This is a genomic window from Anaeromassilibacillus sp. D41t1_190614_C2, from assembly GCF_015558525.1.
GTDB lineage: Bacteria > Bacillota > Clostridia > Oscillospirales > Acutalibacteraceae > Anaeromassilibacillus > Anaeromassilibacillus stercoravium.
The window spans coordinates 1-57,428 of sequence record NZ_JADMOD010000010.1; the positions used below are offsets into that span (position 1 = coordinate 1).

50 protein-coding genes and 1 tRNA gene (1 of these 51 running past the window's edge) are annotated in these 57,428 nt (G+C 59.2%); 27 read left to right on the top strand and 24 right to left on the bottom strand.

What is annotated here, in order from left to right; all coding sequences use genetic code 11:
• Positions 1 to 220: 220 nt before the first annotated feature.
• Positions 221 to 1,339, bottom strand: a complete 1,119-nt coding sequence (locus I2G69_RS08780) for a galactose ABC transporter substrate-binding protein (RefSeq protein WP_195560652.1) — start codon at positions 1,337 to 1,339, stop codon at positions 221 to 223.
• 436 nt (positions 1,340 to 1,775) lie between these two features.
• Here I2G69_RS08780 and I2G69_RS08785 point away from each other — a divergent pair, with 436 nt between their 5' ends.
• Positions 1,776 to 2,597 (top strand): C40 family peptidase, encoded by an 822-nt coding sequence (locus tag I2G69_RS08785; RefSeq protein ID WP_087234514.1) that lies wholly within the window; start codon positions 1,776 to 1,778, stop codon positions 2,595 to 2,597.
• Between the two features lie 380 nt (positions 2,598 to 2,977).
• Here I2G69_RS08785 and I2G69_RS08790 read toward each other — a convergent pair whose 3' ends face one another.
• Complete coding sequence (locus tag I2G69_RS08790; protein ID WP_195560653.1) at positions 2,978 to 4,228, bottom strand: peptidoglycan-binding protein; 1,251 nt, start codon at positions 4,226 to 4,228, stop codon at positions 2,978 to 2,980.
• 26 nt (positions 4,229 to 4,254) lie between these two features.
• Positions 4,255 to 5,511 carry an ATP-binding protein gene (locus I2G69_RS08795; RefSeq protein WP_237967223.1) on the bottom strand — a complete coding sequence of 419 codons (1,257 nt, stop codon included), beginning with the start codon at positions 5,509 to 5,511 and terminating at the stop codon, positions 4,255 to 4,257.
• A gap of 252 nt (positions 5,512 to 5,763) precedes the next feature.
• On the opposite strand from I2G69_RS08795, the gene I2G69_RS08800 reads away from it, so the two are divergent.
• Positions 5,764 to 6,585: a hypothetical protein gene (locus I2G69_RS08800; RefSeq protein WP_087234510.1), complete on the top strand. Its 822-nt coding sequence runs from the start codon at positions 5,764 to 5,766 to the stop codon at positions 6,583 to 6,585.
• A 120-nt stretch (positions 6,586 to 6,705) separates the two neighbouring features.
• On the opposite strand, the gene I2G69_RS14265 is transcribed toward I2G69_RS08800, so the two are convergent.
• Together I2G69_RS14265 and I2G69_RS08810 are read right to left on the bottom strand one after the other, a co-directional pair.
• On the bottom strand, positions 6,706 to 7,317 hold the full coding sequence (locus I2G69_RS14265) for a hypothetical protein (protein WP_243254930.1): 612 nt from the start codon (positions 7,315 to 7,317) through the stop codon (positions 6,706 to 6,708).
• A 29-nt stretch (positions 7,318 to 7,346) separates the two neighbouring features.
• A complete protein-coding gene (locus I2G69_RS08810) occupies positions 7,347 to 7,793 on the bottom strand; it encodes a cell wall hydrolase (protein ID WP_195451038.1) in 447 nt (148 codons plus the stop codon).
• A gap of 196 nt (positions 7,794 to 7,989) precedes the next feature.
• On the opposite strand from I2G69_RS08810, the gene I2G69_RS08815 reads away from it, so the two are divergent.
• From I2G69_RS08815 to I2G69_RS08835, 5 genes are all read left to right on the top strand, one after another.
• Positions 7,990 to 8,078 (top strand) — tRNA-Ser (locus I2G69_RS08815).
• A gap of 286 nt (positions 8,079 to 8,364) precedes the next feature.
• On the top strand, positions 8,365 to 9,258 hold the full coding sequence (locus I2G69_RS08820) for a DUF2935 domain-containing protein (RefSeq protein ID WP_191521391.1): 894 nt from the start codon (positions 8,365 to 8,367) through the stop codon (positions 9,256 to 9,258).
• Between the two features lie 248 nt (positions 9,259 to 9,506).
• The gene (locus I2G69_RS08825) at positions 9,507 to 10,856 is read left to right on the top strand and encodes a replication-associated recombination protein A (RefSeq protein WP_191448675.1); all 1,350 of its coding nucleotides are present in this window, start codon (positions 9,507 to 9,509) and stop codon (positions 10,854 to 10,856) included.
• Between the two features lie 284 nt (positions 10,857 to 11,140).
• Complete coding sequence (locus I2G69_RS08830) at positions 11,141 to 11,530, top strand: heavy-metal-associated domain-containing protein (RefSeq protein WP_087234502.1); 390 nt, start codon at positions 11,141 to 11,143, stop codon at positions 11,528 to 11,530.
• A 161-nt stretch (positions 11,531 to 11,691) separates the two neighbouring features.
• Positions 11,692 to 11,931: an Lrp/AsnC family transcriptional regulator gene (locus I2G69_RS08835; protein ID WP_087234500.1), complete on the top strand. Its 240-nt coding sequence runs from the start codon at positions 11,692 to 11,694 to the stop codon at positions 11,929 to 11,931.
• A 203-nt stretch (positions 11,932 to 12,134) separates the two neighbouring features.
• Here the strand turns inward: I2G69_RS08835 and I2G69_RS08840 are convergent, their stop codons facing one another.
• The 13 genes from I2G69_RS08840 to larE all read right to left on the bottom strand — a co-directional run bounded on the left by I2G69_RS08840 (position 12,135) and on the right by larE (position 25,968).
• A complete protein-coding gene (locus tag I2G69_RS08840) occupies positions 12,135 to 14,210 on the bottom strand; it encodes a heavy metal translocating P-type ATPase (protein WP_195560654.1) in 2,076 nt (691 codons plus the stop codon).
• 81 nt (positions 14,211 to 14,291) lie between these two features.
• Positions 14,292 to 14,561 (bottom strand): DUF6110 family protein, encoded by a 270-nt coding sequence (locus tag I2G69_RS08845; RefSeq protein ID WP_191441632.1) that lies wholly within the window; start codon positions 14,559 to 14,561, stop codon positions 14,292 to 14,294.
• A gap of 185 nt (positions 14,562 to 14,746) precedes the next feature.
• Positions 14,747 to 15,682: a helix-turn-helix transcriptional regulator gene (locus tag I2G69_RS08850; RefSeq protein ID WP_195451035.1), complete on the bottom strand. Its 936-nt coding sequence runs from the start codon at positions 15,680 to 15,682 to the stop codon at positions 14,747 to 14,749.
• Between the two features lie 182 nt (positions 15,683 to 15,864).
• Entirely contained in the window at positions 15,865 to 17,013 is a 1,149-nt protein-coding gene (locus I2G69_RS08855) for an aldo/keto reductase (protein ID WP_195560655.1), read from the bottom strand.
• A 129-nt stretch (positions 17,014 to 17,142) separates the two neighbouring features.
• Complete coding sequence (locus I2G69_RS08860; protein WP_195560656.1) at positions 17,143 to 18,021, bottom strand: DUF362 domain-containing protein; 879 nt, start codon at positions 18,019 to 18,021, stop codon at positions 17,143 to 17,145.
• Positions 18,022 to 18,160: 139 nt separating this feature from the next.
• Entirely contained in the window at positions 18,161 to 18,766 is a 606-nt protein-coding gene (locus I2G69_RS08865; RefSeq protein ID WP_191448681.1) for an ABC transporter ATP-binding protein, read from the bottom strand.
• Positions 18,763 to 19,695 (bottom strand): ABC transporter ATP-binding protein, encoded by a 933-nt coding sequence (locus I2G69_RS08870; protein WP_195560657.1) that lies wholly within the window; start codon positions 19,693 to 19,695, stop codon positions 18,763 to 18,765. Before I2G69_RS08870 ends, I2G69_RS08865 begins: the two co-directional genes overlap by 4 nt.
• Before the next feature lie 12 nt (positions 19,696 to 19,707).
• Entirely contained in the window at positions 19,708 to 20,532 is an 825-nt protein-coding gene (locus I2G69_RS08875) for an ABC transporter permease (RefSeq protein ID WP_191448683.1), read from the bottom strand.
• Entirely contained in the window at positions 20,529 to 21,521 is a 993-nt protein-coding gene (locus tag I2G69_RS08880) for an ABC transporter permease (RefSeq protein ID WP_442858891.1), read from the bottom strand. Before I2G69_RS08880 ends, I2G69_RS08875 begins: the two co-directional genes overlap by 4 nt.
• Positions 21,522 to 21,567: 46 nt before the next feature.
• Entirely contained in the window at positions 21,568 to 23,175 is a 1,608-nt protein-coding gene (locus I2G69_RS08885) for an ABC transporter substrate-binding protein (RefSeq protein ID WP_195560658.1), read from the bottom strand.
• Positions 23,172 to 24,434, bottom strand: a complete 1,263-nt coding sequence (gene larC, locus I2G69_RS08890) for a nickel pincer cofactor biosynthesis protein LarC (RefSeq protein ID WP_195560659.1) — start codon at positions 24,432 to 24,434, stop codon at positions 23,172 to 23,174. The genes I2G69_RS08885 and larC overlap by 4 nt, the downstream gene beginning before the upstream one ends.
• 4 nt (positions 24,435 to 24,438) lie before the next feature.
• On the bottom strand, positions 24,439 to 25,200 hold the full coding sequence (larB, locus tag I2G69_RS08895; protein WP_087234480.1) for a nickel pincer cofactor biosynthesis protein LarB: 762 nt from the start codon (positions 25,198 to 25,200) through the stop codon (positions 24,439 to 24,441).
• Between the two features lie 12 nt (positions 25,201 to 25,212).
• Positions 25,213 to 25,968 carry an ATP-dependent sacrificial sulfur transferase LarE gene (gene larE / locus I2G69_RS08900; RefSeq protein WP_195560660.1) on the bottom strand — a complete coding sequence of 252 codons (756 nt, stop codon included), beginning with the start codon at positions 25,966 to 25,968 and terminating at the stop codon, positions 25,213 to 25,215.
• A gap of 463 nt (positions 25,969 to 26,431) precedes the next feature.
• Here larE and I2G69_RS08905 point away from each other — a divergent pair, with 463 nt between their 5' ends.
• The 3 genes from I2G69_RS08905 to I2G69_RS08915 all read left to right on the top strand — a co-directional run bounded on the left by I2G69_RS08905 (position 26,432) and on the right by I2G69_RS08915 (position 29,173).
• The gene (locus I2G69_RS08905) at positions 26,432 to 26,857 is read left to right on the top strand and encodes a MarR family winged helix-turn-helix transcriptional regulator (protein ID WP_195560661.1); all 426 of its coding nucleotides are present in this window, start codon (positions 26,432 to 26,434) and stop codon (positions 26,855 to 26,857) included.
• A gap of 94 nt (positions 26,858 to 26,951) precedes the next feature.
• Positions 26,952 to 28,463: a DUF1538 domain-containing protein gene (locus I2G69_RS08910; protein ID WP_195560662.1), complete on the top strand. Its 1,512-nt coding sequence runs from the start codon at positions 26,952 to 26,954 to the stop codon at positions 28,461 to 28,463.
• Between the two features lie 2 nt (positions 28,464 to 28,465).
• Positions 28,466 to 29,173, top strand: a complete 708-nt coding sequence (locus tag I2G69_RS08915) for a transcriptional regulator (RefSeq protein ID WP_191448689.1) — start codon at positions 28,466 to 28,468, stop codon at positions 29,171 to 29,173.
• 356 nt (positions 29,174 to 29,529) lie between these two features.
• Here I2G69_RS08915 and I2G69_RS08920 read toward each other — a convergent pair whose 3' ends face one another.
• On the bottom strand, positions 29,530 to 34,377 hold the full coding sequence (locus I2G69_RS08920; RefSeq protein WP_195560663.1) for a glycoside hydrolase family 2 TIM barrel-domain containing protein: 4,848 nt from the start codon (positions 34,375 to 34,377) through the stop codon (positions 29,530 to 29,532).
• Between the two features lie 162 nt (positions 34,378 to 34,539).
• Complete coding sequence (locus I2G69_RS08925; protein WP_195560664.1) at positions 34,540 to 40,551, bottom strand: discoidin domain-containing protein; 6,012 nt, start codon at positions 40,549 to 40,551, stop codon at positions 34,540 to 34,542.
• An 860-nt stretch (positions 40,552 to 41,411) separates the two neighbouring features.
• On the opposite strand from I2G69_RS08925, the gene I2G69_RS08930 reads away from it, so the two are divergent.
• The 11 genes from I2G69_RS08930 (at position 41,412) to I2G69_RS08980 (ending at position 48,697) form a co-directional block, all read left to right on the top strand.
• Positions 41,412 to 41,972 (top strand): DUF3793 family protein, encoded by a 561-nt coding sequence (locus I2G69_RS08930; protein WP_172749724.1) that lies wholly within the window; start codon positions 41,412 to 41,414, stop codon positions 41,970 to 41,972.
• A 96-nt stretch (positions 41,973 to 42,068) separates the two neighbouring features.
• A complete protein-coding gene (locus I2G69_RS08935) occupies positions 42,069 to 42,476 on the top strand; it encodes a flavodoxin (RefSeq protein WP_087234459.1) in 408 nt (135 codons plus the stop codon).
• Positions 42,477 to 42,923: 447 nt separating this feature from the next.
• Positions 42,924 to 43,208, top strand: coding sequence for a FeoA family protein (locus tag I2G69_RS08940; RefSeq protein ID WP_243254931.1), 285 nt, complete (start codon positions 42,924 to 42,926; stop codon positions 43,206 to 43,208).
• A 21-nt stretch (positions 43,209 to 43,229) separates the two neighbouring features.
• Positions 43,230 to 43,454 (top strand): FeoA family protein, encoded by a 225-nt coding sequence (locus I2G69_RS08945; protein WP_191405529.1) that lies wholly within the window; start codon positions 43,230 to 43,232, stop codon positions 43,452 to 43,454.
• A gap of 211 nt (positions 43,455 to 43,665) precedes the next feature.
• Entirely contained in the window at positions 43,666 to 45,855 is a 2,190-nt protein-coding gene (gene feoB / locus I2G69_RS08950; RefSeq protein WP_195560665.1) for a ferrous iron transport protein B, read from the top strand.
• A 25-nt stretch (positions 45,856 to 45,880) separates the two neighbouring features.
• Entirely contained in the window at positions 45,881 to 46,057 is a 177-nt protein-coding gene (locus tag I2G69_RS08955; protein WP_140400375.1) for a FeoB-associated Cys-rich membrane protein, read from the top strand.
• Between the two features lie 43 nt (positions 46,058 to 46,100).
• A complete protein-coding gene (locus tag I2G69_RS08960; protein ID WP_087234453.1) occupies positions 46,101 to 46,490 on the top strand; it encodes a metal-dependent transcriptional regulator in 390 nt (129 codons plus the stop codon).
• Positions 46,491 to 46,697: 207 nt separating this feature from the next.
• Entirely contained in the window at positions 46,698 to 47,420 is a 723-nt protein-coding gene (locus I2G69_RS08965) for a DUF434 domain-containing protein (RefSeq protein WP_087234451.1), read from the top strand.
• A 14-nt stretch (positions 47,421 to 47,434) separates the two neighbouring features.
• Positions 47,435 to 47,698, top strand: coding sequence for a TfoX/Sxy family protein (locus tag I2G69_RS08970; protein WP_087234449.1), 264 nt, complete (start codon positions 47,435 to 47,437; stop codon positions 47,696 to 47,698).
• 64 nt (positions 47,699 to 47,762) lie between these two features.
• Positions 47,763 to 48,128: an MmcQ/YjbR family DNA-binding protein gene (locus I2G69_RS08975; RefSeq protein ID WP_191405525.1), complete on the top strand. Its 366-nt coding sequence runs from the start codon at positions 47,763 to 47,765 to the stop codon at positions 48,126 to 48,128.
• On the top strand, positions 48,125 to 48,697 hold the full coding sequence (locus tag I2G69_RS08980) for a hypothetical protein (protein ID WP_195560666.1): 573 nt from the start codon (positions 48,125 to 48,127) through the stop codon (positions 48,695 to 48,697). The genes I2G69_RS08975 and I2G69_RS08980 overlap by 4 nt, the downstream gene beginning before the upstream one ends.
• Positions 48,698 to 48,891: 194 nt before the next feature.
• Here the strand turns inward: I2G69_RS08980 and I2G69_RS08985 are convergent, their stop codons facing one another.
• Positions 48,892 to 49,407, bottom strand: coding sequence for an O-acetyl-ADP-ribose deacetylase (locus tag I2G69_RS08985; RefSeq protein ID WP_087234443.1), 516 nt, complete (start codon positions 49,405 to 49,407; stop codon positions 48,892 to 48,894).
• Positions 49,408 to 49,618: 211 nt separating this feature from the next.
• Here I2G69_RS08985 and I2G69_RS08990 point away from each other — a divergent pair, with 211 nt between their 5' ends.
• The 6 genes from I2G69_RS08990 (at position 49,619) to I2G69_RS09015 (ending at position 54,098) form a co-directional block, all read left to right on the top strand.
• The gene (locus tag I2G69_RS08990; protein WP_087234441.1) at positions 49,619 to 50,476 is read left to right on the top strand and encodes a DegV family protein; all 858 of its coding nucleotides are present in this window, start codon (positions 49,619 to 49,621) and stop codon (positions 50,474 to 50,476) included.
• A 204-nt stretch (positions 50,477 to 50,680) separates the two neighbouring features.
• Complete coding sequence (locus I2G69_RS08995; protein WP_087234439.1) at positions 50,681 to 51,004, top strand: PadR family transcriptional regulator; 324 nt, start codon at positions 50,681 to 50,683, stop codon at positions 51,002 to 51,004.
• A 17-nt stretch (positions 51,005 to 51,021) separates the two neighbouring features.
• Positions 51,022 to 51,657 (top strand): permease prefix domain 1-containing protein, encoded by a 636-nt coding sequence (locus I2G69_RS09000; RefSeq protein ID WP_087234437.1) that lies wholly within the window; start codon positions 51,022 to 51,024, stop codon positions 51,655 to 51,657.
• 4 nt (positions 51,658 to 51,661) lie between these two features.
• Positions 51,662 to 52,576 (top strand): DUF4097 family beta strand repeat-containing protein, encoded by a 915-nt coding sequence (locus tag I2G69_RS09005; protein WP_195560667.1) that lies wholly within the window; start codon positions 51,662 to 51,664, stop codon positions 52,574 to 52,576.
• A 139-nt stretch (positions 52,577 to 52,715) separates the two neighbouring features.
• Complete coding sequence (locus tag I2G69_RS09010; protein ID WP_087234433.1) at positions 52,716 to 53,081, top strand: VOC family protein; 366 nt, start codon at positions 52,716 to 52,718, stop codon at positions 53,079 to 53,081.
• A gap of 315 nt (positions 53,082 to 53,396) precedes the next feature.
• Positions 53,397 to 54,098, top strand: coding sequence for a hypothetical protein (locus tag I2G69_RS09015; RefSeq protein ID WP_195560668.1), 702 nt, complete (start codon positions 53,397 to 53,399; stop codon positions 54,096 to 54,098).
• An 87-nt stretch (positions 54,099 to 54,185) separates the two neighbouring features.
• On the opposite strand, the gene I2G69_RS09020 is transcribed toward I2G69_RS09015, so the two are convergent.
• The 3 genes from I2G69_RS09020 to I2G69_RS09030 form a co-directional block, all read right to left on the bottom strand.
• Entirely contained in the window at positions 54,186 to 54,986 is an 801-nt protein-coding gene (locus tag I2G69_RS09020; protein ID WP_195451022.1) for a DUF975 family protein, read from the bottom strand.
• A gap of 126 nt (positions 54,987 to 55,112) precedes the next feature.
• On the bottom strand, positions 55,113 to 56,714 hold the full coding sequence (locus I2G69_RS09025; RefSeq protein WP_237967033.1) for a DUF975 family protein: 1,602 nt from the start codon (positions 56,712 to 56,714) through the stop codon (positions 55,113 to 55,115).
• A gap of 257 nt (positions 56,715 to 56,971) precedes the next feature.
• A protein-coding gene (locus tag I2G69_RS09030) for a hypothetical protein (RefSeq protein WP_191405628.1) crosses the window boundary here: on the bottom strand, positions 56,972 to 57,428 show its 3' portion. It continues 14 nt past the right edge of the window; the window shows 457 of its 471 coding nt (coding positions 15-471); the start codon falls outside the window, past its right edge — the gene reads right to left on this strand; the stop codon is at positions 56,972 to 56,974.

A 57,428-nucleotide genomic window follows, 5' to 3' on the forward strand; every position in this document is an offset into this window, starting at 1 on the left:
ACGCTGCCGGGGCGCACTTTTAAGGTGACCCCATCCAGCGCTTTCACGCCAGGGAATACTTTGGTGATGTTGTTCATTTCAAGCACATATTCACCCATTCCATCAGTCCTCCTTCTTGCTAAAATTAAGCGGGGAACGGAAAGCGCTCGCTTTCGCGTTCCCCGTAGAACAACAATTTCTTTAAGAAATCAAAAGAAAGTGTACTGCGTTCGCGCTAAACTTAGGATATGTAATCCTGATAGTTGTCCTGCGTGACCTTTACATAGTCAATCCAGACATACTTGTCATCGGTTACCGGGTAGCCGATGTTCTCTTCGGTGACTTCCTTGCCCTGTGCAGCTGCAACTGCGATGTTCACGCTGGCGTTGCCCTGGCTGGTAGCATCGTTCAGAACGGTGCCGAGCAGGGAACCTTCCTTCATAGCTTCCAGAGCCGGAGCCGTTGCGTCAACGCCGACAACCGGGATATACTTGGAAGCATCGCCGGAGTTGTAGCCTTCTGCCTTCAGAGCTTCGATTGCGCCGAGAGCCATATCGTCGTTGTTGCAGAGAACAGCTTCGATCTTATCCAGGCTCTGGGAGGAGATGAATGCTGCCATCAAGTCGGTAGCCTTAACCTTATCCCACATAGCGGTGTCAGCAGCCAGCTGCTCAACCTTGAAGCCAGCCTCTTCGATTGCCTTCGGAGCATACTCGGAACGCAGGGTAGCGTCCTGGTGGCCAGGCTCGCCCTGGAGCATGACGTACTGGATGGTGCCGTCGCCGTTCTTATCTGCATCCGGATTCGCGGTGAAGTAGTCAGCGATGATCTCGCCGGACATCGTACCGGACTGCTCTGCCTTACAGCCAACATACCAAGCCTGGTCATAGGAATTCATGTCTTCCTCGGACGGCTGACGGTTCTGGAGAACGATCGGCAGGCCTGCGTCCTTCGCCTTGGTGATGATCGGGCCAGCAGCGGTCAGATCAACCGGGTTAACGATCAGAGCATTGACGCCCTTCGTGATGAAGGTATCAACCTGTTCGTTCTGGGTCGGCTGCTTGTTCTGGGAGTCCACGATATCGATGGTTGCGCCCAGCTCTGCTGCGCGAGCGGTCATGGTGTTACGAACACCGGTCATGAACGTATCGTCGAACTTGTACACGCAGGAACCGATGCTTACGTCAGAAGCGTCTGCCGCCGGCTCTTCTGCAGGCTCCTCGCCCTCATTGGTATCGGTGGAAGCGGTGTTGTCCGTAGCTCCACCGTCGGTGGAAGAAGTGCTGCCATCGTTGCCGCAGCCAACAGCAACAGAAGCCATCATCATGGCTGCCAGCATAAATGCTAATACCTTTTTCATACCTGAAAATCCTCCTACTTTCTTAGAATTTCTTCTTTCGGTTTAGCAACCCGCCCATCCTTGTGCATTTGCACAAATGCAGGTGGAATTGCGATTTACTATTAGTAAGTATAGCCTCCTCAAATCAAAAAATCTATATAAAATTCTTTGGTCTTCTATAAAATATCTTCGCTCTTTTGCTCGATTGTTTTTGTCAAACCACGACCACCTTTGTGAAAAAAGACAAAATCTCCCTGTGAATTTAGGGGAACATGCCTAATACTTGTCCCATGTTGGGGTTGTAGCCATGAAAAGCACAAGATGCAGGCCCGCCCCATTTGCAACCCGGAATTTTGCCGCACCTCCCCTTTTTGGGGGATATCCGCGGCTTCCCCCGCCCCTGCATACATCCCCAGCCTGCGGCATATAGATTCCTGTTGAAGGGGAGGCGAACGATATGGCGAACGATGCATTGATCCAAACGGCAGCTGCCCCGCTTTGGAAAGAGCCAAAGAAGGGGGCGGAGCGTGTGGATGAAGCCCTTTGCGGCGTTTCCGTAGAAATCTTGGAATCCAGCGGCATTTACCGCCGGGTGCGCACCTGCTATGGGTACGAAGGCTGGGCGGAAGAACCGGCCCTGTTTCCCCCGGCATCCCTTGAAGCATGGAAAGCCGCGCCAAAAGCCTTGGTCCGCGCGCCGTTTGCCGATGTCCAGGCGGAACCATCGGTGCAAGCGCCGGCTGTATGCACACTGCCGCGGGGCGCGCTGGTCCAACTGGACGCCCCAGCCGGCACGGGCAAATGGAGCCGGGTCCTTCTGCCAAACGGGGTCCCCGGCTTCCTTCCCGCGTCCGCCCTTACTAGGCCACACAGCGGCATGGGGCGCCGCAGCCAGGCGCGTTTCCGCTGTGATGTTGTCCGCGCGGCATGCTCCTATTTGGGCGCGCCTTACCGGTGGGGCGGCATGACACCGGCCGGAATCGATTGCTCGGGGCTCTGTTTCATGGCATATGCTTTGAACGGCGTCTGCATCTTCCGCGATGCGCGCCTAGAGCCAGGATATGCCATCCAGAAGATCCCCTACCGCCTCGTCAGGCCGGGGGACCTGCTCTATTTTCCAGGGCATGTCGCTATGTTTATCGGGAACGGCCGGTATATCCATGCGACCGCGGGGAACGGCTGCCACGGCGTGGTGGTCAACAGCCTGGACCCCCGGTCGCCACAATACCGCGCGGACCTTCCGCCAAAGCTGCTCGCAACCGGCAGCTTGTTCCCATAAAAAGATTTCCGGCCAGGGGAGAGGAAAAGCCCCTGGCCGGAAGCGCCGCGTTGAATAACTATTTTATTCAATATATTGAGGAAAAACACGAAAGCAAATCCATAACAGCCAACCTTCCACCGGCCCCTCCCAATAGCTGGTCCCGCTTCAGGCAAGCTATGACGCCTGGAACCCCTTGGTATTTGCGCCCTCTTAGCAGCAATTGGATCGGTCCTCCTGTGAGGGAACCCCCTCTGCATATTGCCGCTGTTTTCCGCGCACAATCATTCCCACGCATCAAAACTATTATTAGTATAAAAGATTCTTATGAAAAACGCAAGTGATTTTGCATAGAACGTTGGTCATATGTACCGATATGGTTTCGTTATTTCAACAAATACTTATTCGTCTGCAGAATAAATGAGGCTTCCCTCGGGGCGAGGCTGCGCATCCGCCGCGAAAAGGCGGTTGACGGTCTCTTCATCTGCCACCCCTGTGATCCGCAGGTTGTTGACATATTGGAAGTCCATAATCGACTGCTGGGTCCCTTCCCCGTACAGTCCCGTCGGCTGTACGAACAGATACCCCAGCTCCGCCAGACGCAGCTGCAAATTTTTCACCGCGTCGCCTTCGTCGCCAAGCTTCAGGGAATCGCCTTCCGGCTGTTCCGGGTCCGAGGTGACATCCCCGACCTCCATATCCGAATTGCCGCCGGTGGGCGTCTGGCTTTCGCCACCCTCCGGCTCCAGGGACGTGGTGCCCTCTGCCAGGGATGGGTAGACTGTGCCCGCCATAAAACTGACAGCGGAAATAACCCCGTTCCCCTGCCATTCCATCAAAGAGGGGTCCATCTCATAAACGCGCCCCTCCTGGACAGCAGTCAAATTCTTATATTGGTCCGTCTGGGTCAAGGTATCCTTGAGACCGGTCGGGCAGAAAATATACTGCGGCTGGACCATCAGCAGCGTTTCCACATCCATGTGGTTTCCCGCCCCGTCCGAAGCCGCATTGATCAGCCCGGCACATTCGATCAGTTTCCCCTCCAGTGTATCGCCCGTCACGACGCCGCCCTCGACATCGTAGAGGTAACAGACGGAAACCGGCGTATCCGTCTGGGGGATTTGGCGGCTGATGTCGTCAATCGTGCTAAAGATGCCCTCAGCGATCTTCTCCCCGCGTTCGTATCCCTTCACGCCGCCCATCATGCAGGAACCGACCTCCCGGTACAGGCGGGTAAAATCTTCGCGGCTGGTAGCGGGCGCAATGGTCACCACATCGATCCCCGCGTCGTTGAGCCCTTTTTTCTGTTCTTCACTGGGCGCGTCCTCCGTGAGGACCAGGTCTGCGCCAACCCCCAAAATCGACTGCGGGTCATCCAACGTCATATCCGGCAGCACCGACAGGTCCTCCTGGGTGCAGGCAGCGCCCTTGCCACAGAGTTGCATCTCGTAGCCGAGCGCCATAATGACCTCTGCCAAATTAGGGGACAGGACAACAACGCCCTTGGGTTCGTCCTGGATCGTCACTTCGTTTACCGTTACGGGGAAGTCCTGTTCCGCTACGCCGGAGCTGATATCGCCCTTCGGCCCACAGCCCACGCAAATACTCAGCACCAACAAAATCCCCAGCAATGCTGCCAGCGGTCTTTTCATCTTCGATCGGCCTCCTTCCGTCCGTCTCAGTCCAGCGGCTGTCCGCGCCGGATGCGCGCCTCCGCATCGTCGATATACTGTTTTGCACAGCGCGGCGACCGGCCGCTGCGGGCAATCGCCCAGCGCTCCGCGCCCGCTTTGATCTCCGGGAGATACTCGTCCAATTCCCTCTGGCGCGCCAGCTGCTCCACGATCTCCAGGAAATGCACCTTATCCGGCAGGGAGAATTGGATGGACAGGCCAAAGCGGTCCGCCAGGGACATGCTCTCCTGGATCGTATCCCCCAGATGGATTTCGTCCCCCTCGCGGTCCGAAAAGCTCTCCCGCAGGAGATGCCGGCGGTTCGAGGTGGCGTAAATCAGCGCATTTTCCGGACGGGCCGCCAGCCCGCCCTCCAGCACAGCCTTCAACGCCGCATAGGTATCGTCCTGCTGCGAGAAGGACAGGTCGTCGATAAAGATGATGAACTTCAGCGGTACGGCGGCAATCTGGTCCACCAGCGCCGGGAAATCCATCAGCGATTCCTTCGGGATCTCGATCACGCGCAATCCCTGCGGGTAGAATTCATTGAGCATGGCTTTGACCGTGGACGACTTGCCCGTGCCGCGGTCCCCATACAGCAGGCAGTTGTTGGCCGGCAAGCCCTGCAAAAAGGCCAGGGTGTTGTCGATGGCCAGCTTGCGTTGGATCTCATAGCCCTTGAGGTCCGCAAGGCGCTGCTGGTCCGGGTAGGCCACGGGCTGGATGCTGTGATTCCGCCAGATAAACGCGCGGTAACGCGCATACATGCCGCAGCCGTTGGAGCGGTAATATTCCGCCATCTTTGTGATGCAGTGGTCGAGGTCGCCGCCGAGCACGGCAACCGGCTCCCCTGTTTTCCATTCCGGCAGCTCCATCCCGGCGACGTCCTGCGCAAACGCGCTGTTTTCCCGGAGCTCCTGCGGCGTAATCGACGCGACCTGGCGGATGACCGCAAGATCCCGCCGGACCGCACGGCGCACGCCCTCCGGAAGCACGGCGGTGCCAGCCGCGGCCGCGAGCGAGAATGCATTTTCATCAAACAAGGCGGTCCCTGTGATGCACCCTGCAAGGTTTTCGCTGTATCCACGCATGCACAGCACATCGTAGAAATCGCCCCACGCATTCAAGAACGCTTCCAGGGAATCCCCCCGTGCCGCCCAAAGCAGCCGGTAGAACGCCTTTGGAACCGTCCGGTTTAAGATCCCTTTATACACAGAGAGCGAAGCCATTTCCATGGCCGCTTCCTTTACTCGATTTGCCAATGAAAAAACCCCTTTTCTACACAGCTGGTCCGCGGCTGCGCGGCCATTGCCCACGATGCGGATAACCCCCGTTTTTCCGTAAAATCTGCCCCGGAACAATTTGTAACAATACACAGTACATCATACCCTTTGCAAGGGGTTATGTCAAGTTCACGACATCGTTTGCCTTGCGAATCTATCCATTGTTTGTTACTATTATATATAAAAACAAATGGGGGCTGTCCGCTCCCATCCAAAGAAAGGCTGATCGCTATGAAACATTGGTGGAAACGGGCGGTTTATGCCTGTATTCTTTGCCTTTGCCTCTGCTGTACGGCGTGTTCTGCAAACAGCCAGCCCGATCCGGCGGTGCTCCTCCGGGAGACGCTTTCCCAGGTAAACGCCCTGGAAAGCTGCGAAAGCCGGTTTTCCAATGACTTGGAATTCAACGCGGGCACCGAACAGCAGACCTTCCATTCGGCGGTTTCGTCCGTCTATTTTGCAGACCCCTTCTGCCTAAAGAGCACCCAGGATACCGGGGCCGGCGCCCCTTCCGTCACCTATACGATGACCGAGGACGGCTTCTGCTGGTTTTACGCAGAAACCGAGGACGGCTGGCTCCGCACCCCGGCGGAAACGCTCAACACAACCCCTTCGGAACAGATCGAAATTTTGCGCCTGTTAAAGCAGGCCACTGACCCGCAATTTGTCCGCGAGGAGGAAGTCGAAGGTACCCCTGCTTATAAACTGGAGGTCACGTTCCCGGCGGACATCCTGCGCAGTTCCATTGAGGCGATTGTCTCCGCCAGCGGCATGGGGGACGGTTCCCAGACACTGGTGCAGGAACTTCTGGCGAGTACCCCCGCGGTGTACGGCTACTGTTACATTGGCAAGGACGACGGCCGCCTCCTGCGCATGGAGCTGGATACCACGGAAGCGCTCAACACCGTGTTCAGCAAGATCAGCGGCGACAGTGTGAAAGTTTCCATCTCCAAAAGCGTTTTGACAGGGGAACTGTTCAACTGCAATGCCGCCGCACCGGTCGAACTCCCGCCCGAGGCAGCTTCTGCGCAGACGGTGGAAGCCGCCGGATAACGATTTGCTGGAGCGTCCACGGATTGTAAACGGTTCCGATGTAAGAGAACCTAAAGACGGAAGCTGTGCGGGATCACCTCCCGCGCAGTTTCGGTCTTTCCGATTGTTTTCCATTTCCTATTAATAATAGAAACGGACGAACTTGATGTTATAAAAATCACAGGCAAGGATATCATCCGTTTCCGTCTCGTTGATGAGGATAAAATTTGCCCCAACGGCCAAGAGAATCCCGGAGCGTGTAACAATGCTGTTGGTCCCGACCAAAAAATCCACCTGCACAGGACGCCCCACCTGGGTGCGCAAAAAACCATTCATATATTGAAGGCTTTCCGCAGGGATCGACTGCGGCTGTGTCATGGACGTAATCGGCGCAAGGGAACCTCCGGTCGCGCCGCTCTGCGCAACGGCGCTGCTCTGTGTTTGTGTCCCCTGTGTGCCATTCGCATTTTGCCAAATGTTTGTTAACGGGGGCCACATAGCGTTCCGGTTTTCTTCTGCGTAATCCCGCAGGGGGCTGTTCCCGGCATTTTGCAATTGTTGCCTCTGCCTCTCCTTTTGGTACGGGTTCATCAAATTGTATGAGGCGATCTCCTCCAATGTGGGGAGATTGGGGTTGACCCGGACATTCGTAAATGCGGAGACGTCGGGCGACGCCCCTGCGCAGCCCGCCCCCATGCATGGCGTGTTCGTGTTAGACATCTCCTGATTTTGTGCAAATGTTCCTGTATCCATAAGTGAAACCCTCCTACCGACAAAATAGCCTAAGTCGTTGCATATTTCTGTGTGGGCGTATAAAAACAATGGTTATTGACCCGGTTGAACAGGACGCCGATCCCGCCGGGTGGGAAATACGTTGGGCACTCTGCGCTATAGGGATTAAAGAAGAACAAGCTTTCCCCCACGGCGTTCAAGGTATTGCCTGCCAACGCCCAGTCTGCGATCTCATAGTGGATATCCTCCGGGTCCATATTCCACACATTTTGCGGATTATACCTGCCGTTTACGGAATCCCGCATACAGACAAACTGCCCCTGCTGTTCCATAATGCTGCGGACGTCGCCGCCTTGGCTGACCCGGAAGAACTCGCCGTAAGGCACTCGCGCACGGTTCACAATGACGGATGCTACTGCCCGCATACCGTCCTCCCCTTCCCCGCCCGCCTCACATTGAATCAGCCGCGCCAAAAGTTCGCGATCCGTATAAGCCATACTCATCACCTGATTTTTAGAATTGTCTTAAAGCATCCTATGCCCTTCGCCCACCCCGTGGCACAGCTTTTCCCGCGCTGGATGCAGAATATTTCGCCATAACTACTGGAATCCCGCAAAATCTCTTGACTTTTTTCCCTCTCTTCTTTAAAATGTAAGTATTCGCCCTGTGGATGGACGATTTACAATGGAATATGGAAGCGTATCGAAGTGGTCATAACGGGCCTGACTCGAAATCAGGTAGACGGCAACGTCTCGTGGGTTCGAATCCCACCGCTTCCGCCAGGCTGAGCCTGGACGCAATTCGCGTCCAGGACTCGGCTTTTTCTTTTGCCTTGCCGCTCGCGTTTATAGCGGGTATCTTTTCGATAATATAAATCCAGCAGTAAACCGCACCTCACTTTGTGGGGTGTAGTTTTTTATTTCCAAGGAGCAATCCCTTTTTCCCTCCCCTGCGGCGGACCACGCCCGCAACCCGCATCTTTTGTGTGGAGAGAACCCGGTATAATCCATGTGCATTACCATACCAATGGATCAATCTCTTTTATTTACAGTTGTTTTGGAGGGTACTATGCACACAGATGATTATGTCGTAAGCTCCCTGGAACTGCATCTGTTCTTTGGGCGCATCATGAAAGAACATTCCCTGTTCCTGCGGGCGGGATTTACCCCGGCGAACGAATCGTTTTCGAAGCAGGCGGAGGTTTATAAAAGGGAATTTGAAACATTGCTCTGTCAAGCCATCGCGCTCAGCGACGGCGTTATCAGCCAGGATGTCCTGTGCTCCGGCGAACTGGTCACGGAATTTACCGCTCTGGCGGAACAGCAGACGGAGCGCTTTACCGGGATTGCAATCAACCGAAGGATCACCAGCCGTGAACTACAGCTGCGCAACGCGTGTGGCCGGCCGGATGTTTGCGCCAGAATACAACCCCAGGTACAAAGGCTGAACCGGACGGCGCTCCGGCTATTGAACGGATTGATTGGTTTTAAGGAACGAATCTTAAAACAGGTCCTTTGCTGTGAACTGTTCACCATGAACTATCCGCTACTGATTGAGCATATTCTGCGAGAGGCGAAGCTCTATCAGAAATATCTTCGGATGCTCGAGAACGACGGCGATTTGACCTGCCAGTCCATGAAGGAAATCGAACACTTTTGGAACCAGATCATGATGGAACACGCCATGTTTATACGCGGCCTGCTGGACCCCTCTGAAACGGAATTGCTGCAAACCGCGGACGGATTTGCCAATGAATACCAAGCATTGTTAAACGCCTGCAATCATGCGCAAAACCAGACCTTAACCGCGGATTCCCTGGAAAAAACCATCCGGTTCCGAGATTTTAAGGCGGCGGGCGCGCAAGGAATCGAACAATGCAAAATTCGTTCGATCATCTTGCCCCTCCTCGCAGACCATGTGCTGCGCGAAGCAAATCACTATATCCGTCTGCTGAAGTCTTAATCGGACGCCTCCTGTTTTGCGGGGCATCCATTACGGATGTTTTCTTCCATGAGCCAATATCCGGCTTCTCCCCCGGAAAGAAAATAGGAAACGCCTGCGTCTGCCGGACCGACGCGGGCGTTCCCTGTTTTCTTTTTATATATGGTTTGGCATTCCCTGCTTGTGCTTCATCCAAAGCGAAACTTTGTTCTTGTCCTTTCCTTCCACCGGTGGTAAAATAGAAAAAACGGTAACTGCGGAGGCGTCTTATGGAACAGCAGACCTTATTGGGACAGCAGGGGATGGACCGGCCATTGGCCAGCCGGATGCGGCCGCGCACCCTGGAGGAATTTGTCGGGCAAGAGCACCTTTTGGGAGAGGGAAAAATTTTGCGGCAATTGATCGACCAGGACCGCATTTCCTCCATGATCTTCTGGGGGCCACCCGGTGTGGGAAAGACCACCCTAGCGCGCATCATCGCCGGACGGACCCACGCCAATTTCATCGATTTCAGCGCAGTGACCAGCGGCATCAAAGAGATCCGCGAGGTCATGCAGCGCGCAGAAGAAAACCGCCGGTTTGGGGAGAGGACCATCCTATTTGTCGATGAGATTCACCGCTTTAACAAGGCGCAGCAGGATGCCTTCCTCCCATTTGTCGAGCGCGGCAGCATCATCTTGATCGGCGCGACGACCGAAAACCCTTCGTTTGAAATCAATTCGGCGCTTCTCTCCCGCTGCAAAGTCTTCGTGTTGCAGGCGCTGTCCCCAGAGGACCTGCAAACGCTCCTGCGCCATGCGCTTACGGACCCCCGCGGTTTCGGCGGGGAATCCGTCCAAATAGCCGGGGACATGCTGGCGATGATCGCAAATTTTGCAAACGGCGATGCGCGCACCGCGTTGAACACCTTGGAGATGGCCGTGCTGAACGGCGAACGAACTTCTGCTGGTGTGGTGGTCGGGCCTGAAATCCTGAAGCAGTGCCTTTCGAAAAAGTCGCTGCTCTACGACAAGAACGGAGAAGAGCACTACAATCTCATCTCGGCGCTGCACAAATCCATGCGCAACAGCGACCCCGACGCCGCAATCTACTGGCTGGCCCGCATGCTGGAGGGCGGCGAGGACCCCCTCTACATTGCGCGGCGCCTCATCCGCTTTGCCAGCGAGGACGTTGGAATGGCCGACAGCCGGGCGATTGAAATCGCCACGGCCGTCTATCAGGCGTGCCATTTCATTGGGATGCCCGAGTGCTCGGTCCATCTGACCCACGCGGTGACCTACCTCTCCCTCGCCCCCAAATCCAACGCGCTCTATGTGGCGTACGAAACCGCCAAACGTGACGCGCTGGAGATGCTGGACGAGCCGGTCCCCCTACAGATCCGCAACGCCCCCACCCGCCTGATGAAGGACCTGCACTACGGCGAGGGGTATCAATACGCCCACGACACAGAGGACAAGCTCACCACCATGCAATGCCTTCCAGACGCGCTGCAGGGGAGGAAATACTACATCCCCACCGCGCAGGGTTCCGAAGTGCGCGTGCAGGAGCGCCTGCGCCAGATCGAACAGTGGCGGGCGCAAAAGCGCAGGGAGGAACAGGAAGGCCCGCAGGGGAAATGACCTTGTTTGCGGTTGGCAGACTATGTCCCCGTCCCGTGCGCAAAAGATGCGAGCAAGATGGCCGGGAAAAGTTTTCCCGGCCATCTTGTCCTTTGGAGGACTGAACGGAAGCATTTGTTTCGATTCGCGGTCTCCTTGTGCGGCCGGTTCCGGCCAAAACAGCCGGCCGGCACTCCCGGGAAACACGCCGTATGCCTAAATGAAGCGATGGACGCCGCCGCATTGACAGAACGTGGAATTTGTGCTACCTTAATTAGCAGAAACTAACCAAGGAGGCTTTGGAAATGGCAACCCTCATAATCTCTGTTTTATTGGCGCTGGCCTGTATCTACGGAGTTTACAGCTACATCCGGAAACTCCGTTATGGGGGCGGTTGTTGCGGCGAACACGAAGGAGCGGTCAAGAAGGTTAAGGTAGCGGACCGGGATAAAACCCACTACCCATATGAGACGGTGTTGACCATCGACGGCATGACCTGTTCCAACTGTGTACGGCGCGTGGAAAATGCGCTCAACCAACTGGACGGCGTTTGGGCACAGGTGGACCTCAGCTCCCGCAAGGCAGCCGTGCGGATGAAACAGCCGCTTCCGGAGGACACGCTGCGGGATGCCGTGCGTGCGGCAGGTTACATCGTGCTTTCGGTCCAGAACAACCAAACGGCAGTATCCCATTGAGGCAGAAGCGGGCGGGAACGCTTTCTTTTTTGCGCATAAGTTAGCTTTGACTAACTTATGCATGTCCGTTTCCATCCGTTTGCCCATGCGCAAACCGCCAACCATGCGATGCATCGCCCCGTTCCCGGGGCAGCTTTCCAGAAAAAGGAGGTGAACCATCGTTGGACCGGCTGATGGAATTGTTGAACGATGGACGCGCCTGGTCTGTCGCGGACCTGGCCAATTCCCTGCGGGAGCCCCAGAAAGAGGTGCAACGGCGGGTGGAGTCCCTGGAATCCAACGGGTATCTGCGGAAGGCCTGCGGTTGCGGCCCCCAGTGTAAGGGCTGCGGGCACTGTGGGACGCACAGCCCCCACGCCCCTGCCTTTATACGGGCACACCCGTCACAGGAGACCCCATAAAACATCTGCCTTTTCATAGGCAGCCACGGTTATGCAACGGGCGGCGCCCCTCCGGCCTCATAGGCTGAAGGGGCGCCGCCCGTTAAAATTCGATCGGTTGGGATGGATAAAAACAGAAGGATTTCCAGGGCAACTGCCATCCTTCCCGGGTGCAGGCTGCGCACAGGGCCGCCTGCCTTGGCATTTCCGGGGGCGGACGCCCGTCAATCCAACAGGTTTGTCATGCTCCGCAGGCTGACGCCCAACGTGGAGAGGTTGTGCAGCATGGCAGAGGTGGCCGGGGGGAGGACGCCCGCGGCGCCCAGCCCGATCAGACCCCCATTGAAACCGATGACAAAGCGGTAATTCGATTGGATGCGGCGCAGCAGGCTGCTGGCGATCATCCGCAGGCTGACCAGCTCAAAGAGGTCGTCTGCGGCAATCGTGATATCGGCGATCTCCCGTGCGATCGCCGCGCCGTCGCTGATTGCGATGCCAACGTCCGCCGCAGAAAGAGCCGGGGAGTCGTTGATGCCGTCGCCCAGCATCATGACCGTATGCCCCTGCGCGCGTTCCTCCTCAACAAACCGCGCTTTGTCCTCGGGGAGGACCTCGGAATGGTATTCGTCCACGCCTACCTGTGCGGCAATCGCTGCGGCGGTGCGCTCGCTGTCGCCGGTGAGCATGACGGTCTTTTGAATCCCCAACCGTCGCAGTGCATTGATGACCGCTTCGGCCTCCGTGCGCAGCGGGTCGGAAATGCAGATCACCGCTGCCAATTGCCCCCCGATGGCCAGATACAGGTGGGAATATTGCTCCGGAAGCGTATCGAACCGCTCCTGTTCCCCATCAGGAATTGTACAAGCCTCATCCTCAAAGACGAAATGCGCGCTGCCGATGACCACCCGCTCCGTCCCGACGGTGCTGGCAATGCCATGGGCCACGAGGTATTCCACCTGGGAGTGCATCTCCTCGTGGGAGAGCCCGCGGTCCCGCGCGGCCTGTACCACGGCGTTGGCCATGGAGTGCGGGAAATGCTCCTCCAGGCAGGCGGCCAGGCGCAGCATCTCCTCTTCGCTGTGGCCGCCGAAGGGGATGACCCCCGCCACCACCGGGCAGGCATAGGTCAGCGTGCCGGTCTTGTCAAACACGATCGTATCCGCCTTGGCGACCGCCTCCAGATACTTTCCCCCCTTGACCGTCACATGATAAGTGCTGGCCTCGCGCATGGCGGAGAGGACCGCCAGGGGCATCGCGAGCTTCAGTGCGCAGGAGAAATCCACCATCAGCACCGAGAGGGCGCGCGTGACGTTCCGGGTCAGCAGATACGCCAGCCCGCTCCCTACAAGCGTATAGGGCACCAGCTTGTCCGCCAGGTTGGAAGCCTTGTTCTCCGCTGCGGATTTTAGCTTTTCGGACTGCTCGATCATGGCCACGATCTTGTCGTACCGGCTTTCGCCGGACTGCTGCGTCACGCGCAGGATGCATTCGCCCTCTTCCACGACCGTCCCCGCGTAAACCGCGGTGCCGGGGCGCTTCGGCACGGGGATGGATTCCCCGGTGAGCGACGCCTGGTTGACCATCACCTCGCCCTCCTCGATGGTGCTGTCCAAGGGGATCAGGCCACCCATGCGCACGGCGATGCGGTCGCCGGTTTTGACCTGGTTCAAGGGCACGAGGACCTCGCCGGACGGCGTTTTGAGCCAGACACGGTCGATGTTCAGGGACATACAGCGCGCAAGGTCGTCCACGGACTTCTTGTGCGTCCACTCCTCCAGCAGCTCGCCCAGCTCCAGCAGGAACATCACGGAACCGGCCGTGGCAAAATCCCGCCGCACCATGGAGATCCCGATGGACAGCCCGTCGAGCAGCTCCACGCGCAGTTTTCCCCGCAGCAGGCACCGGACCCCGCGGAACAGGTACGGGATGGATTTCCACAGCGTATAGGCAATCCGCAGGGGCGCGGGAAAGAAGAGCGAACGCACCGCCTTAAAGGCAATGCGCCCCACCAGCTTTTCCTCATAGGTGCGGTTGAGCGCCCGGCTGCTGTGCAGCGGGGCCAGCTCCGCCACCCCTTCGGCGTCGTAGGCAAAGCGGCTGATCCGTTGCAGCAGCTCTTCGCGCGCGCACTGGTAATGGATTACGGCACAGCAGGTCCGCTCGTGGACAACGGCCTGCCGGACCCCGCCGGTCTGTTGCAGGTAAGCCTCGAGAAGGTCGGCCTGTTCCAATCTCATCCGCTTTTGCGCGCAGTGGATGCGCATGCGCCCGCTGCTCTCATGTACAATTTGAAATTTCATCGTTGACCTCCGAAAGGAAGAAGAGGGCCGCGCCTGCGGCCCTCTTCTGTTGGATGTGTAAATGGGCCGTGCGTTTCCCCATTAAGCCTCCGCTGCCTCTTTGGAGGTATCCTCGACGGTTTCCTCCTGCGCGGCGCGCTGTTCGTTGATGTCCTTGGCAGAGGCTAGAATATCCGCTGCGTTCTCCTGCACGGAGGTCACCGTGCCCATCACCGAATCTTTTACGCGCAATGCGGCCGCGGTGGCATGGGTATACGCCTTTTTCGCGTCCTTGCTGCTCAACAATTTGATCCCGGCGGAGCCAAACAGTGCGCCGCCCACGAATAAAGCGATCTTTTGATAGATGTTCATAAGGCAATTCCTCCAGAATTATTTGTGCCGGTAGCCTGTGAGAATCACCATCACCATGCAGATGACAGCCCCCCACGCCCAGAATTTGTGTTGCTTCAAACGGGACACCTCCTAGCACATGGCATTCATTTGAAACTTAAATATAGCACAGCCGGTGAGGAAATTCCGCCGGAAACGGACGGATTTCATCGGTTTTGGACATTATTTTCGCGGCACCACTTGCGGTACTGCGCCGGGGTCATATGATAGAGCGCTTTAAACGCAGAATCAAACTGGCTGGTGCCCGTGTATCCCACGGCCACCGCGATGTGCAGCACGCTGTCGGACGTGGTGCGCAGCAGGCGCGCCGCCGTTTGCAGGCGGTATTGCTGAAGATACGTGTGGACCGGCGCGCCATATAGCCGCCGGAAGCAGCTTTTGAGAAACGTGGGGGATAGCTGGAACCGGCGGGCCAGTTCCGGGACGGTCATGTGCTGGTCGAAATGCGCCAGCATATAGTCGTGGACGTTCCGGACGGCGTCCGCCTGGTAATGGTCGTAATACCCGTTTGCGCAGGGGGCAACCGCTGCCGGCTGCCGGTTGCACAGAAGGTACAGGAGTTCCCAGAGCTTGAGCAGGAAATAAGCGCCCCGCCGCTCTTTTGGGAGCTGGCACAGGGACGCGAGGACGGACGGCCCCCAGACCGGCTCGCGGACCGCCATACAGCCGTTGTGGCTGCGCAGCAGGCCGGCCACTTGGTCCATGGGGGAGGCATCCCCCGCCCACAGGGTGCGCTCCTGTGCGGGCAGGTCCCGGGAGGCGGCCTTGTCCATCAGGGCAAATATCCCTTGAAAGCAACCGTCTTCGAGGGAGAAACGGCGGAGTTCCGCCGCATCCGAGACCAGAAGCAGTTCCCCCGGCCCTGCGCAGACGGTTTGCCCCTTGCAAAGGGTTGCCCGCAGTTGTCCCGCCCGGCAAAACAGGGCCTCCACATGCGCGGGCTGTACGCTTGCCGATTCGAGCGGCGCACAGCCGGAAAGATCGCACTCCCAGGCCGTAATCCCCTCCAGGGAAAACGGCCCCTGTATCTCACCCGCATGGGCCCCTTCCGCTGCCCACCGCCGGATGTACTCCCCCATCATCTCACATGTCCCTCTTTTCCGGATGTCCCCACAGCATTCGGTGTGAAAATGCATTCTATAAGTTAGCTAAGGCTAACTTATAGCCTTGAAAAAGCCGCTCGCTTGGAGCGGCTCTTTGTGTATCATACCAGAGATGGTTTTGATTTGTCAAGGATTGCCGGTGCGGCGCCTGCGCGTCTTCCTTACGCGCCGAACGTCTCCGCCGCCTCCTTCATATTGGCGCGGATGGCCACGCCAAAGGGGCAGCGCTTCTCACAGGCGCCGCAGGCCACGCACTCCCCCGCCTTATGGGGCAGCGCCGCGTAGTGCTCGCGCACGGTCTCGGGCACCATCCCCTGGGCGCGGGCCAAATTCAAAAACTTGGTGACCGTGGCCACGTCGATCCCCTTGGGGCAGGGCGCGCAGTGCCCGCAGTACATGCAGTGCCCCTCCCATTTCATGCGGGGGAAGGAGGCAAAGGCCGCGGCGTAATCCCGCTCCGCGTCGGTCGCCGTCTCATAGGCGAGCGACATCTTGAGCTCTTCCAGGCTCCGGACGCCCGACATCACGCAGGCCACGGCCGGGCGGGTCAGCGCATAGTGGATGCACTGGTTGACGGTGAGCGCCTTGCCCGCGGGCGAAAGCTCCTCGCTGAGCAGGTCGCCGCCGCCGAAGGCCTTCATCACGGTGATCCCGACCCCCAGCCGCTGGCAGGTTTCATACAGCCGTTCGCGCTGCGGGTCCATGTTGGAGAGCACGCCCGCATAGCTTTCGCCCTCCCAGAGCTTTTCGCAATCCTCATCGCCGGGCAGCAGGTCGTAGCACGGGTTGACGCTGAACATCAGCACGTCGATGCTCCCGCTCTCCACTGCGGCCAGGGCTGCCTCCGGGTTGTGGCTGCTCACGCCCAAGAAGCGGATATGCCCGGCCTCCTTCTGCGCTTTCGCATACTGCATGACGGGGCCGTTGGCAATCTTCTCCCACTCCGAAACGGAATCCACATAGTGGATCATCCCGACATCGATGTAATCCGTACCCAGGTTTTTCAGCATGGTCTCAAAGGAGGCGCGGACCTCCTCCGGGTCCCGTGTGGCGCGGTACTGGCCGTTTTCCCAGATGGTGCACAGGTGCGCCTGCAGCACAAACGCCTCCCGGCGGCCCTGGATTGCGCGTCCCACCCGGCGGTGTACGTCGGGATTGGGCGTATATAAATCCATACAATTCACGCCGCTTTCCAAAGCGGTCCGAAAAATTTCCTCGGCAAAGGCGTCGTCCTTCAGGACAAATCCTTCGCACCCCAGGCCGATTTCGCTGACCTGCAAGCCGGTGCGTCCCAATTTCCGATATTGCATACAGAGTTCTTCCTTCCTGTTGTTTTGCTTTCGGTGTGTCCGACCATAGACAAAAAAGCAGGGATGCTCTTTTGCCGTGCGGATCATCCCTGCGGATTCTGTTTTGCTGTGGGTATCCTTATGAATGTCTTAATCCAAGTTGACCAGCGTATATTCCCTGGAACCGAGGCCCAGCTCCGCGGCCGCCTCCACCGTATGGATGCCGTGGCGGGACTCCATGCGCTCGATCAGCGCCGCCTTACCCTCGTCCGGGGAATGGTACACCGCGTCCACACAGGCCTGGTCCACGGCCACCGGGTCCAGCGAGGCAAAGATGCCGATGTCCGCCATCTCCGGATCGTGGGGATTGGAATCGCAGTCGCAGTCCACGCTCAGGCGGTTGGCCACGTTGATGTAGACGATGTTTTCCCGGCCCATGAAATCCATCACGGATTGGTCCGCATCCGCCATGGACTCCAGGAAGGAATCCTGGTCGGCGGTGAAGCAATCCTCAAAGACCTCGCTCTTGGCGGAGTTGTGGATCTGGATCTTCCCGCGCGCCGAAGCCACGCCGATGGACATGTTTTTCAGCGCGCCGCCCAGGCCCGCCATGGCGTGCCCTTTGAAGTGCGAGAGCATCAAAATGGAATCGTAGTTTTTCAGATGCGTGCCCACATAGTTTTCCTTCAGGTGTTTGCCGCCCGTCACGGGGATCGCCATGTCGCCCTCTTCGTCCATGATGTCACAGGGCGCGATGGCCTTGAACCCGTGTTCCTCGATGGCCTTCCAATGCTCCTCCGAAGAAGAGCGCCGTCCTCCATAGGCGGTATTGCACTCCACAATCGTGCCGTTCAGCGCCTTGACCAGGTCCTGGATCAAAGCGGGCTGCAAAAAATTGTGGCCGCCGGGTTCCCCGGTGGAAATCTTTACGGCCACCTTCCCCCTGAGCTGGACGCCAAGGGCGTTATATGCCTTCATCAGACCTTTCGCGGAAAGATCTTTTGTAAAATAGACCGTTGCCTTCTCCATGCTGGAATCCTCCTTTTGTAGTACGTCTGTATGCCCCGGCTGTCCCGGCAGCATCCTCTATCCTGTATGCTACAACCTGGAGTAAACTCCATGTCAAGGGGGAAAATGCATTTTTCCTTTTATTCTGTGCAAGCGGACGTCAAACGTCCAACTGTTCGATGCGGGTACACAGCTTTTCCAACAGCAGGGATTGGTGGCTCACGATCAACAGACCCAGGTCCCGGCGGCTGGCTACATCCAACAGGAATTCCCAGATCTGCGCCTGCGTGACCAAGTCCAGCATGGCGGTGATCTCGTCGCAGAGCAGGAACCGGGTCTCCGGGCGGAGCGCCCGGGCGATGCAAAACCGCTGGAGCTCCCCGCCGGAGAGCTCCGTGGGATACCGGTCCAGCCAGGCGGGGGCGATGTGCAGCGCTTCCAGCACCTCCTCTTCCACGGGGCCTGCCTCATACAGGGTGTCCCCCAGGCGGAGCAGCGGATCGACGGCCGTCTCCGGGTGCTGCCCGATCAGCTGCACCGGGCAGCACCCGCGGAAACCGGAGAGCGGCCTGCCGTTCAGCAGGACCTGCCCGCCGCACGGCCGCTCGTATCCGGCAAGCAGCTTGCACAGGGTGGTCTTTCCGCGGCCGCTGGGCCCGCGCAGCCCCACCCGCTCGCCGGGGTGCACGGTCAGATTGACCGCCTGCAACACCGGCGGCTGTCCCCGCCGGTAGCGGAACGACAGATTTTTGGCTTCCAGGCTCATGGGGTACCTCCCTCCTCCGGATACAGGCAGCGCACGCGCCCGCCGTCCGCCTCCCGGTATGGAACCGCCGCACGGCACGCCGGGCGGCAATGCGGGCAGCGCGGGGCGAATAGGCACCCGCCTGCAATCTCACCGGGATACGGCTGCGCGCCGGGGATGGGCATAAAGCCGTTCTGCGGCAAGGCGCGCCACAGCGCCCTCGTGTATGGATGCCGCAGGCGGCCCGCGGCAAAATCGGCGGCGTCCGCCTCTTCGACGGTCTCCCCGGCATAGAACACCACCACGCGGTCTGCGATGGTCAGGGCCAGCTCAAGGTCGTGCGTAATCAGGAGCATCCCCGCGCCCGCGTCCGCGATCTCCCGGAAGTGGCCCAGGATGCGGCCCGCGGCACGGGCGTCCAGGCCCGGCGTGGGTTCGTCCGCGATGACCAGCCGGGGCGTCTCCATCACGGCGGTGGAGATCAGCACCCGGCGCGCCATCCCGCCGGAGAGCTCGAACGGGTACAGTTCCTCCGTCTCCGCGCCCAACCCGTACCGCTCCAAGACGGAACGGCTTTTGGCGCGCGCCTCGGGCGAGCGCTTCCCTCTGCGGATCTGCGGCCCCACCTTCATCAGCGGGTCCAGATACGTCACGCCCTGCGGAACCAGCACGATCTCCCGGCCCCGCAGCGCTTCGACACGCTCGGGGGTCAGGAGCTCGCCGTCATAGCGGATCTCCCCCTCCATCGCGGCGTTGTAGGGGAGGATTCCCAAAATGCCGTGGGCCAGCAGGCTTTTGCCCGAACCGCTGGACCCCACCACGGCCACCACCTGCCCGGCCCCGATGGACAGGGACAGGTCGCGGATGACCGGCAACCGGCGTTGGCGGGTCCCCGCGTCATACTGTTGAAAGGCGATGGACAGCCCTTTCACTTCCAAGATCGGTTCCATGGGATTCCTCCTTTATTGATGGGCACTGGCCGGGTCCAGCAGGCGGCGCAGGCGCTCCCCCATCCCTGCGAACAGCAGCACCACCAGCACCAGGGCCAGCCCGGGGAACAGCGCCAGCCACCACTTCCCGGTGGTCAGGTAGCGCATGCTCTCCGAGAGGATCACGCCGATGGCCGGCTGCTCCGGGGAGAGCCCAAACCCCAAAAAAGTCACGCTGGCCTCGTGCAGGATGGCGTGGGGGAATTGAAGGATCAGGCCGGTGAGAAATTGCGGCAGCAGATGGGGCAGGATATGCCGCCGGACGACCCGCCGCCGGGGGACGCCCAGCTTTTCCGCGGCCCGCACATAGGCCGCCTGCCGCAGTTGCAGCACCTCGCCCCGGATGACCCGGCTCAGCGAGGGCCAATGGCTCAGGGCCACGCCCGCGACCACCCCCGTGAATCCCCGGCCGAACGCCAGCGAAATCAACATCACCAGGAGGATGTGGGGAATCCCCATCACCAAATCCATACACCACGAGAGCGCCGCGTCCACCTTGGGGCCCAGCAGGGCCGCGGCGATTCCAATGGCCAGGGCAATCACCGCGCTGACTGCGGCGGTGAGAACCCCAATCCGGATGCTCAGGGACAGGCCGGTCAACGTCCGGGCCAGCATATCCCGGCCCATCCAGTCCGTCCCGAAGGGATATTGCAGGGAGGGCGCCAGGTTTTTCTGCGAGAAGTCGGTCTGCATCGCCCGGCCCTCCAGGAATATCCCCGCAACCGCCACCGCGCATAGGAGCACGGCGGCAGTGCAGAAAAGGAGCAGCGCCTTTTTCCGGCTGTTCCATGCCTTCATGACCGCGCCGCCCCCCTTCGGATCTTCGGGTCCACCACGCCATAGAGCAGGTCGGCAATCAGGTTGCCCGCAAAGACAATGGCGGCGGTCACCACGGTGATGCCGAGCAGCAGGGGCAGGTCGCTGCCCAGCCCGGCGTCCACCGCCACCTGCCCCAGGCCGGGGTAGGAAAAGACCTCCTCCACCAGCACCGAACCGCCGATGATCTCGCTGATGGACGCAAACTGCAATGTGATCGCGGGCAGGGCGACGTTCCGCAGCCCGTGGCGCAGGACAATGGACCGCCGGGACTCCCCCCGCGCCCGCGCAAACAGGACATACTCCGACTCCATCACGTCGATCATCTTCTCCCTTGTGTGCAGGGCGATGTTCGCCACGCCGGTGATGCTCAGGGTCAGCGCGGGCAGGATGGCATGGTACAGCCGGTCCGCCAGGGTGATGCTTCCGGCCTCCACGCCGATGGGCACGGACAACCCGACCGGCAGCCAGCCCAGCCAGACGGAAAACACCATCAGCAGCAGGAGCGCCAGCCAGAACGCGGGGGTGCTGGAAATCAGCAGGCAATAGCCCCGGATGAGGCGGTCCGGCAAGCGGCCACGGAAACATCCGGCCGTCACCCCCAGCGCCAGCCCCAAAACGCCGGACAGCACCCACGCAACGAACAGCAGGCCCAGGGAATTGGCCAGGCGCTGTCCGATGATCTGGAGCACCGGCTGGCGGTAGAGCAGTGAAACCCCGAAATCCCCGTGGAGCGCGTCGGACAGCCAGCCCAGATACCGCTCCGCCAGCGGGGTGTTCATCCCCCAGTAGTCCTGAAGCTTTTCAATCTGCTCCGGGCTCATGGACCCCAGGGCCGTCTGGCCCACGTTCGTCTGGAGGGGGTCCAGGGGCGAAAGGGACATGAGGAGAAAGGCCGCCAGGCTCACCCCCAGCAGCAAGAGCGCCATGCGCAGCAGCTTTTTCCCCGCAAATTGCAGGCGGTGTTTCACAGCTGTCCCTCCCTTTCAAAATCGAATCTGGCGTTGCCCCACATCCTCACGCCCAGCTCCATTGGTCCACATTGTTGACAATGGACCACCCGTGCCCGTGGGGATGGATTTTCTGTTCCGCGACCTGCAACCCGTCCCGCACCCAATAGAGATGGTCCACGTTCACCAGCCAGACCCAGGGGACGTCGCCCTCCTGCGTCACGCCGGTGGCCCCATCCCACTGGGCTTTCTGCCAGAGCGCATAGGACGCCTCCAAATCGGTGCTTTGCAGCGCCTGGTCCATATAGGCGTCCACCGCGGGGTTGGAATACGGGGAATACTGCGCGGAACCGGTGTCCCCGATGGTGTGATAGAGATTGTACAGCTCCATGGGCGTGTGGGCCCCCCAGCCCCAGATCAGGGGCTCGGAGAGGGCGCGGTCGTACGCGGTATCCCACCCGACGCCCTCGATGGAGGCGGAAATCCCCAGTTCGCCGAGCTGGTTGGCAAAATCGGCGGCCAGGGCCTGCCGCACCGAATCGTCGCTGGAATAGAGCAGGGTCAATTCCGCTTGGACGCCGTCCTTCTCCCGGACGCCGTCCGCGCCCATCCGCCAGCCCGCCTCGTCCAGCAGGGCGGCGGCCCCCTCCGGGTCATACGCCACCTCGGACGCCGGGTTGTACCACGGCAGCTGGTCGCAGATGCTGTAGGCGGGCGTGCCGTAGCCGTTCAGCACGTTGTCAATCATCTCCTGCCGGTCGATCCCGATGTTGATCGCCCGGCGCACCCGCACGTCGGCGGTAAAGTCGTTGCCCACCGCGCGCCCGTTGGCGTCCGTCCCGGCGGGAACGGCGGGCAGGTTAAATCCCCGGTTGTCCACCGTGCGGTAGGAGGCCAGTGTATAGCCGTCCACCGCCTGGTCGGAATACGTGGCGGAGGTATAGGCCACATCCACCTGTCCGGCCTGCGCAGCCAAGAACGCCGCGTCCTCCTCCATAAACAGGATCGTGACCCGCTTCATCTTGGGCGCTTCGCCGTAGTAGTCCGGGTTGGCCTCCAAAATGACCTGCTGGCCACGGTCCCACTGCTTTAAGAGATAGCGGCCCGACCCGATGGGGTTCGCGCCATAGGTGGCGCTGTCATAAGCGTGCTCGGGCACGATCCCCACGATGGCCATGGTGTACGGCCAGATGGAGAAGGGCGTGGTCATGTGAAACAGAACCGTCGTATCGTCCACCGCCTCGGCATAGTCCAGCATCGTAAAGTCGTTGACCGAGCTGGCCTCCTTGACGGTGTTATAGGTAAAGGCCACGTCTTCGGCGGTGAGCGGTTCGCCGTCGGTGAAGGAGACATCATCGCGGATGGTCACCGTCCAGGTCAGGCCGTCCTCGCTGACCGAGTAGCCCGTCGCCAGGTCATAGCCGATGTTCAGGCCGGCGTCGGTGACCGTCAGGGTGCTTTGGATCAACGGCTCATGGACATGCTCCCCCGCGCCCCAGCCGTAGGCGGGGTCAAACCCGGCCTCCGGCTCGGAATTGGTGTCCAGGGCGATGACCACGGAATCCTCCGCCGCCTGTCCGCCGGACGGGGCGTCCGGCTGCTGCCCGCTCTGGCAGCCGCAGAGCACCGCCAGCACCAGGAGCAGGGACAGAACGATCTTGCATGCACGCTTCATCGCGTTTCCTCCCCCTCTGCGGGCAGGTTGCGGACCGCGTCGGTCTGCACCTGCTGGAAGGGGACGCCGTGCTCCCGCGCCAGCCTTGCCACGTCGTCGTACTCGGGCTTGCAGTGGGTGACGCCAAAGCCCCGCGCCCATTTGACACGGACCGGCCCCCATTGGGTCGCGGCCTCGCCCGCCCCGGGGGTCAGGAAATACTTCCCACACCGCCGCACGCGCAGGCCGTTTGTGGTCGTCTGGGCCAGGACCTGCCGGGCCATCTCCCCCTCCTGCTCCCGGCGGCACAGCACGGTGAGCACATGACCGGGGCGGCCCTTTTTCATGGTGCCGGGCACCGTATAGACGTCCAGCGCCCCCAGGTCCAGCAGGCGGGCGCTGGCAAAGGCGAGCGCCTCCGGGGTCATATCGTCGATGTTACACACTAGCTCCACGATCTCGCCGTTTGTTTCGTCCACTGTCTCCCCCAGGAAGGCCCGGACGCAGTTGGCCTGTTCAAACGTCTTTGTGCCGATCCCCACGCCGGCCGCCTCCACGGACATCACCGGCATGGGGCCGAAGGAAGCGGCAAAGTGGGTCAGCAAGGCCGCCCCGGTGGGTGTGCAGAGCTCCCCCTGCACCGCGCCGCCATAGATGGGCACGCCCGTCAGGAGGTTCGCCGTTGCGGGGGCAGGCACCGGCATCACGCCGTGGGCGCAGCGCACCGTGCCGCTCCCCACATGGATGGGGGAGACCACAACCCGTTCCGGCTGAAGCAGATGCAGGGCGTAGCACACGCCCGTGACGTCGGCCACCGCGTCCAAAGCCCCCACCTCGTGGTAGTGGACGTCGCCCACCGGGCAGCCGTGGGCCTTGGCCTCCGCCACCGCAATCGCATCGTATACCGACCGCGCGTGCTGCTTGACCGCATCGGGCGGCGTCAGTCCGTCGATGATCTCCGCGATATGCCCCGGCGTGGCATGGTGGTGCGCATGGGCGTGGGCATGTTCGTGCGGATGGGCATGGTCATGCCCGTGCGCGTGGCCGTGGCCGTGCCCGGCGGCGGGTTCATGTTCCTCCTCGCCGTGCACCGTGACGCGCATATGGGTCCCGGCGATCCCGCAGGTGGTCCCGGGCACGGCTTCCAGGTGTACGCCGGGCAAACCCAGGCCGTTCATCGTGTCTAAAAATGCGGATTTATCCTCCAACAGTTCATAGAGCGCCGCCAGCAGCATATCGCCCGCCGCTCCCATGTTGCATTCGATGTATAGCGTTCTCATTTCCTCAATCCTCCAAACCTTCCATCTGATTGATCCGGCTCGCCAGATACCCGGCCCCGAAGCCGTTGTCGATGTTCACCACGCTGCACCCGGAGGCGCAGGAGTTGAGCATGGACAGCAGTGCGGATAGGCCGCCGAAGCTGGCCCCATAGCCCACGCTGGTGGGGACGGCGATCACGGGGCAGTCCACCAGCCCGCCGACGACCGAGGCCAGCGCGCCCTCCATCCCGGCCACGGCGATCACACAGCGGGCGCGCATCAACACGTCCAAATTGGACAGCAGCCGGTGCAGCCCGGCGACGCCCACATCATAAAGGCGGGTGACCTGGTTCCCCATGGCTTCCGCGGTGAGGGCGGCCTCCTCCGCCACCGGCATGTCGCTCGTCCCGCCGGTGGCCACCACGATGTTGCCGCGCTGCTTCCGTTCGGCGGGGAAGGCCACGGCCAGCTTTGCAAGGGGATGGTACTCCAGGGGGACCGACTCCGCCACCCGGTCCGCGGCCTCCTGGGAGACCCGCGTGATGAGGATGTTGCGGCAGCCCCGCTCCCCCATCGCGGAGACAATCCCCGCGATCTGTTCCGGGGTCTTGCCCGCCCCATAGATCACCTCTGCGGCCCCCTGCCGGACGCTCCGGTGGAAATCCACCTTTGCATAGCCCAAATCTTCAAAGGGCGACTCCTTCAATTCCAACAGCGCGTCCTCCGGCGCCGTCGTCCCGTCCGCCACGCTGCGGAGCAGACGGAGAATCTCCTGCTTATTGTCCATCGGGTTCCCTCCTCATCGGGACGCCTGCCGCGGCGTTTGATCCAGCAGGACGTCCGTAAAATCCGGTTTGAGTTGCTCCAAAATTTCCTCCCATTTTGCCCGGGCCAGCGCCATCTGCGCCGCCGTCACCTGGATGCGCGCGCCGTCCTCCCGCAGGCGCACCCGGAAATCGGCAAACCCCAGGCGGGAAAGGGCGTCCTCCGCGCGCTCCACCCGCGCCAGGTCCCCCGCTGTGATGCGGGTGCCGGTAGGGATGCGGGTAGCCAGGCAAGCATAGGCGGGCTTTTCCCAGGTAAACAGCCCGGCCTCCCTGGACAGGCGCCGCACTTCGTCCTTGGTCAGGCCGCACTCCCGCAGGGGGGAGCGGACCTCCAATTCACGCAGCGCCCGCATACCGGGCCGGTCCCCCTCGTCGTCCGAGGCGTTGGTGCCGTCCAGCAAGAGCGTGTGCCCATCGCGGCGGGCGCGCTGCCAGAGCGCGGAAAACAGCTGCCGCTTGCAGTGGTAGCAGCGGTCCGGCCCGTTGGCCGCCGCGCCGGTCACGGCCAAGATGTCCGTCTCGATGACCGTCATGGGGATGTCCAGCTCTCCGGCGAGCCGCCGGGCGTCCGCCAGCTCAAAGGCCGGCTGGAAGGCGGTCTTCATATAGTACGCATGCACATCGCACCCATAGGTTTTGGCTGCCCACAGCAGGAACGCCGAGTCCGTCCCGCCGGAAAAGGCGACGGCCGCCCGCGGATGCGCATGAAAAAATTGTTCCAGCGTCATAAAAGCTCCTTTCGATAAAAAAAGAAGGCACCCGCTTTCTCCTGAAAGCAGATACCTTCCTGGTATCGATGTTGTTGCATGGTGCAATGCCCCTTCCCAAAAAAGAAGCGGCAAATGGTTGCGCTGGCCCAAAATCCGGCTTCGGCCGGTTTCCCCGGCTTCTTGCCGGGCGGTTTCGCAGGAACCAGCTTGTCTAGTTTACCATCTGGAGTGGACTCCATGTCAAGAGGGAAATGGCCCCGGACAAAAATTTTTCTGGGCGGCGGAAAAACACGGGGCCGTTTCCCCTAAGCGGCTATCCAAGCCATAGAGCGCGCATATGCAAAGCGCGCCTGAAAAAAGTCCCCCCCACGTGCCGCCTGCCAAAAATTCCTGGCAAAAAGTTTACATCCTGTTCATAAGATTCTAAAGGGATTCCGGTAAAATAACTAATATAGTTAGTTATTTTACCGGGGTGAGCAGAATGGATTACAAGTCTCTCGCAAACGAGTGGATTGCATTACAAGGGCAACTGTTGCAGGTCCCTGCCTGCCGGGAGCTGTCCAGCTTGTCCAAAGGGGAATGGTTTGTCCTGAACTATCTGATGGGGCACGCCGGGCTGGTGCATCCCAAGGACCTGAGCAAGGGCCTGGTGGTCAGCACTGCACGCATCGCCGCCCTTTTGAACCACATGGAGGAGCAGGGATTGGTCACGCGGAACGCAGACCCGGAGGACAATCGGAAAATCCTGGTCTATTTGACGGACGCGGGCGTGCAGATGATCCAGAAAAAGCGCGCCGAAGTGGTGGATTCGGTCGCCAAAACGCTGGAGCTGCTCGGGCCGGAGGACGCCGAAGCCTATCTGCGGATTAAAACAAAGATCCTGCGCAACTATATGGAATCCCACTGAGGGCTTGCGCTGCATCCGGGGATTTTCTTTCCTGCTCCCCCGGGAAACAATCGAATGCGTCAATCATCGAACAAAGGAGGTCTGCTTACGCAAAATGAATGAGAAACTGAAAGAAAAAATCAAGGAGTCCCTGGCGAGCGTGCTGCCGATCACCGCCATCGTGTTGCTCTTGAGCATTACGATCGTGCCCATGGAGGTCGGAACCCTCATGCTGTTTCTCACAGGAGCAGTCCTCCTGATCGTCGGCATGGGTTTTTTTCAGCTGGGCGCGGAAATCGCAATGACGCCGCTCGGCCAAGGCGTCGGCGGCAGGCTGGTAAAGAGCAAGAGCATCCTGTGGATCGCCGCCGTGTGCTTTGCGATGGGCGCGATCATCACCATCTCTGAGCCCGATTTGCAGGTGCTGGCCAACCAGGTGGCCTCGATCCCCAACCAGGTGCTGATCTGGACCGTGGCGACCGGCGTGGGCGTCTTCACCACCATCGCGGTCCTCCGCATCCTGTTCAAAATCAGCCTTGCAAAAATGCTCACGGTCCTGTATGTGCTGCTGTTCCTATTGTCCTTCTTCGCCCCCTCGGAATTTATCGCGGTGGCATTCGACGCCGGGGGCGTCACGACCGGGCCGATGACCGTCCCCTTCATCATGGCGCTCGGCGTCGGCTTATCCGCCGCCCGCAGCGACAAGGACGGCGCCAACGACAGCTTCGGCTTTATCGCCCTGTGCAGCATCGGCCCCATCCTCATGGTCCTGCTGCTGGGCATCTTCTACCACCCGACGGACGCGGTCTATGAGGCGGTGAAGATCACGCCGGTGCATACCACCCACGACGTGGCCATGCAATTTCTCTTGGCTATCCCCCAGTATGCCAAAGAGGTCCTCATCAGCATCCTGCCGGTGGCGGGTGTCTTTATCCTGTTTCAGCTTTTCACCCGCCATTACCACAAACGGCAGGTGTTCCGTATGAGCGTGGGAATTCTGTACACTTACCTGGGCCTGGTCCTGTTTTTGACCGGCGTGAACGTCGGCTTCGCGCCCGTGGGCAGCCTGCTGGGCAGCGGCCTTGGCGAGGGGAACCTCAAGTGGCTTTTGATCCCCATCGGCATCCTGATCGGGTATTATATTGTTAAAGCGGAACCCGCCGTCCAGGTGCTCAACGAGCAGGTGGAGGACCTCACCGGCGGGACCGTCTCCCGCGGGATGATGAACGCCGCCCTTTCCATCGGCGTGGCCTGCGCGGTTGCGTTGGCCATGGTCCGCGTCCTGACGGGCATCAGCATCTATTGGGTCCTCATTCCCGGGTATACTCTGGCGCTGGTCCTCTGCCGGTTTGTCCCGCCGGTCTTCATCGGCATCGCCTTCGACTCCGGCGGCGTGGCCAGCGGGCCCATGACGTCCACCTTCCTGCTGCCCCTGGCGATGGGGGCTTGCACCGCCATCGGCGGCAACGTCGTATCGGATGCCTTTGGGATTGTCGCTTTGGTGGCCCTGGCCCCGTTGATCGCCATTCAAATTATGGGGCTTGTCTATGCCCACAAATCCAAAACCGTCCCGCAGCCTTCCGCACAGCTGTCGGATGATATCGTCATTGAACTGGAGGAGGAATAAGTATGCCGGAACAGGAGAAACTTCGGATTCTTTTTCGGATGCTCATTACAATCACGCGGGAAGAAGAGGAAAAACGATTGGAAGAGGTCTTGCAAAGCATGCATATCCCGATCTTTTTCCAGGCCCGCGGGCAGGGGACCGCCCCATCGGAGATTCTGGATCTCTTTGGGCTGGGGGGCACGACGCGGATCATCACCACAGCGTTTGTCCCCAAATTCCTGGTCCAACCGCTTTTGGCGTCTTTGCACCAGCACGGCTCCTTTGCACATAAGGGCGGCGGCATCGCCATCACGGTTCCAGTCAGCGGGATTCAAACCCATGTGTTACAGATGTTGAACGACGAGGCGCGCAGCGCGGTGGAAGCCATACAAAAAGGAGACGAAGCAGAAATGAAAGAGAAGTCGGAATTTTCTTTGATTTGGGTATCTGTGGAGAGCGGGTGCAGCGACGATGTGATCGACGCAGCCAGGAGCGCCGGGGCGCGGGGCGGCACGGTTGTGAAGGGCCGCCGGCGGAACTCGGAGCGCGCCAGCCAGCACTTCGGAATCCCCATCCAGGAGGAACAGGACTTTGTGATGATTGTCGTCCCGCGGGGCAAAAAAGGCGAAATCATGTCTGCGATCAGCCAAGCCTGCGGCCTCAGGACCGAGGCGCACGGCGTGGTCCTCTCCCTGCCGGTGGACGATGTGATGGGGTTGGAGGAAGGATAACCCTCCCACGGCACGGCGGTCTTCGCGCCTGGGTGCAGCCTCTTCTCCCGCACGGGAAACCGGGCGTCTTTCCTAGCGGGCCCTTTGATGCGCTTTTTGCGAGAGGATTTCAAAGCACGCGGAGCAAGCCGCCCCTTTGGGCTCTGCCTCTGGCAGAGCGCTCCCGCACGGCCCATAGTTCCTTTTGTATGTACACAGGAAAACGGCCCCTTGTTGTAGAAGCAACTACAACAAGGGGCCGTTTTGATTGCCTGTTTTTCCAGGGTTACCGCGCTTTATCCCCCAGCGCGGGCCCCCGCAAGCGGCCTTGTAAAAAGGCCGCCGGGGCAGGTTCTGCTGCAAAAAATCCGTGCCAATTAATTGGCCTGCTGTTTAATCAGGAACAGATCGTGCGCATCCATGACGCCGTCGCCGTTCATATCGGCGGAGAGCATTTCCACCTGCTCCAAGCCGCGGTTGCCCACGATGGACTGGCGGACCAGCTCCACATCGGAACCGTTGACCGCGCCGTCCGGGTTGATGTCGCCCAGAAGCGCCACGCTCATGCGGTCCTCTTCCGTGCCGTTCACACGCAGGATCACGATGTAGCCGGAGACAAGCGTCGAACCCTCGTCGATGGAACCGCCGGTCGCCTCCATGAATTCCAGCGTGCCGCCCTGCACAGGTTTGAGCATCGCGGCGACATCCTCAGTCGTCGCCCCTGCCGGGACGTTGTAGAGGATCTTCGTATCGCCGTCGGTGGTGATCTTCGCATCCGACCCCTCTGCGACCTCAAACTGCGGCTTCGACGGTTCTGCGCCTGTCACGAGCAGCTTTGCATCCGCCCAGACGGTGTTGCAGCGGCCGTTGCTGCTGCTGGTCAGTTCTGCGATCAAGGTCAGCTTCGTCACACCCGTCACATCGACGTCCACATATTCCGCGTTGGTATTTCTGCCCTTCATCTCGCTGGAAGCAAAGATTTCGTTCCCATCTGCCAACACGCGGAAAATCACGCCCTTGACGTCCTGTCCACGGTCCTTGTCCTCGATGCCAACCCACGCTTGGAAGCGGGTTGCGTTGAGGCCCGTCAGGTCATAGACGACCTCGGAGGCCGCATGCGCGGCAAGGCCCTTTTCAAACGAGGTCTTCACGCCGTCCGGATAGACGGTGATCTCGCCGCCCTGCAGGTTGGCGTCCTTTGTGAACTCGCCATATCCCACCTCGGCGGATTTCTCCTGGACGTCGGAGAGGAAGAGCTCTTCGCTCTCCGCCCGCACCTTGATCTTCGCATCCGCCCAGACGGTCTGGCAGTTGCCGTTGGAGCTGGTGGTCAAATCGGCAATCAGGGTCAGCGTCGTGGCGCCGCTGATGTCGACGTCCACATATTCCGCGTTGCTGCCGCTGCCCTTCATTTCGTTGGACACGAACTTCTCATCGCCGTCGACCAGCACGCGGAATTTCACGCCGCGCACATTGTTGTTGCGGTTGATGCCGTCGATGCCGACCCATGCCTGGAAGCGCTCTGCGTCGAGGCCGGTGAGGTCATAGACGACTTCGGAGGCCGCATGTGCGGTGATGCCCTTGTCATACGTGACCTTGCTGCCATCCTGATAGACGCTGATCTTGTCGCCGCTCAGGTTGGCGTCCTTGGTAAAAGTACCGTAGCCGACCGTCTCGGAGGTCTCCTCCAGGTCGGACAGGTAGACATACTCATTGAAGATAAAGTCCACGGTATAGACGCGCTGGAAGCCGCTCGCACTGGTGGCCGTCACAACCGCCTGGCCCGGGACTGCCTCCGCCTGCTGCACCGTGATGGTCACGTCGTCGCTGGCTGCGGTGGCGGTGACCTGTGGGATACCCGCGGACGGGCTCTTGCGGGAGGTATAGGTGAGGATGTCGCTGTTGAAGCCTTCAATGGACTCGCCGTCGATCTGGATGTCCGTCACCAGCGTGGTGTCGTCCGGCAGCGCGATCTTGCTATCCGCCATGAGCTGTTCCGTGGTCGCGTTGTGGATGGGCTTCATGCGGAACAGGTAGGTGTAGGCCTGGTCGGCCGGCAGCGTGTACTGCTCCAGCGTCTCCGGGCCGCAGCTTGCGCTGCCCAGGCCCATCTGATGCTGGTCGATCGTGACGACCGTATTCTCGGTCCCCTCTACGTTATAGAGATACCGCGCCTGCTCCAGGTCTTCCTGGGTATAATGCAGGGCGCTGACTTCCACAACCTCCTGCGCATCGAAGAGCAGGCCGTCGCCGGAATCGTTGGTGATGGCCAGCCAGCGGGTATCCGCCTTGTTGCCCATCTCCTGCGGCTTGAGGAAGCTGGTGAACTGTTCGCCCACCGTGCTGTTGTATACGCCGACGTCATAGCCCCACTTGCGATCCCAATAGCTGTCGGCCTCGCCGCGGCCATACCACTGCATGTTCTCATAGCCGGCGGGCATCTGCAAGCGCATGCCGACGCGCAGCAGGTTGTTCATGGAGCTGTTCGGCATCAGGGTGCTGCGCACCACCACATTGCCGTCGGAATAGACGGTGAAGGTGGAGGCATACTGCGAATCCGCTGCCGAAGGCATGGTCATATTCACTGTGACAATGACCTTTTTCTCCTCCTGGAAGACGTTAAAGCCCGTGACTTCCGCGTCTTTGACCGCGTCCTGCCACTTTGCGTCGTGGGAGGTCTTGACGTCGTTGTCGGTGACCGCACGCCAGAAGTTCGGCTCCAGCGGCTCTGCCAGCAGCTCTTCGCCGTTGGACGTATAGGAGGTGAGCTTGCCGCTCGCCTTGTCAAAGGTCACGCTGAAGGTATCGTTTGCAATGGTGAGCGCCGTATCGCTCTCCTGGATCTGCCCTTCGGTGAACGCAGGCATGCTGCTCTCGTCGATCTCCGGCAGATTGTCCTCGGCCACGTCGAATGCAAACTGCTCGGTTGCGACCTCATGGCCGGCGTCCGCCCACCAGCAGTCCTCCTTGGTGGTAAAGCAAATGTTCAGGAAGCATTCCTCGCCGGGCTGCACATCCGCCGGTGCGGTGTAGCCTTCCAGCGCGACGTCCACCGTCTCCTGCGGCGGCACGTCTGCGGTTTGGGTGTTCTTCGCAACGACTTCGCCGTCGCGGACCAGCTCCCAGGTCATATCGTACTCGTTCGCATTCGTATCGATGTATTCGTTGGTGATGGTGATCACACCCGCTTCCAGATCCTTTGCCACCATCTGGAAGGACTGGTAGACCTTCTTGACCTCATACATCGCCGGATGGATGGAACGGTCCGGGGCCACCAGACCATTGCCGCAGAAATTGTTCTTTCCGGTGTAGACGTCCCAAGCGCCGTCATACGCCCAGAAGGTCTCGCCGGGCTCCGCGCCGGGGATCTGGGTGTTGATCGACTGGTCCGCCCAGTCCCAGATCCAGCCGCCCTGGAGGTTCGGGTACTGCCGGATGATGTCCCAATAGTCCTTCAGTCCGCCCGTGCTGTTGCCCATGGAGTGGTCGTATTCGCACATGACGAATGGGAGCGTGCTGCGCTGGCCGTTCTGCTCAACGCTCTGGCTTCCGGTATAGGACGGGTACATCTGCGACTTCATGTCAACATACGGGCTGTCGTTCCAGCCCTGGTAGTGGATCAGGCGGGTTGGGTCGTTCTCGTCAAAGTACTGGAGCATCCCCTCCAGGGACTTGCCGGTGCCAACCTCGTTGCCGGGGGACCACATCAGCACGCAGGGATAGTTCTTATCGCGCTCCAACATGCTGACCGCGCGCTCCTTACAGGCGACCACATAGCCGGGGATGTCGCCGGGTACGCCGGGGTTCAGCCTGCGGCCGTTGTGGGATTCGTTGTTCGCCTCGTCCATGACATAGATGCCGTACTTGTCGCACAGCTCATAGAAATACGGGTCGTCCGGATAGTGCGCGGTGCGCACCGAATTCAGATTGTACTGCTTGAGCAGTTTGATGTCCGTCTCCATCTCCTCGTGGGAGAGGTGGCGGCCCGTCTCCGGCGACATCTCGCCGCGGTTTACGCCCTTAAAGTAGACCGGCTCGCCGTTCAAAACCATCTGCGCATTGGTGGTGCCGCGGTTGATTACATCAAACTCGCGGAAACCGACGTTGACCGCCGTGCTTTCCACCGGCTCGCCGCCGCGCTTGAGGGAGATGGTCATGCGGTACAGGTTCGGATGCTCGGCGTTCCACTTGAGCGGGTTTTCAAAATGGCCGGTCAGGTTCACAACCGCCTTGTTTTCCGCAAAGGCGGGCGCTTCCGCCGTCATCGGCTCGCCCACGGGGTTGCCCTCCGCGTCGTAGAGCTGCGCCTCCACGGTGATGCCCGCGGTGTCCGCATCGTCAAAGCTGCGCAGTTCCACCTCGGTGTTCAGGTCTGCGTCCACATATTCGCTGTCCAAATCGGTCACGACGGTGAAGTCGCGGATCTCGATGTCGTCCTTGGAGAACAGGTACACATCGCGGTAGATACCGGACAGTCGCAGGCCGTCCTGGTTCTCAATCCAGCTGCCGTCGCTCCAGCGGAAGACCTCGACGGTCACAACGTTCTTCGCGCCCTCGGTAAAATCGAGCGCATCGGTGATGTTGAACTCCTGCCGGGCGGTCATATCCTCGCCGTAGCCGATCTTCTGGCCGTTGACATAGAGGTACATCGCGTCTTCAACGCCCTCAAAGGTGATGAAGACCTGGCGGCCCTGCCATGCAGAAACGTCCGGCAGAACCTTCCGGTAGGTGCCGACCGGGTTGAAGTTGGTCGGCGCTGCGCCGGTGGGGATATTCGCGTCCTGCGAATTGTATTTCCAGGGATAATCCTGGTTGGCATAGATGGGCTCGTCGTATTTGAAGCTGCCATCCTCGTTCTTGACCGTCTGCCAGCTCAGCGGGACCGTGATGTCGTCCCAGCCGCTGTCGTCATAGCCGGCGTCTGCAAACGCGCCGTCCTTCTGGCTGATGCGGTCGGCGGGCTTCTCCGCCCAGCTGAACTTCCAATCGTCGCCGTTGAGCAGCTTGTAATAAGCCGACTGCGCCGGGTCGTTCTCCTGCGCCTTTTCCTCCGACTCATACGGATACGCCGTCGCGCGGGCAGGTTCCCGGTTTACCTGGACAACCTCGGGCTGCCCGTTCCATTCGCTGCTGTCGTCGGACAGCACAGCGAACGCTGAGATGCCCGCAGCGGACAGGGCGATCACGCCCGCCAGGATGCCGGCAACCAGTTTCTTCACTTTCATAAGGCTTCTCCTTTCCTTTCACTCCACCGTTCCGGAACCGCCCCGCCCCTTTCGCGGGACGGGCGTCCCCGGGAAAGCAAATCCGCAATCCCCGCGCAGGAGATTCCGTTCCATCTCCCGCGCAAGGGCCTTCCCCTCCGACGGGATTGCAGGATTCTGCATTTAGCCGATGGTCACAACGCAATGGCGGACCGGGTTCTGGCCGGGCAGGGTCGTATAAACGCCCGTGCTCTCGCCCGGCTTGCCGGTTGCATAGACGCGGAAGTAGTAGTCATTTCCGGATCTCGCCACAAACTGCGTCTTGAGCACACTGCCATTGCCCACGGTGAAGCTCGGCATCACATTGCTGCCGTTGAGCACCGTCATCTTGAAGCAGTACGCGCTGCCTCTGGTCAGGGTGAACGGGAGCGTCGTATCGCTGCGGACCGAAGTCTGTTCTACAACGGACTGCGCCGCATTGACCACCGGGTTCACCGTTGCCGTTCCAGCCGCGCCATAGGCGTTGCCGCTGTTGGAGCTGCTGGAGGAGGAACCCTGCGAGCTGCTGTTCTGGGTCTTTTTCTTGAGGTTCTTTTCCGCCTGCAGCGCGGTGTCCTGCGCTGCCGCCAGCTCTTCCGGCGTTGCGTCGGACTTCGCCAGCACCGCGGCCAGGTTGTTCTTCGCCGCGGTAAACGCCGCTGCGCTGGATGCGGTATAGCTGCTCAGGTCCTTGGATTCCATGCGGCTGAGAAGCGCTTCCAGCTCTTCGCGGTCCGGCGCTTTGCGCAGGTCCGCCATCGCCCGGTTGAGCGCCTCGGCCGCTGCGTCAACTTCGGCCTGGGTTGCGTCGTTGCCGATCGCCTTGGCTGCTTCCAGGGCATCCAGGAATTCCTGCTTGCCCTCTTCCAGGTAGCTGTCCAGGCCGGCGCGGATGGCCTCCGCCTCTGCGATGACCATGTCCAGCGTCGTGCGATCCGCCGTGCCGGCCAGGTCCATCATCGCGTCGTAGAGCGCATCGTATGCGCTGTCGATGTCGTTCTGGACGGCGTTTTCATCTTCTACGGTCTCCTGTGCCGCTGCGAGCGCATCCTGGAATGCCTCCCAGCTCGCCGCTGTATAGTCGGCCTCGTCCAGCGTCTCCGCAATGGCAACCAGCTCTTCGAGCTTTGTCTTGTCGCCCACGGTGAAGTCCAGATAATGCAGGGCGTCCAGCAGGTTGCTCCACGCCTCGTTGATCTCGTCCTGGGTGGCCGCCGGGTCGTCGTTGACCTCAACCGCCGCGTCGAACGCCTTCTGGAACTTCTCCTGCACGGCCGGGACCAGGTTGTCCACGTCGCCCGCGTCGATGCGCGCCTGCGCGTAGTCGATCACCGCCTGCAGGGTGGTCTTGCTCACTGTCTCAAACGCAAAGCTAAGCGTCGGGTTCAGGGTGTCCATCGTCCCGGTATACGTATAGGAATCCTCGCCGATGAGCTCCGGCTCGCCGCCGTTCACCGTCACCGCGCGGAAGGTTCTGCCGTCCACCGCCGGCGTGAAGTCAAACGTGAGCGCTTCGCCGTTTGCAACGTCCGCCTGCTTGTAGGTGCCGAGGAGGTTGGCGATGGTCTGCTCTTCCCCGTCGATCCACAGCTTTGCATCCTTGCCGTTAAAGGTCACGGTCAGGTCCGCCGTCTCCGGCGCGGTCTGCCCAACCTGCACGGCCGCATTCTGCAGCGCGCTGCCGACGTCGTTGCCGTCCACCGTCAGGGCGATCACATTGCCCATTTCGATGGTGTAATCGCCTTCCGCCATCGCTTCGTCCACCGCAAACGTGGCGATAAACAGGCCGCTCGCGTCCGTGGGCAGGCCGTCAAAGGTATTGCTATCGTAAAGGATCGTCACTTTCTGTTCGTCGTTGTGGATGCCGACCGTCAGGTTCCCGTCGATGCCGTCGTTCGGGACGACCGACTCGCAGGTCAGGCCCTCCGGATAGGTGAGGTCCATCTGGACGATATAGAGGGGATCCATCAGCTCGCCGAGGCCGCTGAAGGAATGGGTTACGGTAAAGGTGCTGCCCGGGGCCACGGTTTCCGGCGCCGTCAGGGCCATGGAAACGGTCTGCTCCGGGATCTCCTGGACGTCCACGACGATGGAAGCCTTCACGCCGTCGCTGTTCTTGACGCCCGGGATCATCGTCAGGGTGCCGGTGATGGTCTGCTCCTCCGCGGTATCCGCGCGGTAGCTGTCCTCATCCCAGACCACCGGGAGCTTGGTCGAGAGGTCGCCCTCCAGGGTGGCGCTGATTTCGTCCGGCAGATCCAGGTCTTCAAACGCCGTACCCACATACGCTTCCACGCTGTCCAGCGTTTCCACGCCTGTGACCAGCCTTGCGGAGGCCTCGCGGCCGGTGGAGTTGATCCAGAACCCTTCGGTGCTGCCCGCCGGGAGCGAAATGCGCACATAGCGCGCCAAGCCGGAGATATCGTCGTTCGTCAGGGTCAACGCTTCGCTGCCGTCCATATGGTCGGCGACGGTGGTCCAGGTCTCCCCATCCACGGAGAGGTCGATGGTATAGCGGTGGGATTGCTCGCTGTTCCAGGTAAGCTGCACATTGCTCATATCGTACAGGCCGCCTGCGTCATAGTACCACCACGGGGATGCATCGTCCGGCGCCGGGACCCAATACTTGGCCGGGTCGCCGTCGTTGCCATAGGACGGGTCGCTGTCTGCCGCGCTGGAGCTCGCATAGGACGGGGCGCCGTAATCCGGGCGCGTCTCTTCCGCCGCCTCGGAGCCGTAGGCGCAGAATTCTGCGATTTCCGTCCAATCCCTTGTGCCGTCGCCCGCATACAGATTGTATACGCGCAGGTAACGGGCAAGCGTATCCACCTGGAGGGAAGCGGTCTTATCCGGGCCGCTGTAGGTTGCCACATCGGTCCAGCTGTTGCCGTCCATGGAGCTTTGCAGGGTGAAGTTGTGCATCAGGGAACCGTCGCCCCAGACAAAGTCCACGTCCACCTGGTTGATCTGGTAATCGCCGCCGAGGTCCACCTGCCAGTTGGCCGCGCCCATCGCCGCGTTGGTCCAATAGGTGCTCGGGTCGCCGTCCACCGCGTCCGAAGCCGGATGGCCGGAACCCTCCCGGCTGGCGGTCGCGTCCTTGCCGAGCGCCACGTTGGTGTTGAGGCTCTCGCCCACGCCCTTGACCTCCAAAACGCAGGGCCAGATGTTGGAAGCCGGGCAGTTGACATACACGCGCACATACCGGCATTCCCGGCCGATATTCTCCGTCACGCGCTGGACACTCTCCGCATTGCTGCTGCGGTCCACGACCACATCGGCCTGCGTCATGTCCGGGCTGTCGGAGACAGCGATCTGATACTTATAATTGGTATTCATCTCAAAGAGGATTTCCACGCTCTCAAGGTTGTAGGTGTCGCCCATGTCGACCTGCCACCAGTGCGGGCCAACCGAGCTGTCGCTTGTGTCGGTCACTCTGGCGCACCATTTGGTCGTTTCGTCGCCGTCGTTAGCGCGCTCCGCAGCCTCGACGCCCAGCTGACTGCTGGTGTTTTCGCTGCTGGCGCTCGCGGGCTTATTGAGGAACAGGTTGTCGGTGGCCGGCTGCTCCGGAGCCACATAATCCGCCTCGTCTGCATCGCCGCCCTCCGGGACTTCCGGCAGGCCCTCGACCGTCTCGGTCGGGATGGTGAGGGTTGCGGTGGTGAGCCCATTGGAGGTCGCCGTCAGGGTGATGTCGCCCGAACCGCGCTTGCTGCGCACCCAAACGCCCATCTGTCCGCCCAATGCGGTGATGGTCTTGGTCGCCTGGCCCTCGTCGGCCTCGGTCTTGTCGCCGACCACGATGCCGGGGCCGTCCACGGAGAAGGTGATAGCATTGTCCGCCGTGTTGACCACGGTGCCGTTTGCATCCCGCACGTCGACCCAGACCAGCTTGGCGGTGCTGCCGTCCAGCTTGAGCGGCTCGTCGTTTTCCGCCTCAAGGGTGAGCTGCGCGGCTTCTTCCGGCGCGCGGCGGACATATTCCGCCACCTGCTGGCCGTCGATATAGCCGACCGCCGTGATGGTGCCCTCGCCCGGCGTGTAGGCGCTCAGGTCAAAGGTGAACGGCGGGTGCTTGAGGTTTTCAGTGCTGATGTATTTGCCCGCGCCTTCGGCCGGGTAGTTATTCGGGCTGCCGTCGCCGTGCGGCCCCCACATCTGCGTGTCGGGGGTCTGCCTGCCGATCGACTCGCCGTTGACAAAGAGTTCTACTTCGTCGCAGTTGCTGAATACGCGGACCTGGTCCGGAGAATCGGAGGCCCAGGTGTTGGCCACAAAGACCATCGGGCCGGTGTCAATCCCATACTCGCTCAGGTCGATGTCCGCGTCGCGCTGGCTCTGCACAAAGTATGCGCTGAACTTCGGGATGCGGTAGATATCCACAACGCCGCAGTAGGTGAGGTCCGTGGTATCAAAGCCTGCATAGTCAGCGTACTGCCAATAGGCATAGGCGCCGCCCCACTCCTGGCTGCGGTTCAGGGCCATGGATTCCTGGAGGTTGTCGCACTGGATCAGCATGCCCTCGTCGCCGCCATTAAACTTCGTGTGCGCCGGCTCGCGGGTCACACGGGTGGTGGAGGTGTAGCCGCCATAGTTCCAGTCGCCGTACTCGCTGACGATTACCGGCTTGTCGCTGTAGGTGGCAGCGTCCCCGATGACGTTTGCCTGCGGGGTGCCGACGCCCATGTCGAACACATTCCAGTATCTCCAGCCGCCGGTATAGATGCGGGAATCGCCGTCCTCCGGATATTCCTCATGGGAAATGCGGTGGACTTCCTCTGCCCACGCCTGGTTGTAGCCGCTCTCGTTGAGGCTCGGCTCCCATGCGATGATGGAGCAGTAGTTGCGGTTCATGTGGAACATGTCGCGCACTTCCTGATAGGTCGCATTCTTAAAGCTATCGGTGTTGACAAACTGCTGCCAACCGGAGAGGCAGTCGATCACCGCCACGCCGTATTTGTCGCACGCGGCGTAGAATGCCGGCGCGTGCGGGTAGTGGGACATGCGGATGAAATCGAAGCCCCACTCCTTCAAGCGGCGGACCTCCTCAAAGATCGCGTCGTTGGACTGCGCGTTGCCGAGCATGCCCGTCTCCGAGTGGAGGTTTACACCGTTGAGTTCCACAAATTCGTCGTTGATGTAGCAGCCATCGCGCTTCCATTCCACCTTGCGGATACCATAGGTGGTCTCCAGGGAATCGCGGACCGTATCGCCGGTCAGGACCGTGGTGCGCACGGTGTAGAGTTCCGGCGTATTGACGGACCACAGGCGCGGGTTCTCCACCACCAGCTCCTGGGTAAACGCATAGCGCTCGCCCGCTTCAATCGAGGCGGTGTCCTCCTTTGTGGCGACCACCGAACCGTCCTCATCCACAATCTCCGTGCGGACGGTGGTGTCTTCCGCCTGCGCCCCTTCGTTCTTCACGTCGGTCTGCGCCTTGACCGTGGCGCTCTCCTTGGTGACGGAGGGGGCTGTCAGGAAGAGCCCGCCGCCTGCGGCCTCGTTCTCATAGACCGCGTCGCTCACATGCAGCGTGTCCATCGCCGTGAGGTATACATTCCGGTACAGGCCCCCGAAATACTGGAAGTCCGGGTTGGTCTTGCCGGGGTTGAAGGCCGTGTTCGGGCGCGTATCGATGCGCACCGCGATCACGTTTTCCTCGCCATAGGACACGAAATCGGTCAGGTCGATTACAAACGCGGTGTAGCCGCCCTGATGGGAGCCAACTTTCTCCCCATTGAGCCAAACTTCCGCGGCCTGCATCGCCGCCTCAAAGGTGATGTAGAGCTTTTTGCCCTGCATTTCCTCCGGTACGGTAAAGTGCTTGCGGTACCAGAAGACCCCGAGGTCCTTCTGATAATAGTTGTCCGGGGTATAGTGGATCGTGCTGTGCGGCAGGTTCACATAGAGCCATTCGCTGTCCTCAAAATCCACCGCTTCCGCACCGGTGATGTCACCCTTATAGTACAGCCAATCGTTGTTGAAATTGATGGTTTCCCTGCCGGGTTCCGCTGCGGAGCTCGGCAATGCCGCGGCATTGCCATCGTCCGGCCCGGCCGCCCATGCCGCAACGCCCGGCCCGGCAAACACAGAGCCGAGGACCATCAGCGTTGCCAGGAGGCAGGCCGTCCACTTTTGCCATGCTGTTTTCATACTTCTTCTCCTTCCATTGTATAATGCCGTAGACTCCTTTTCTTCTATTCTGCAACCTCCTCCTTTCTTTCCTGCAAGTCTTTCAGATATAAGACCTTAGGCCCAAAGCACAGCGAAACAGCAATTTTACATATCCCGCGTGCCGCTTACCCCGCTTTCCGTATATATATGCTCCCCTTTATGAAAGGCACCTTTGAAAAAAAGCCTTCACACTTAGGGAAACCCATCACTATGCTCAAAAACTTTGCACATATATGCGTACGCCTTTATAATAAAGATGCCAAGCAGAAGAATCCATACAAAATTCTTTGGCAAGATATCAAATTTATTTTCTCTTTGCCTAAATGAAACATTTCTCCATATGTTTGAGAAATTTATCCATAAAAGGCATTTCAAATGATTGCCAGGTATTTTGAAAAAGAATCGCCTAGGCCATCGTCTTGCTATATTGGCGGGCGGGAATCTGCCCGCCCGCTTGCCCAACAGGCCATTTTTGTAAAGAGCGCCATGGAACCTCCCTTCCCAGAAAGCGGGAAGGCCCTGCCCGCAGCCCGCCCTTTCCCTGGCGATTTATCTTATCCTTATCTAACATGTTGCAAACCGCTTGACATCCTCTGGAACGCATGGTACCATAGAGCCGTGGTTAGCAGATGCTAATCAAAAAACGGATGCTGGTTGTAAGCCTACGTTGCGTTGATGGCACACGGGGCCATACGCACCAAAGCCAGCAAGAAGCGCCACTGCCCCGGCCGGTATCGGCCCCACAGAATTGTCAGGCTTTTGGAACGCTTCTTTTCCACTTGTTTTTTCTTTTTACCAATCAGTTAGCTATGACTAACCAATATTTAGGAGGGAACCCCATGGCGGATACGGTAGAATCCATTTTGGCGCGCAACTGCGCCCCGGTTCTCGCGGGAATGAAGCCGTCCAACCTTTTTTCCTGCCCTGCTTCCTGCAGCGCATCGCTCTCCGCCTACCGGTCACTCCTGGAAGAAAAGGGCATCCGGACATTTTCCATCTGTGCATGCGGCGCGCGCACCTTGACGCTGGTCTACCGCGAACGCCTGCTAAAACAGCAGCTCCGCCGCCCAGACGTCCAAGATTGCCTTATCCGGTTTGGCTATCCCGTCACCGAGGGGATGGACGCGATGCTCGCCTGGCTGCAACGCCGGGCCCGCCTGGAAAAAGGGTTCCCCCACGAGATCGGCTGCTTCCTGGGCTATCCTATGGAGGACGTGACCGGCTTCATCCGGGAAAAAGGCCGCAACTGCAAATGCTGCGGCATGTGGAAAGTATACGGCGATGAAGCATATGCGAAACACCTGTTTGAAAAATATGAGCAGTGTTCGCGGGCCTTGTGCAACCATTTGGAGCAAGGCGTGCCTTTCCTACATATCCTCGCCGCACTTCCCGCTGCATAAAACAGCATACCTGTATATAAGGAAAATCCGACAAACTTACCCGCGCGGGTGGGGAAGCATTCCCAACAGCGCCGCGCAGATCAGGAGGTTTTTGCTATGAGTAAAACAGCAGTGATCTATTGGACAGGCACCGGCAATACCGAGGCCATGGCGAACGCCATTGCATCCGGCATTGGGGATGCCGACGTGATGCCGGTTTCGGAGGCTGACGCTTCCGCCGTGGCGCAATACGACAAGATTGCGTTCGGATGCCCGGCCATGGGCGACGAAGTCCTGGAAGAAAGCGAATTCGAGCCCTTCTTTGCCGATGTAGAAGGTAGCCTTTCCGGCAAGAAGGTCGCGCTCTTCGGCTCCTACGGCTGGGGCGACGGGCAGTGGATGCGCGATTGGCAGGACCGTGTCTCCGGCGACGGGGCGCAGCTCTTTGAAGAGGGCCTAATGGCCAACGGCGCGCCCGACGAAGCCGAATGTGAAGCGTTTGGCAAGCGGTTCTCTGCGTTTTAAGTGGGTTTCTCTTTGTATCCCATTTTTTGGAAAGCCGCCGGATGCCAACCGCATCCGGCCCCGCTTCCGCTTTAATATTGCGATCAAGTGTCATCACAAATTGCTTATAGGGTACTCCATACGGGACGGCTGCCGGGTGCCTGCCGCATCCGGCTCGGCGTCTCCTCTAACCTCTAACACCGCTTACAAGGTACTCCATACAGATATTTTCTTCCTTAGTCGCAGAGGCCCGGCAGACCCGCCGGGCCTTTTGCTTTCCCCAAGCTTTCCCGCGGGTTCCAGCTGGCCAGCGTGTTTCCTGTAATCTGGAAAAAATTTTAGAAACCTATTGACAAACGCAAGTTAGCTGGTGTAAACTAATATCCGCAGAAATGGGATTAGCGAGAGCTAACCCCTAATAAAATGTTTAAAAGTTAGCCTAATCTAACTTTAAAAGGAGTGACGGAGATGTTGGCAAAAGAAGCTGCTCTGCATACGCCTGTGCAGGAATCCCCCGCACCGGCCGCACAGGTCATGTTGATGCCGCTGGCCATGGCGGAAGCGGGCAAGACGGTGGAAGTGCATGCGATCCGCGGAAAAGATGAAGTCCGCCGCTTTTTGCAGAACCTTGGCTTTGCAGAGGGCGCGCAGGTTTCGGTCGTTTCTGAATTGAACGGCAACATGATCGTCAATGTAAAAGGGACCCGGGTGGCGATTAGCAAATCGATGGCCAGCCGTATCCTGACAGCCTGATTTCATTTAGGAGGGATCATCATGAGAACATTGAAGGAAGCAAAGTGCGGCGAGACCGTATCTGTGGCAAAGCTTACGGGCGAAGGTGCGCTCAAGCGCCGCATCATGGATATGGGCATCACAAAGGGCACACAGATTTATGTGCGCAAGGTTGCGCCTCTGGGCGACCCGGTCGAGATCAACGTACGCGGCTACGAGCTTTCGATCCGCAAGAGCGAGGCGGAAAACATTCTTCTGGAAGCATAAGGCGTTTGAATGCCGCCCTGCCTAGGGCGGCCCCACCCCAGACGGGCTGCGGACTTTCAGATGAAGGATGGAGCGGGAACGCCAAATGCGCAGGCCGCTTGCAAAGGCCCTGCCGCGGTATCCGACTGCGCAGCGCTTTGTTTTCCATCCAGATGATAAAAGGCCCATAAGTTAGCCATAACTAACAATTGTATCGAGGAGGAACATCGGAATGCAAATGAAAATCGCGCTTGCCGGCAACCCGAACTGCGGCAAGACTACCATGTTCAACGACCTGACTGGCAGCAGCCAGTATGTCGGCAACTGGCCGGGCGTCACGGTCGAAAAGAAAGAGGGCAAGCTCCGCGGGCACAAGGACGTCATCATCACGGACCTGCCGGGCATCTATTCCCTCTCCCCCTACACGCTGGAAGAGGTGGTCAGCCGCGACTACCTGCTCAACGAACAACCCGACGCCATCATCAACCTGGTGGACGGGACCAACCTGGAGCGCAACCTCTATTTGACCACCCAGATTTTGGAGCTGGGCATCCCTGTGGTTATCGCCCTTAACATGATCGACCTGGTAAAAAAGAACGGCGACACCATCGACACCCGCAAGCTCTCCGCAGCATTGGGCTGCGAGATCATCGAGACCAGCGCCCTCAAAGGCACCGGCTCCATGGAGGCGGCAGAGCGCGCCATCGCCCTTGCAAAGGCAAAAAAGGCTTCCGCCCCACAGCATGAATTCACCAAAACCGTTGAAGAAGCGCTTGACCATATCGCCAAGGCCGTACATGGCCAAGTCCCCGTGGCGCATGAGCGTTGGTATGCGGTGAAGCTGTTTGAGCGCGACGAGCGGGTCATGGCGCAGTGCAATTTCAGCGCCCAGACGAAGGATGCGTTGGAAACAGCCATTGCTTCCGTAGAAAAAGAGCTGGACGACGACAGCGAAAGCATCATCACCAACGAGCGCTATGCCTACATCGCCAAGCTCATGAAAAACTGTGTACATAAAAAGCGCTCTGGCCTATCGATGAGCGATAAGATCGACCGGGTTGTCACAAACCGCTGGTTGGCCCTGCCAATCTTTGTGGTTATCATGTTTGCCGTCTATTATATCACGGTGACAACCATCGGCACGATTGTCACAGATTTTATGAACGACACCTTGTTCGGCGAGTGGATTCAACCCACCGTGGGCGGCTGGCTGACAGCCGCTGGCGCTGCGGATTGGCTCAACGGCCTGATTGTAGACGGCATCATCGGCGGCGTCGGCGCTGTGCTTGGCTTTGTCCCGCAGATGCTTATCCTGTTTTTCTTCCTCGCTATTTTGGAGGACTGCGGCTATATGGCGCGCGTGGCGTTCATTATGGACCGCATTTTCCGCAAGTTTGGCCTTTCGGGAAAGAGCTTTATCCCGATGCTGATTTCCTCCGGCTGCGGCGTGCCAGGCGTCATGGCCACCAAGACCATTGAAACGGAAAAAGACCGCCGTATGACCATCATGACCACCACCTTTATCCCGTGCAGCGCCAAGCTGCCGATCATCGCGCTGATGTTCGGCTCCATGTTCGGCACGGAACAGGCCGGATGGGTGGCGCCGTTGTTCTACTTCCTCGGGGTTGCAGCGGTCATCGTCTCTGGCATCATCCTCAAAAAGACTAAGATGTTTGCGGGCGACCCTGCCCCGTTCGTGATGGAGCTGCCGCAGTACCATGTGCCCGCCCCGAAGAGCGTGCTGATCCATATGCTGGAGCGCGGCAAAGCCTTTATCATCAAAGCTGGTACGGTAATCTTCGTCGCCTGCGGTGTCGTCTGGTTCCTCAGCAACTTCGGCTGGGCAAGCGGCGGCGCCACCTTCGGTATGCTGGACATGGAGGACCCTGTGGTCAACCAGATGGACTTCAGCATCCTGGCTTACCTCGGCAACGCAATCGCCTGGATCTTTGCGCCGCTCGGCTTTGGCAACTGGCAGGGCGCTGTCGCCACGATCACCGGCCTGGTGGCAAAGGAAAACGTGGTCAGCACCTTCGGCGTGCTCTTCGGCCTGGCAGATGCAGGCGAAACCGACCCCGGCCTCTGGACGGCGGTTTCCACTATGCTTCCCACGATGGGCGCAAAACTCTCCTTCCTGGCATTTAACCTGCTGTGCGCGCCCTGCTTCGCGGCCATCGGCGCGATCAAGCGCGAAATGGCGAGCGCCAAATGGACGGCCTTTGCCATTGGGTATCAATGTGTCTTCGCCTATTGCGTGGCGTTGATGCTCTACCAGTTCAGCCTGCTCTTCTCCGGCGCCGGCTTTACCATCGGCTCCGCAGCGGCCATCATCATTCTTGCGTTGCTGCTCTTCCTGTTGTTCCGCCCGGACCCGAACCGTACCGCGGAACTCCGCCGCCGTTCGGCAGCGGCAAACGCATAATCCCCCCTATGAAAGGAGCGGTTTTATGGTAACCTTCCTCATTGCAGCGGCACTCGCTGTCCTGTTTGGCCTGGCCATCCGCCATTTGATAAAGCACGGCACATGCGATTGCAGCAGCAAAGGCGGCTGCAACGGCGGCTGCGCCGGTTGCTCGCATTGCTGCCATGGTGCGGAACAATCCCAGAAGCACAAAGCAAGCTGACCATCGCGCATACGCCCGTATAGAAAGAAAGGGGCCTCTTCCATTGCTCTCTTCAGGAAAAAAACGCTATCTCTTTATCATCCATGAGTTGGGCCAGAATGGAAACGCGGTCCACTCCAAGGACATCGCCTCTTCGCTCTCCGTCAAGCAGCCCAGTGTTTCGAAAATGCTCAACGCCCTGGCGGAAGACGGACTGATCGAAAAGGAGTACTACGGCGCCGCAACCTTCACGCCGGAGGGGGCGCGCCTCTCCAACAAGCTCTATACCGACTATCTCCTGCTGTTTTCCTTCTTCCGGAAACAGCTGGGCCTGTCTGAATCGGACGCGCGCCACGATGCAATCGTATGCCTGTGCGACCTGTCCGATGCCGGTGTACAACGCATGGCCTCCGCCGTGTTGGACTGCGAACCGTGCAAACAAACACAAATTTAAGCCATTCCCAACCTAAGATCGAATCCCAAACAGGGCGGCGCGGATGTAATTCCGCGCCGCCCTGTTCCCATTCCCCCGCCGGCGCCCTTTCTGACGGGGCACCGTCCACCGGCCCTCGCAGCGCCCGGCAACGGCTTGACATTCAGCCAAAATGCCAGTAAGCTAAATTTATCAACAACCGGCCGGGCCGGGGGAGGAGGGAACGCTATGCCGGAGTGTGTCCGCCGCGGGTTTGTCCCCACAGACGCGCGCGACTTTCAGGGGGATTCCCTGCGCCTGCTCCAAGAGGCGCAGGCCGACGCCGCCTACCTGTTGAACCGGGGATACGAGCTCGAACGGGCCGTCTCCTTTGTGGGCGACCGGTTCCAATTCTCGGCGCGGCAGCGCATGGCATTGATCCGCGCCACCTCCTCCCGCTGCGATATTGCGCTGCGCCGGAAGAAGGAGATCACCGGCTCCCTCTCCCGGAAAACCCTGTGGCTGGACGGTTTCAACGTGGTCATTCCTCTGGAAGCGGCCTTGTCCGGCTCAACCGTCCTGCTCTGCATGGACGGCACAGCGCGCGACCTCTGCGGCCTGCACGGGAGCTACCGCCTGATCGACAAGACGGATCTCGTGCTTGCATTGCTCTTTGATGCGCTTGCACGCCTTGCACCGGAACGCGCCGTCTTTGTGCTCGACGCTCCGGTCTCCAACTCCGGCCGTCTTGCCCAACGCATCCGCTCCTTCGCGCAGGGCTGTGGGTTCCCCGCGGAAGCCACGCTCGTCCCCAACGCGGACGCCCTGCTCTGGGACAAGGACTGTGTCGCCACGGGGGATGCGATCATCCTCAACCGCTGCGGCGGTTGGGTCAATCTATGCCGGGACATCATCGAAACCGCCTTGCCGGGGTTCCGTTTCACCGACCTGTCCGGCAGGGCAATCCAATAAAAGGGGGAACCACTTTGGGAGAGCTCGCAAAACTGCCAAACATCGGGAAAGTCTTAGAGGCACAATTGGAAGCGGTGGGGATCGCCACGCCGGAGGCGCTGCGCGAAACCGGGAGCCGCGCAGCGTGGCTGCGCATCCGGGCCGCCGACCCTTCTGCCTGTTTCCACCGTCTATGCGCTTTGGAGGGCGCCCTGCACGGCGTGCGCTGGCACGCGCTGGACGGGCCGGTCAAGGCGGACCTAAAAGAATTTTATCAGTCCCACAAAGGGCTGCAATAGGAGGAATCCGTATGGATGGAAAGCAAATGATCCATGCGCCGGCAATCGCCGCGGGAGGAAGGCCATGACCCGGCGCGAGCTGGCAGAGCTCTGCCTGGCCTTTCCCGATTCTTACGAAGACGCACCCTTCCACGACCCCAACTGGACAGTCATCCGCCACCGGTCCAACCGGAAGTGCTTTGCGATGATCTATGAACGCGGCGGCAATCTCTGTATCAATTTGAAATGCGACCCGATGCGGGCTGATTTTCTCTGCAAGGTTTACGAGGGGATCGACCCCGGCTACCACATGAATAAGCAGCATTGGATCACCGTCATCCCAGATTCGGACGTCCCTTTGGATGAGCTTTACGACATCCTGCGGGAGAGCTACGAGCGGACGCGCACCCATCCGCGCCGCACCAAGGAAGAGGAGGGAGAAGCAACATGACTGAATTGGAGACCATGCAGCGCGCCAAACAGTATATACATAAGCTCGCCAATGGCATCGACCCGCTCACGGACCGGCCGTTGCCCCACGACACCGTGCTGCACCAAGTGCGGATTTCCCGGTGCTTCTTCTATGTAGAAACGCTGATCGACCGCGCCATCGAACAGGAAAGCCACCCGTCAAAGCGCGCAAAAAAAGAGTTGCCCCCGTTCTCTCTGACGCCGGAACAAAAACAACAGGTCCTACTGGTCCACAACCCGATCCCCATCTCCCAGTTTGTGCAGGCGGCCAACGCCGTAGCCGACCTCGACCATATGCAAAAGCTGAAGGCCACAGACCTGACCGCCTGGCTGGTGCGGAAGGGCTTTTTGCAGGAGGTCATCCGGAACGACAAACGCCAGAAGGAACCGACCGCCAATAGGAACGCCATCGGCATCACCTCCGAATGGCGGCAGGCACACTCGACCGGCGCGCACTATCTGGCCATCCTCTACAACTACGGCGCGCAGCAATTTTTATTGGACCATTTGGAATCGGTCTTTTCGGAGGAGTCTGTTCCCACCGAGTAGGTAAAGAAGATCAAATAAAAGGGTTCGGGCAACCAAACAAGGCTGCCCGAACCCTTTTATGTAAGTCTTTTTATTCGATTATTCCGCCATTTTCCCATAGGTAGAAAATGGGCCCTACAAATGCAGGAAAACGCCCAGCCGTTCGATAAGCCATTTATAACCGGTGGACGCCGCTGCGCCACACATCGAAAAGCTTACCGCTCTTTCATTTTCGCAAGCGCTGCATCATAGGCAGCCTTGGTCCGGCCGTCAAAACAGACCATCTCCACCACTTCAATGGCCGTTCCGCCCTTCCCATATTCCAGGATGGTGCGCACCGCGATCTCCGCTGCCTGTTCCAACGGGAAATGGTATACCCCGGTGCTGATGGAGGGGAACGCCACCGTGCGGCACCCATTCGCCTCCGCCAGTTCCAGGCAGGACCGGTAGCAGCTCTCCAGGAGTTCCGCCTCATGGCTCCCGCCCCCGTTCCAGACCGGGCCCGGTGTGTGGATCACATATTTGGCGGGAAGCCGGTATCCCTTCGTGATCTTTGCCTTTCCCGTCTTGCATCCGTGCAGCGTGCGGCATTCAGCCAACAGCTCCGGTCCGGCCGCGCGGTGGATCGCGCCGTCTACCCCGCCCCCGCCCAGCAGCGAAGTATTGGCGGCGTTGACAATGGCGTCCACCGGAAAGGTCGTGATATCTCCACGTACGATTTGTAAGTCCATAGGTTCTCTCCCCCGTCGTTTTCCTCCATTGTATCCCCTCCGTCGGAAAAAAGCAATTTCCTCTTGCCGATTGCCATATTGAAAAATACTGCCAAACGCGGTATCATAAAGGAAAATCGCCGGGATGCCCGGCAGTAAATTTGGAACACACCGGTTTGGGCGGTGTGGGTCTTGTTAAGGTCAGCCGTAAGGCTGTACGGGAGGAGAAAGCATGGCCAATAAAATCATTCTCAGCGCAGACAGTACCTGTGACCTGAGCCCGGAGCTAAAAGAACGTTACCAAGTGCAGTACTTCCCCTATCACATCCTTTTGGATGGGCAGCAGTATATGGACGGCGTGGATATCCAACCGGAGGATCTTTACCGCACCTACCGGGAAAAGAAGCTGCTTCCCAAAACCGCAGCGATCAGCACCATGGAATTCTATGAATATTTTAAACAATGGGTGGACGAGGGCTATGAGGTCATCCACATCAACCTGGGATCGGCGCTGTCCGCCGCCCACCAGAACTGCCGCCTTGCCGCGGAGGAATTGGGGCACGTCTATGTGATCGATTCATGCAACCTTTCCACGGGCATGGGACTTCTGGTGATTGAGGCAGGGCGGCGCATTGCCCGCGGGATGTCCGCCAAAGAGATTTATCAGGAGGTCTCTGCGCTCACCGCGCATTCCCACGCCAGTTTTATCCTGGATACCCTGGAGTTCATGCACGCGGGCGGCCGCTGCTCCGCTGTGACGGCGCTCGGCGCCAACCTGCTGCGCCTGAAACCCTGCATTGAGGTGGATAACCTTCGCGGCGGCGCGATGAGTGTCGGCAAAAAGTACCGCGGCAGCTTGGAAAAAGTGCTGCCGCAATACACGCGGGACAAGCTGGCGGACCGCGCAGACCTGGTGTTAGACCGGGTCTTTATCACCCACTCGGGGATTTCCCAAAACTACATCGACCTCGTCCGCAGCACCATCCAGCAAATTGCGGACTTCCGGGAAATCTGCGTAACCCGCGCAAGCTGCACCATCTCCTGCCACTGCGGGCCCAACACGCTGGGGGTCCTCTTTTTGACCAAGTGACATACGAATTTCCAAACAGGCCGCTCTCGGGGACCCGGGGACGGCCTGTTTTTTGTCCCCTATGTGTTCCAGTGTCCGGTAACCGGCCGAACTTTTTGCGCCCCCTATTGCATCCCCAAAAAATTCATTATATTCATTTTCAATATACCTTGACAGATGAGGTATATTGTATTATATTATAGCTCAGAAAGGATGTGAGCAGGATTGTCCATCACGGCCGATATGATCCGTGGGCATACGGACACCATCATTCTGCGGCAGTTGATCGAAAAGGACAGCTATGGATATGAAATCAACAAAGCCGTGCAAGAAAAAACCGGCAACCAATACGAACTCAAAGAGGCTACCCTCTATACGGCATTCCGCCGCCTGGAACAGGCCGGGCTGATCCTCTCCTATTGGGGGGATGAAACCACGGGCGCCCGCCGGCGCTACTACACCATCACCGAGGAGGGTCGGGCGCAGTACCAAGCCGCTGTTGCGGAATGGGCACGCACCAAAGACCTGATCGACAAACTGATTTTGTGAAAGGAAGGCTATCATTTATGATTGACCGAATTCGCGCCTATCTGGAGCACGCCTTCGCGGACGCTCCCAAAACCCGCCGGGTTGAGGATCTCCGCGAGGAACTTTTCTCCAATCTGGTGGAAAAATACAACGACCGCCTGCGCCAGGGGATGTCGGAAGAGGATGCTTATAATGCTGTGATCCGCAGCATCGGCGACATCGACGAGCTGATCGACAGCGTACGCGGCCCTTCCCCTCTTGAACCGCCCCCTATGCGCGAATCGAGCATACGCGCCCTGCGCACCGCCATTGCGGTGGCGCTGTATATCATGAGCCCGTTTATGGTGATCTTGCTCCGCGGCCCTTGGGGAATCGGGGCAATGTTCCTCTTTATTGCCGCTGCAACAGGCCTGCTCATCTATAACAGCATGACGAAACCGCATTATGCCCGCGCGGACGACACGATTGTCGAGGAATTTAAAGAATGGCATGTGAAGAACGACCGGCAGCGCGACGCTTTGAACGCCTTTAAGGGCGCTTATTGGAGCATTGTCGTCGGGATCTATCTATTCGTCAGCTTTCTCTTTGGCATCTGGAGCTTTTCCTGGATCTTGTTTATCATGGCAGCGGCAGTGGAAAATATTATCAAGGGTGTCGTCGCCCTGAGGAGGTAGAAACATGGGCAAGACCGCAGCAAAAGTTTCCATTGGTATTTGGAGCCTCGTATTCGTGCTGTTTGCCACACTCTTTGGTTACCTGTGGTACAATGGCGGTTGGGGCGGGCTGTTTCTGCCCTTGCGAGGTTGGTATCACAACAGTTCGTATCAGACAGTCCATGAGCAAACCTTTACAGACCCTGTCCAATCCCTGGACCTCCGTTGGAATGGCGGCGACGTTTCTATTCGCTCCAGCAGCAGCTCCGAAATCAAAATTGTGCAAAAAGGGGTCAAAAACACGCCGGAAGAGCAGTTTTTCCAGGCATCCGTCCGCGACGGTGTTCTGACGGTTACAGATGGCAGCACGACAGCTGGCCTTGCGATCGGCCCATTCCCCTTTTCGATCGGTTCCGATTTGGAGGTCTACCTGCCGGAAGAAACCTATGACGCCCTGTCCCTGGAAACCACTGACGGCGACCTTTTCTTTGACGCCCTGCAAGCAGAACGCCTGGAAGTCCGCACACAGTCCGGGGACGCAGAGCTCTCCGGCGTCTATCAGGAATTGGCTTTTGCCTCCCACAACGGCGACTTTCTCTGCCGGGATGTCACTGTGGAGCAGTTGGCCTGCCAAACCACCAGCGGGGACATGGAGATCTCCGGGAAGCTCTCCCAGATCACGGCCACCAGCACGTCCGGCGACGTTTCGCTGCGCACCAGCCAAATGATTACCAGCGCTACGATACAGTCCACCTCCGGCGACGTGCTTCTCTTCCTCCCGGAAAACGACGGCTTTACGGCGCAGCTCCACAGCTCGTCGGGCGATCTGATCTGCGCCTTCCCCGGGTTCCAGAGCGGCAACGAATTCCGCTATAAAGACGGCGGCGCATCCATCCGGCTGGATACCACCAGTGGGGATGCCTGCTTACTCTACGCATAAGGCCGCAATTTTGGGCCTCCATCCAGAGCCATCCCACCGGCAGATTTTTGCCGTGCGCTTTATTATTTTCGAATTTGCAATCATAAAAAGAGCAAATCATGGCATGCTTTAAAAAAATCCCACCACGGAGGAAACGGATATGAAATCCACCTTTTTACATGCCAATTTGAACGTCTTTGACCTGCAAAAAAGCCTCGCGTTTTATGACAAAGCACTCGGCCTCAAGGAACACCGCCGGAAGGAAGCGCCGGACGGCTCCTTCATCCTGGTCTACCTCTCCGACGGCGCCACGCCGTTTGAGCTGGAGCTGACCTGGCTGCGCGACCGCACCGAGCCCTATAACCTGGGCGACAACGAGATCCACCTCGCCGTGCGCGTGGAGGACAAGGCCGCCGCGCATGCCCTGCACGAAGAAATGGGCTGCATCTGCTTTGAAAACCGCGCGATGGACCTCTATTTCATCCACGACCCCGACGGCTACTGGATTGAAATCCTGGACCGTTGATCCAACCGCAATAGGAAACGCCTGCTCCATATGGGGCAGGCGTTTTTGCTTCCAGGAGTCAGGAGGAGCCCCCAAAGGGACAACCGCCGTTAAAAGCCATCCTGCATGCAAAAGCGCTCCCATGCCAGGTGCTGTATGGAAAGGAGACACAACCACACAGGATTTTTTCCATCTGGATTTTCGGCCTAAATCTCCCTGTAAAATTTGTGCAATTTGCAAATAGAACTCTATTTATTCTCTTTCTATAATATAATCAGACGCAAAATGGCCATCTATTCTCTGATCCTGCAACTCCAGACGAGGGGGACGATATCTGTGACCTGGAAAAAAACAGCTTTGCCAGTGCTTGTTTGCCTAGGGCTGCTTACCCTGTTTTGCTCCTGCAACTCCTATCCGGATGATTCGCTCTATCAGGCGATCTTGGAGACGGACAACAACGCATCCCCCCTGGTAGAATACCATTATCCAGCCGGCATCCCAAGGACCGTATCCGAAATGCCCGAAACCGCCGCACTGATTGTCCGGGGGACCTTCTTGGACGACGCACAGGGAGACATCACGTATTTGGACGAGGTGCTCGATCTTGGCCGCGGCGCTGCACCCGGAGAGCGGAGCGTCCTTTCCGCACAGACGACCTCCACATTTGAAATCACCAAGGTTATCCAGGGGGATCTTCAGGTGGGCGACCAGATCAAAGTTGCGGAGCCCTATTATGTGGACAACCAAGACGGCGTGGAAACCATCAAACGGTCACCGGGATGCTCTGAACTTTACGCGCCTTCTGAGCCAGGGAAGGAATATCTGTTCTTTTTCGACGATCCATTCGACCAAGGAGAGGAAGCTGGAATATACTTCCCTCTTTGGAATGAATTCGGCCGGTATCCGGTCATTTATCCCTTGAGCTGGGATGCGCTCTCCATCCCCTCCATGACAAACGAAGAGCTGAGCCTGGGCGAAGGAGACGCATCCGCCTATAAAGACGTCTACCGGCAGGTAGTGAAAAAATTCATGTGGTAACACCATATCAGCAATAAAAAGGCGGGCGATGCAGGATCATTTTCACTGCATCGCCCGCTTGTTCCGTTCTGCGGCATTTTCTAACGTTTACTTCATATACGTTGGCGGCGGGCCAAAAGGATTTTCCCCGCCCGGCGCATGGAACACCAGCCCCAGCTCTTCCGGGCTAACCTGGCCCGTCTGAATGGCGCGGTCCCGCAGGTAAATATAAAGCTCCGCTTTGGTTGCTTCGTAATACGGGTTCACAAAGAATACGCCCACGCCCAGGCAGAGCGTGCCCAACAGATACCACCCCAAAAAGGAAAGGTCAAGAAGGAAGATGTTGAGCTTCTCCCCGTCGGTCATCATCCGGCTGATGGTGCGCGCACGGTATCCGGGAATATGCGGGTTGTCGGAGAGGATGTATGGCACCATAAAATACTGATAGGATTTATAAATCCCGGGGATGAGCAACAGCAGCGACCAGAAAAATACATATAAGCCGGTGACAACCATCGCCGCCACTGTATTTCCATACCCGCTGCGGAAGCCGCTGAACAGCGTCTCGATCGACGTCCCTCCGAAATGGTTCTGTACGAAATAGCGCGCCTGCCCGACTTGGAAAACATTGTACACAAAGACCGCCAGCAGGAAGCCAAACAGCGCCAAGGCAACCGTCCAGGCATCCAGCCAATTCATAAAGTGTACATGTGTCGAAAAATTTTCCAAATCATGTGCGCCCCATATCCCCCAAAAGGACTCATATGTGTCCGCCAGGCGGCTGAGTGTATTTCCCAAGTTGGCAAGCCCCGACAGCAAAGACACCAGCAGGGCCACCACAAATGCGCGCCAATAACGCCCTGTCAGGGCAATCTTTGCGTTGGATTTCAGGATCTCCCTGCTCCACATAACGCATCCTTCTTTCTCTCCATGAAATTCTTCCACTTCCAACCCGAAGCCCGCTTTCGGTCTTTTCCCATCCAAAATCGATCCGTGCGCCCGTCCTTGCTGCCGCCTTTTCCCAGGAAAAGGCGGTCAAAGCGCGGTCGGCGTAGGGGGGTCTTGGTTTGCACCGGAATCCTCCGATGCCGGATCGTTCTTCCGATTGGCTTCGTCTTCCACCTGCCCTGCGCCAGCAGAAGCACTCCCCGTGGGCGCTGGCTGGGGATGTTTTGTCAAATCGGGGGCCTTGGGCCCGGCCTCTGGCGCCCCTGCCGAAGCCACATCATGCGGCGGGGCCTGGAAGATGTCCCGCGTGCCCGGATCTGCTGGATGTGCAGCCGCGGGCTCCGAAGGATGTTCCCATGGCGCCGGCGCCTGCGGTGCTGCCCCAGGATATCCAGGGGCATTCACGCCATATGGCGCATGCGGACCCGATGCATCCGGATTTTGCGCAGGCGCCGCGCCATACGGCGGATACGGGGCCGATGGATTCTGCGGAGGCGTGGCTCCGTACGGCGTTTGCCCCTGCGGAGGGTTGGGGTAGCTGCCCGGCATCGTCCCATAGGGCGGGTACCCCTGCGTGGGTGCGTGCGGCGGCACCGGCGCGCCCGGATACATCGGAGACGGCGCGCCATAGGAGGGGCCTTGGCCTCCCTGCGCCGGTTTTTGATAGGCCGCATACGCCGTATCCTGCTGCGGCACCCCGTACGGGGGTACCGGCGGGACCGGGTACAGGTTCAGCTCCCTGGGATCGAGCAGACCATTCTGGATGGCGCGCTCACGCAGGAAGATATACAATTCCGCCTTGGTCGCTTCGTAATACGGGTTGACGAACAGATGCCCCAACCCCAGGCAGAGCGCGCCCAGGAAATACCATCCCAGGAAGGACAGGTCGAGCACAAAGAGGGAACCCTTTTCCCCGCTGGTGAGCATGGTGCTGAGCTGGCGGGCGCGCGTCCCTTTGAGCTGCGGATTGTCCGCCAGCAGGTATTTGACAAATGTATACTGGTACAGCTTGATAAAATACGGGATGAACAACAAAAGACAGACGATCATCAGCAGCGACATCATGTAGGCGCCGCCGATCACAGCCACCAGACAGACGGCCATCAACGCGATCAGAATATAGAGCCATAAATCGATCAACAGGTCGGTGGTAAACATCGCGCCCACCGCTGTGGGATACCCGCGGCGGAACGCGCCGAAAAGATGTTCAAAGCGGCTGTCCCCAAAGCGGTTATGTACAAAATAGCGGCATTTTCCCATGTTTACCGGGTTGCTGACAAAGACGCGGAATGCCGTGCCAAAGGCAAAGGCCAACACGCCGATGGTCCCCAACAAGCCGATGACCACGCCGTCATACGCGCCAAAGCCATCCCCATAGGAATTGCCATAGGGGGCGTTGTATCCATGGTTAAATCCGCGCCCATAAGGGTCGCCCCATGGGTCCATGTAGCCGCCATATCCGCCAAAATCCCCGTAATAATCATAATAATATGGCTCGTCATAGGGGGTAATCTGCTCTTCAATGCTCGAAGCCGCCTCCCCAATCTGGCCCCAGCTCCAGGGATTAAGCCCTCCGGCGAACAGTTTCCCCGCCAAGAGGCTTGCCACCAACGCCACGGCAAACGCCAACCAATAACGGCCGCGCAGCGCCGTTTTGGCATTGGATTTTAAAATTTTTCGATCCCACATAGAAAACACCCTCTCTTCCCGATCAGATATAAGCGTTTGAACTACGCCGTTTTATGTATCAACCAGCCTATTGCATTCCCATCTAAAAGATAAAATGGATAGATTCATTATAAACATTTTCGACCCGCTTCGCAAGAACTATTGCAAATCCTTTCCTTTCCAAAAGAGGGAGGCTTTCCTATCCATATGCTCCCCAAAAGCCCGATAGACAGCAAAACGCCGCATCGGATGGTCCATCCGATGCGGCTATCTCATTTTTAACCTTGCGCTCCCTTCAGACGCCTGCGCACCAAGCGCGCTGCGCGGGAACCTTTTTCTTGCGTTTTCCCCCTGGGCCCGGCCACCCCACGGGCGGTGCGTGCAGCTGCAACGCGGATGCCCTCCTGCACGACCCTGCGGTGCATTTCGTCCAGCGCCTCGGACTGCCTCACAACGTTCGCACGGGCCGTCTCGAAGCCCACCGTGCGGACGACCACCGCCTTCTCAATCTGGGCCACCTGCTCCCCGGCAGCATCCTTGACGGACGCTTTCAAAATGGTCCTCTCCGGGTTCTCTGTTTGGACGCGGGCCACCTCCAGGTTTTTCCCAACCGCATAGGCCTTTCCATCCTCGCCTGTCAAGACGAGCTTGCCTGGCTTCGCAAGGCCGGATGCGGGCTTCACTTGGATCCCGTTTTCTTTCAGGGCTTCTTGCAAAAGCTGCCCATCGATCTTC

What these genes read in the sequence shown, in the direction of transcription:
- I2G69_RS08780 (WP_195560652.1), bottom strand. Translation starts at nt 1,339, where the DNA reads ATGAAAAAGGTATTAGCATTTATGCTGGCAGCCATGATGATGGCTTCT.
- I2G69_RS08785 (WP_087234514.1), top strand. Translation starts at nt 1,776, where the DNA reads ATGGCGAACGATGCATTGATCCAAACGGCAGCTGCCCCGCTTTGGAAA.
- I2G69_RS08790 (WP_195560653.1), bottom strand. Translation starts at nt 4,228, where the DNA reads ATGAAAAGACCGCTGGCAGCATTGCTGGGGATTTTGTTGGTGCTGAGT.
- I2G69_RS08800 (WP_087234510.1), top strand. Translation starts at nt 5,764, where the DNA reads ATGAAACATTGGTGGAAACGGGCGGTTTATGCCTGTATTCTTTGCCTT.
- I2G69_RS14265 (WP_243254930.1), bottom strand. Translation starts at nt 7,317, where the DNA reads ATGGATACAGGAACATTTGCACAAAATCAGGAGATGTCTAACACGAAC.
- I2G69_RS08810 (WP_195451038.1), bottom strand. Translation starts at nt 7,793, where the DNA reads ATGGCTTATACGGATCGCGAACTTTTGGCGCGGCTGATTCAATGTGAG.
- I2G69_RS08820 (WP_191521391.1), top strand. Translation starts at nt 8,365, where the DNA reads ATGCACACAGATGATTATGTCGTAAGCTCCCTGGAACTGCATCTGTTC.
- I2G69_RS08825 (WP_191448675.1), top strand. Translation starts at nt 9,507, where the DNA reads ATGGAACAGCAGACCTTATTGGGACAGCAGGGGATGGACCGGCCATTG.
- I2G69_RS08830 (WP_087234502.1), top strand. Translation starts at nt 11,141, where the DNA reads ATGGCAACCCTCATAATCTCTGTTTTATTGGCGCTGGCCTGTATCTAC.
- I2G69_RS08840 (WP_195560654.1), bottom strand. Translation starts at nt 14,210, where the DNA reads ATGAAATTTCAAATTGTACATGAGAGCAGCGGGCGCATGCGCATCCAC.
- I2G69_RS08845 (WP_191441632.1), bottom strand. Translation starts at nt 14,561, where the DNA reads ATGAACATCTATCAAAAGATCGCTTTATTCGTGGGCGGCGCACTGTTT.
- I2G69_RS08850 (WP_195451035.1), bottom strand. Translation starts at nt 15,682, where the DNA reads ATGATGGGGGAGTACATCCGGCGGTGGGCAGCGGAAGGGGCCCATGCG.
- I2G69_RS08855 (WP_195560655.1), bottom strand. Translation starts at nt 17,013, where the DNA reads ATGCAATATCGGAAATTGGGACGCACCGGCTTGCAGGTCAGCGAAATC.
- I2G69_RS08860 (WP_195560656.1), bottom strand. Translation starts at nt 18,021, where the DNA reads ATGGAGAAGGCAACGGTCTATTTTACAAAAGATCTTTCCGCGAAAGGT.
- I2G69_RS08865 (WP_191448681.1), bottom strand. Translation starts at nt 18,766, where the DNA reads ATGAGCCTGGAAGCCAAAAATCTGTCGTTCCGCTACCGGCGGGGACAG.
- I2G69_RS08870 (WP_195560657.1), bottom strand. Translation starts at nt 19,695, where the DNA reads ATGGAACCGATCTTGGAAGTGAAAGGGCTGTCCATCGCCTTTCAACAG.
- I2G69_RS08875 (WP_191448683.1), bottom strand. Translation starts at nt 20,532, where the DNA reads ATGAAGGCATGGAACAGCCGGAAAAAGGCGCTGCTCCTTTTCTGCACT.
- I2G69_RS08885 (WP_195560658.1), bottom strand. Translation starts at nt 23,175, where the DNA reads ATGAAGCGTGCATGCAAGATCGTTCTGTCCCTGCTCCTGGTGCTGGCG.
- larC (WP_195560659.1), bottom strand. Translation starts at nt 24,434, where the DNA reads ATGAGAACGCTATACATCGAATGCAACATGGGAGCGGCGGGCGATATG.
- larB (WP_087234480.1), bottom strand. Translation starts at nt 25,200, where the DNA reads ATGGACAATAAGCAGGAGATTCTCCGTCTGCTCCGCAGCGTGGCGGAC.
- larE (WP_195560660.1), bottom strand. Translation starts at nt 25,968, where the DNA reads ATGACGCTGGAACAATTTTTTCATGCGCATCCGCGGGCGGCCGTCGCC.
- I2G69_RS08905 (WP_195560661.1), top strand. Translation starts at nt 26,432, where the DNA reads ATGGATTACAAGTCTCTCGCAAACGAGTGGATTGCATTACAAGGGCAA.
- I2G69_RS08910 (WP_195560662.1), top strand. Translation starts at nt 26,952, where the DNA reads ATGAATGAGAAACTGAAAGAAAAAATCAAGGAGTCCCTGGCGAGCGTG.
- I2G69_RS08915 (WP_191448689.1), top strand. Translation starts at nt 28,466, where the DNA reads ATGCCGGAACAGGAGAAACTTCGGATTCTTTTTCGGATGCTCATTACA.
- I2G69_RS08920 (WP_195560663.1), bottom strand. Translation starts at nt 34,377, where the DNA reads ATGAAAGTGAAGAAACTGGTTGCCGGCATCCTGGCGGGCGTGATCGCC.
- I2G69_RS08925 (WP_195560664.1), bottom strand. Translation starts at nt 40,551, where the DNA reads ATGAAAACAGCATGGCAAAAGTGGACGGCCTGCCTCCTGGCAACGCTG.
- I2G69_RS08930 (WP_172749724.1), top strand. Translation starts at nt 41,412, where the DNA reads ATGGCGGATACGGTAGAATCCATTTTGGCGCGCAACTGCGCCCCGGTT.
- I2G69_RS08935 (WP_087234459.1), top strand. Translation starts at nt 42,069, where the DNA reads ATGAGTAAAACAGCAGTGATCTATTGGACAGGCACCGGCAATACCGAG.
- I2G69_RS08940 (WP_243254931.1), top strand. Translation starts at nt 42,924, where the DNA reads ATGTTGGCAAAAGAAGCTGCTCTGCATACGCCTGTGCAGGAATCCCCC.
- I2G69_RS08945 (WP_191405529.1), top strand. Translation starts at nt 43,230, where the DNA reads ATGAGAACATTGAAGGAAGCAAAGTGCGGCGAGACCGTATCTGTGGCA.
- feoB (WP_195560665.1), top strand. Translation starts at nt 43,666, where the DNA reads ATGCAAATGAAAATCGCGCTTGCCGGCAACCCGAACTGCGGCAAGACT.
- I2G69_RS08955 (WP_140400375.1), top strand. Translation starts at nt 45,881, where the DNA reads ATGGTAACCTTCCTCATTGCAGCGGCACTCGCTGTCCTGTTTGGCCTG.
- I2G69_RS08965 (WP_087234451.1), top strand. Translation starts at nt 46,698, where the DNA reads ATGCCGGAGTGTGTCCGCCGCGGGTTTGTCCCCACAGACGCGCGCGAC.
- I2G69_RS08975 (WP_191405525.1), top strand. Translation starts at nt 47,763, where the DNA reads ATGACCCGGCGCGAGCTGGCAGAGCTCTGCCTGGCCTTTCCCGATTCT.
- I2G69_RS08980 (WP_195560666.1), top strand. Translation starts at nt 48,125, where the DNA reads ATGACTGAATTGGAGACCATGCAGCGCGCCAAACAGTATATACATAAG.
- I2G69_RS08985 (WP_087234443.1), bottom strand. Translation starts at nt 49,407, where the DNA reads ATGGACTTACAAATCGTACGTGGAGATATCACGACCTTTCCGGTGGAC.
- I2G69_RS08990 (WP_087234441.1), top strand. Translation starts at nt 49,619, where the DNA reads ATGGCCAATAAAATCATTCTCAGCGCAGACAGTACCTGTGACCTGAGC.
- I2G69_RS09000 (WP_087234437.1), top strand. Translation starts at nt 51,022, where the DNA reads ATGATTGACCGAATTCGCGCCTATCTGGAGCACGCCTTCGCGGACGCT.
- I2G69_RS09005 (WP_195560667.1), top strand. Translation starts at nt 51,662, where the DNA reads ATGGGCAAGACCGCAGCAAAAGTTTCCATTGGTATTTGGAGCCTCGTA.
- I2G69_RS09010 (WP_087234433.1), top strand. Translation starts at nt 52,716, where the DNA reads ATGAAATCCACCTTTTTACATGCCAATTTGAACGTCTTTGACCTGCAA.
- I2G69_RS09020 (WP_195451022.1), bottom strand. Translation starts at nt 54,986, where the DNA reads ATGTGGAGCAGGGAGATCCTGAAATCCAACGCAAAGATTGCCCTGACA.
- I2G69_RS09025 (WP_237967033.1), bottom strand. Translation starts at nt 56,714, where the DNA reads ATGTGGGATCGAAAAATTTTAAAATCCAATGCCAAAACGGCGCTGCGC.